The organism is Xanthomonas sp. NCPPB 2250 (assembly GCF_056725265.1).
The window spans coordinates 753187-810857 of sequence record NZ_CM161520.1; the positions used below are offsets into that span (position 1 = coordinate 753187).

Sequence of the window (57671 nt, forward strand, 5' to 3'; positions counted from 1 at the left end):
CCAGCGCATCGCCGACGACCTGGCCGAGCTGGGCCAGCTGGCGACCACGCCGGAAGCCAACATCATCAAGCTGCCCAACATCAGCGCCTCGGTGCCGCAGCTCAAGGCCGCGATCAAGGAACTGCAGCAGCAGGGCTATGCGCTGCCGGACTACGTGGACGAGCCGAAGGACGAGAAAGAAAAGGACGCCAAGGCGCGCTACGACAAGGTCAAGGGCAGCGCGGTCAATCCGGTGCTGCGCGAGGGCAATTCCGATCGCCGCGCTCCCGCCTCGGTAAAGAACTACGCGCGCAAGCACCCGCACCGCATGGGCGCATGGAGCGCCGAGTCCAAGTCGCACGTGGCGCACATGGACGCCGGCGATTTCTACGGCAGCGAGCGCTCGGCGCTGATCGAACAGGCCGGCAGCGTCAAGATCGAGCTGGTCGGCAAGGACGGCGCGGTGACCGTGCTGAAGGAAAAGACCGCGGTACAGGCCGGCGAGCTGATCGACGCGGCGGTGATGAGCAAGGGCGCGCTGGCCGCCTTCGTGCAGGCGCAGATCGCCGATGCCAAGCAGCAGGGCGTGCTGTTCTCGCTGCACCTGAAGGCGACGATGATGAAGGTCTCCGACCCGATCATGTTCGGCGTGGTGGTCGAGGCGTTCTACCGCGATGTGCTGGACAAGCATGCCGCCACGCTCAAGCAGGTGGGCTTCGACGCCAACAACGGCATCGGCGACCTGTACGCGCGCATCGCCAGCCTGCCGGAGGCGCAGCGTGCGCCGATCGAGGCCGACCTTCAGGCGCTGTACGCGCAGCGCCCGGCGCTGGCGATGGTCAACTCCGACAAGGGCATCACCAACCTGCACGTGCCTAGCGACGTGATCGTCGATGCGTCGATGCCGGCGATGATCCGCGACTCCGGCAAGATGTGGAACGCCGAAGGCAAACTGCAGGACACCAAGGCGGTGATCCCCGACCGCTGCTACGCCGGCGTGTACCAGGCGGTGATCGAGGACTGCAAGCTGCACGGCGCCTTCGACCCGGCCACCATGGGCAGCGTGCCCAACGTCGGCCTGATGGCGCAGAAGGCCGAGGAATACGGTTCCCACGACAAGACCTTCCAGATTCCCCGCGACGGCACCGTGCGCGTCACCGATGCCGGCGGCACGGTGCTGCTGGAGCATGCGGTGGAAGCCGGCGACATCTGGCGCATGTGCCAGACCAAGGACGCGCCGATCCAGGACTGGGTCAAGCTGGCGGTCGAGCGCGCGCGCCTGAGCGCCACCCCGGCGGTGTTCTGGCTGGATCCGCAGCGCGCCCACGATGCGCTGATGATCCAGAAGGTGGAGCGCTACCTGCAGGACCACGACCTCAACGGCCTGGACATCCGCATCCTGCCGCCGGTGGAAGCCACCGCGTTCTCGCTGCAGCGCATCCGCAAGGGCGAGGACACCATCTCGGTCACCGGTAACGTGCTGCGCGACTACCTCACCGACCTGTTCCCGATCATGGAGCTGGGCACCAGCGCCAAGATGCTGTCGATCGTGCCGCTGATGGCTGGCGGCGGCCTGTTCGAGACCGGCGCCGGCGGTTCGGCGCCCAAGCACGTGCAGCAGTTCGTCGAAGAGAACTACCTGCGCTGGGATTCGCTGGGCGAGTTTCTGGCGCTGGCGGCGTCGCTGGAGCACCTGGGCCAGCGCCACCACAATGCCGCCATCGGCGTGCTGGCGCGCACCCTGGACCAGGCCAACGGCCAGTTCCTGGACAACGACAAGTCGCCCTCGCGCAAGGTCGGCGGGCTGGACAACCGCGGCAGCCACTTCTACCTGGCCATGTACTGGGCGCAGGCGCTGGCCGCACAGGACGAGGACGCCGCGCTGAAGGCGCGCTTCGCCCCGCTGGCCAAGCAGCTGACCGAGCAGGAAGCGACCATCGTCGCCGAGCTCAACGGCGTGCAGGGCCAGCCGGTCGACATCCAGGGCTATTACCGTCCGAACCTGGAGCTGATCGGCAAGGCGATGCGGCCGAGCAAGACCCTCAACGACGCCCTGGCGACGCTGAGCGCCTGATCGCTCGAGCTGATCGTGCCACAAAGGGCCGCCCCTCGGGGCGGCCCTTTGCGTTTCCGGCGCAGGAAGCGTCCGGTAGGAGCGGCTTCAGCCGCGACAGGGCGTTCCCGGCAAGGCCGGTCGCGGCTGAAGCCGCTCCTGCGGCCGACCTGTGTCCGGCTCGATCCTGGCGAAGCAGGTCGCTGGATGTCCCACGAGGCGGAGCGTGGCAGGGCGCCCGACGCCCGCGCGACGCCACCACCTGGGTACACTGCGGGCATGCCCTCCACGCCGCTGCCGCTGCCGTCCGAACGCCGTGCCCTGGTCATCGGCCGCATCGTCTTCGAGGCGTTCGAGGACTATCACGCGCGCTTCGCGCAGATCTCTTCGCGTGCGCGCCAACGCTTCGAGGCCCGCGACTGGAGCGCCGCGCGCGAGGATGCGATCGAGCGCATCGCCCTGTACGACCAGTGCATCGCCGAGTGCATGCTGCGCCTGCGCGCGGTGCTGCTCGGCCAGGCGCACGACCGCGCGCTGTGGATCCGCGCACGCGACCACTACGCCGAACTGATCGCCGCGCTGATCGACCAGGAACTGTACAAGACCTTCTACAACACCCTGACCCGGCGCTTCTTCCGCACCCAGGGCGTGGATGCGCAGATCGAGTTCGTGGCGCTGGATATCGAGCCTACCGACGCCATCACCCACCCGGTGGCGCGGCACAACTACGTGGTGTCCGAGGCGCGGCCGGTGGACGCGTTCGTGCGCGTGCTCGGCGACTACCGGTTCGACGTGCCGTACGCGCACCGCACGCGCTGCGCGGCGGCCATCGCGGTGCGGCTGCAGGACGACCTCGCGCACTGGGGCGAGAACCCGGTGCGCGGCATCGAACTGCTGGAGACGGTGTTCTACCGCGAGCGCCGCGCCTACCTGATCGGCCGCGTGTTTGGCGAACACCGTTTCTCGCCGTGCGTGATCGCCCTGGTCAACGACGAACAAGGCCTGCGCGCCGAGGCGGTGTTGACCAAGCGCAACGACGTGGCGCAACTGTTCGGCATCTCGCGCAGCTATTTCCAGGCCGACCTGGCCACCGTCGGCGATGCGGTGGTGTTCCTGCGCAGCCTGCTGCCGCACAAGCCGATCGACGAGCTGTACACCATGCTCGGCCGCGCCAAGCAGGGCAAGACCGAACGCTTCCGCACCTTCTTCCGGCATTTCCAGGCGCATCCCAACGAACAGTTGGTGCATGCCGAAGGCACGCCGGGCATGGTCATGGCGGTGTTCACCCTGCCCAGCTATCCGCTGGTGTTCAAGCTGATCCGCGACCGCTTCGCCTATCCGAAGACGATGAGCCGCGAAGAGGTCGAAGAGAAATACGCGCTGGTGTTCAACCTCGATCGCGTCGGCCGCCTGCTCGACGCGCAGCCGTACCGCTCGCTGCGCTTCCCGCGCGCGCGCTTCGCGCCGGCGCTGCTGCAGGAACTGATGGACGGCTGCGCGCGCAGCCTGCGCGAGGACGGCGACGACCTGATCGTCGAGCTGTGCTACGTGCAGCGGCGCCTGCGCCCGTTGAACCTGTACCTGCGCGAGCAGGGCGCCGAGGCCGCGCGCGAGGCCGCGCTGGACTACGCGCAGGCGATCAAGGACATGGCCCGCAACAACATCTTCCCCGGCGACATGCTGCTGAAGAACTTCGGCGTGTCGCGGCAGGGCCGCGCGGTGTTCTACGACTACGACGAACTGTGCCTGGTCACCGACTGCAACTTCCGCGACTGGCCGCAGCCGCGCAACGAGGAAGAAGCGATGTCCGCCGAACCCTGGTTCCACGTCGCCCCGCGCGACGTGTTCCCGGAGCGCTTCGCGATGTTCATGGGCCTGCCCGCGGCCTCGCTGGAAGCGGTGCGCCACGCCCACGGCGAACTGTTCGATCCGCAGTGGTGGCGCGATCTGCAGACGCGGCTGCGCGAGGACGACTATCCGGACGCGCCGCCCTATCCGGATGCGCTGCGCCTGGCCTGAGTTGCCGGCCGGCCGCCGCTGCGGTGTAATCGCTGCCTCATCTCAGGCAAAGGAATGCGCGATGCACCGTCGATCCCTCCGTTCGTGCTGGCGCTGGAGCGCCATGCTCTCGCTGCTGCTGGCGTTCGCCGCCGTCGCCGCCGACGGGGGCGGCCCCGGCGCGGTGCGCAAGCAGATCGAAAGCAGCATGCTGGTGAGCGGCACCATCGACATCGAGCCCAGCGGCAAGGTGTCGGCGCTGGCGCTGGATCGACAGGAGCGCCTGCCCAAGGGCGTGGTCGACTTCGTCCGCAGCACCGTGATGCAGTGGACGTTCGCGCCGGGCCTGCGCGATGGCAAGCCGGTGCCGGCGCGCGCGCCGATGACCCTGCGTTTGGTTGCCAAGCGGCTGGATGGGGCCGACGACTACCAGGTCGAGATCCGCGGCGCCGATTTCAGCCACTACGATCCCAACGACCGCAGCGTGGTCACTTCGATCCAGATGAAGCCGCCGGCCTATCCGGAAGCGGCCTACAGCGTCGGTGCCGCGGGCTCGGCGTACCTGGTGCTCAAGGTGGGCCGCGATGGCCGCGTCGCTGATGCCGCGGTGGAGCAGGTCAATCTGCGCGTGGTGGCGTCCGAGCGGCAGATGCAGCAACTGCGCGACGTGCTGGGCAAGAGCGCGCTGGGTGCTGCGCGCAAATGGACCTTCCGTCCGCCGAGCGAAGGCAAGGACGTGGAGGCGCCTTACTGGACCGTGCGCGTGCCGGTCGATTACGCGCTGCTAGACCAGTCCCGCCAGGGTGCGCCGTCGGCTTACGGCCGCTGGATGAGCTACATCCCCGGCCCGCGCCAGCGCGCGCCCTGGATCACCGGCGAAGACGCGACCGGCTTCTCGCCGGACCTGCTGCCGGCCGGTGGCGTGTACATGGCCGACGGCGCCGGCCCGCGCCTGCTGACGCCGCTGCAGGGCGGCTGAGCGGCGACCACGGAGACAGCAGGTTGCCCGCGTCGGCGACTGGCCGACGCTAGCGCGCAGCGCGGCGGTCGCCGCCGCGCGTGTGCGTCGAGGCAAGCAGCACCGCCAGCAACAACCCGGCCAGCAGCAGCGACGCGCCGACCGTGCCCAGGTCCAGCCCGCCTTTGCCGGCCGGCTTGCTCAGCAGGTCGCCAAGGGTGGCGCCGAACGGGCGGGTCAGCACGAACGCCGCCCAGAACAACGCCGTGCGCGAGATCCGGGTGAACACATAGGCCAGGGCGATCGCCGCCAGCAGCGCCGCGATCAGCAGCGCGCCGCCGGCGAAGCCCAATCCCGAACTGTCGGCCAGGTAATCGCCCAGCGCGGTGCCCAGCGTGTTGGAGACCAGGATCGCCAGCCAGTAGAAGACCTCGGCGCGGCCGCTGCCGATCCGCTCGACCGACAGGCTGCGTTCGCACAGCCACCAGGTCGTCAGCACCGCGGCCAGCAGGCTGACCAGCAGCAGCGCGCCCTGCGCGTAGCCCAGGCCCAGGCTGCGGTCCATGTAGTCCGACAGCGTGGTGCCGGCGGTGCTGGTGGTCAGGATCACCCACCAGTAACGCCACGGCTGGAAGTTGCGAGCGCGCAGTTGCGCCCACAGCGAGACCAGGAAGACCCCGAGCAGCAGCACGCTGCTCAGCGCATAGCCGACGTCCAGGGTCATCGACAGCAGGTCGCCGCCGGTCTCGCCCAGGGTGGTCGCGCAGATCTTCATCACCCAGAAACCGAGCGTGACCGGGGCGACCTTGCTGACGGCGGCGTTGGCGGTGCTGGGCATGGCGGCGGACGCGGCGGGGCGAATGCCGCCCATCTCACCCGCGCCCGCGTCGAAAGACCGTCGGACTCTGTATCGGCACGTCGCTGGGCATGACCGATGGCCACAAACGCGAACGCCCCGCCGAAGCGGGGCGTTGCGGTCGAACCGGCGCCTGGACTCAGCGCTTCATCGAACCGAAGAACTCGTCGTTGGACTTGGTGTTCTTCATCTTGTCCAGCAGGAATTCCATCGCCGCGATCTCGTCCATCGGATGCAGCAGCTTGCGCAGGATCCAGATCTTCTGCAGCAGTTCCGGCTCGATCAGCAGGTCCTCGCGGCGGGTGCCGGAGCGGTTGATGTCAATGGCCGGGTACACGCGCTTCTCGGCGATACGGCGGTTCAGGTGCACTTCGCTGTTGCCGGTGCCCTTGAACTCTTCGTAGATCACCTCGTCCATCTTGCTGCCGGTCTCGACCAGCGCAGTGGCGATGATGGTCAGCGAGCCGCCTTCCTCGACGTTGCGCGCCGCGCCGAAGAAGCGCTTCGGGCGGTGCAGGGCGTTGGCGTCGACGCCGCCGCTGAGCACCTTGCCGGAGGACGGCACCACGTTGTTGTAGGCGCGGGCCAGGCGGGTGATCGAGTCGAGCAGGATCACCACGTCCTTCTTGTGTTCGACCAGGCGCTTGGCGCGCTCGATCACCATTTCGGCGACCTGCACGTGGCGCGCGGCCGGCTCGTCGAAGGTCGAGGAGATGACCTCGCCGCGTACGGTGCGCTGCATTTCGGTCACTTCTTCCGGGCGCTCGTCGATCAGCAGCACGATCAGGTGCACGTCCGGGTGGTTGGTGGTGATCGCCGTGGCCACCTGCTGCATCAGCATGGTCTTGCCGGCCTTGGGCGGGGACACGATCAACGCGCGCTGACCCTTGCCCTGCGGCGCCATCAGGTCGAGGATGCGGCCGGAGATGTCTTCCGAGGAACCGTTGCCGCGCTCCAGGGTGAAGCGCTTGCGCGGGAACAGCGCGGTCAGGTTCTCGAACAGGACCTTGTTCTTGCTCGCTTCCAGCGGCTCGCCGTTGATGGTGTCGACGATCGACAGCGCGAAGTAGCGCTCGCCGTCCTTCGGGAAGCGGATGCGGCCGGACAGGTGGTCGCCGGTGCGCAGGTTGAAGCGGCGGATCTGGCTGGGCGAGATGTAGGTGTCGTCCGGGCCGGCCAGGTAGCTGGCCTCGGCCGCGCGCAGGAAGCCGAAGCCGTCCGGCAGGATTTCCAGCACGCCGTCGGCGGCGACGCCTTCGCCGTGGCGGGTCAGCACCTTCAGCAGGGCGAAGATCACGTCCTGCTTGCGCGCGCGGGCCACGCCGTCCTGGATGTTGAGCTGCTCGGCGATGTCCAGCAGCTTCTGCGCCGGCATCTTCTTCAGATCGCTCAGCGAGTAGATCGGGAAGCCTTCCGGCACGCTGGCGTGCGGGCGCGGCACGAACGGCTCGTTGCCGCCGTTGTCGCTGGGCAGGCCGTTGTCCTGGAAGCGGTCGCGGCCGCCGCCGCCATTACCGCCGCGATCACGGTCGCGGCGATTGCGGAAGCGATCGCGGCGGTTGCCCTGCTGGTTGTTCTGGTTGTTCTGGTTCTGATTGTTGAAGCGGTTGTTGTTGCCGCCGTCGCGCGGCTCGCGGCCTTCGCGTGGCTCGCCGCCTTCTGAAGCCTGGCCGCCGCCGCCCTGCTGGGCCGGCGCGTCGCCGCCGCCGTGGCTCTGGCTGCTGCTCGCGGCCGGGGCCGGGGCCGACTCCGGCGCCGCGGCGCGCGGCGCTTCGGCCTGGACGGGCGCGGGGTTCAGCGGCAGGGTCGGCTGCGCCGGCGCGCCGTGCTCGGCGGCGCCTTCCGCGCCGCTCGCGGCCTTGCTGACGCGCGGCTTGCGCACGCGCTTCTCGGCGGGGGCGTCGGCGCTCCCGGGTTCGGACATGGTGTGATCGGACAAGTGGTGTTCCTCGCTAAGAGTGCGAGCGCCCAGCGTGGGGGCATACGGGGTTGGGAGGAGGTCTGGGAGAGAATCTTCCAGAGGGGGTGCGGTGTGCGAATGCCACCGGATGCATCGACACTATCACCGCCACGCAAGCACGGCAAGCAGGCGTTCGTGGGCGATTCAGCCGCCGGCGATGCTGCGCCGGCCGGGCTGCCGCGGCGCCGCCCCGGGTGCGGAGCGGACGCCGGCGGCGGACGTCAGGCGGCGCTGCTACCCAGGGTCTTGTCGATCATCTGGGTCAGCTGGCCCTTGCCGACCGCGCCGATCTGGGTGGCCTGGATCTGGCCGTTCTTGAACAGCAGCAGCATCGGGATCGAGCGCACGTGGTACTTGATCGCGGTGGCGCGGTTCTCGTCCACGTTGACCTTGGCGACCTTGAGGCGGCCGTCGTAGGCGTCGGCGAGATCGTCCAGCACCGGCGCGATCATCTTGCACGGGCCGCACCACTCGGCCCAGAAGTCCACCAGGACCGGCTCGTCGGACTGCAGCACCGTGGCATCGAAATCGGCGTCGCCGACGTAAAGGACCTTGTCGCTCACTTTGGGGGTTCTCCTGGGCCAATGCGACTGGCCGGACCGGGTGGCCGCCGCATTGCGGTAAACTGGGGCATTGCGCGGCGATCTCAAGGGATTCCCCCTGTCGCGCGACCCGGCATGGAAGACGCCAGTGTGCGACGCTGCCGGGACCGATGCAAGCCGCGACCTTACGCTTCGGGCGGGGTGGCCTCACGAAGATGGAATGATGAGCGACAAACCGCTGACCGATGTGACTTTTTCCGCGTTCGAACTGCAGCCCGCGCTGCTCGCAGGCCTCGAAAGCGCCGGCTTCACCCGCTGCACCCCGATCCAGGCGCTGACCCTGCCGGTGGCCCTTCCCGGCCGCGACGTGGCCGGCCAGGCCCAGACCGGTACCGGCAAGACCCTGGCGTTCCTGGTGGCGGTGATGAACCGCCTGCTCAGCCGCCCGGCGCTGGCCGACCGCAAGCCGGAGGATCCGCGCGCGCTGATCCTGGCCCCGACCCGCGAACTGGCGATCCAGATCCACAAGGACGCGGTCAAGTTCGGCTCCGAGCTGGGCCTGCGCTTCGCCCTGGTCTACGGCGGCGTGGACTACGACAAGCAGCGCGAACTGCTGCAGCAGGGCGTGGACGTGATCATCGCCACCCCCGGCCGCCTGATCGACTACGTCAAGCAGCACAAGGTGGTGTCGCTGCACGCCTGCGAGATCTGCGTGCTCGACGAAGCCGACCGGATGTTCGACCTGGGCTTCATCAAGGACATCCGCTTCCTGCTGCGGCGCATGCCCGAGCGCGGCACCCGGCAGACCCTGCTGTTCTCGGCCACGCTCAGCCACCGCGTGCTGGAACTGGCCTACGAGCACATGAACGAGCCGGAAAAGCTCGTGGTCGAGACCGAGAGCATCACCGCCGCGCGCGTGCGCCAGCGCATCTACTTCCCCTCCGACGAGGAGAAGCTGACCCTGCTGCTGGGCCTGCTGTCGCGCAGCGAGGGCGCGCGCACCATGGTGTTCGTCAACACCAAGGCGTTCGTCGAGCGCGTGGCGCGGGCGCTGGAGCGCAACGGCTACCGGGTCGGCGTGCTGTCCGGCGACGTGCCGCAGAAGAAGCGCGAGACCCTGCTCAACCGCTTCCAGAAGGGCCAACTGGAGATCCTGGTGGCCACCGACGTGGCCGCGCGCGGCCTGCACATCGACGGGGTCAAGTACGTCTACAACTACGACCTGCCGTTCGACGCCGAGGACTATGTGCACCGCATCGGCCGCACCGCGCGGCTGGGCGAGGAGGGCGACGCGATCAGCTTCGCCTGCGAGCGTTACGCGATGAGCCTGCCGGACATCGAGGCCTACATCGAGCAGAAGATCCCGGTCGAGCCGGTCACCGCCGAGCTGCTGGTGGCGCTGCCGCGCACCCCGCGTGCGCCGGTGGAGGGCGAGGCGGCCGAGGCCGATGGCGAGGAGAGCATCGGCGAGATCTTCCGCGAGGCCCGCGCCCAGCGCGAGGCCGACGAACAGCGGCGTGGCGGCGGCCGTGGCAAGCCCGGCGGCGGCCGCAGCGGCCCGGGCGGCCGTGGCGAGTCGCGCAGCGCCGACGGCAAGCCGCGGCGTCCGCGCACGCCGCGTCCGGCCGACGCCGCTCCCGCTGCCGCGGACGGCAGCGCGCCGGCCGCCGCTGCGCCGGCCCCCGCGCCCAAGCCGCCGCGTGCCGCGCCGGCCGAGGGCGCGGTGCCTGCGGTCGAGGGCGAGCGCCCGCCACGCAAGCGCCGTCGCCGTCGCGGCGGGCGTCCGCTGGAAGGTGCCGAGGGTGCACAGGCCGGCAACGGCAGCGCCGCCCCGGCGAAAGCGGCCCCGGCCAAGCCGGTGCAGGTCGTGGCCACCCCGGTCAAGGCCGCGCGCCAGGCCGAGCGTGGTGCGGCGGCGAAGAACGATTCGTTCCTGACCCGCCTGGGCCGCAAGCTGCGCTCGCTGGTCTCCAGCTCCTGAGCCGGACCGGCCGTCCGCCGCGTGCGAGGCACGCGGTGGACGAACACCCCAGCCGCTCCGGCATAATCGCCGGATGAGCGTTCTGCGGTTCGACAATGTCAGCAAACAGTACGCCGGCGGCCACGCGGCGCTGGTGGACGTCAGCTTCGAGGTCGAGGAGGGCGAGATGCTGTTCGTCACCGGCCATTCCGGTGCCGGCAAGAGCACCCTGCTCAAGCTGATCCACCTGAGCGAGCGGCCCTCCCGCGGCGCGGTGCTGTTCGGCGAGCGCAACCTGCTGAAGGTGCGCGGCCGCCGCGTGCCCCTGCATCGGCGCGAGGTCGGCGCGGTCTACCAGGACCACCGCCTGCTCACCGACCGCAGCATCGCCGAGAACGTGGCGCTGCCGCTGATCCTGCGCGGTACCCGCCGCGCCGAGATCGGCAAGCGCGTGCGCTCGGTGCTCGAGCGCATGGGCCTGGGCCACCGCGAGAAGGCGCTGCCCTCGCAACTGTCGGCCGGCGAGCAGCAGCGCGTCGGCATCGCCCGGGCGATGGTCGGCGAACCGCGGCTGCTGGTCGCCGACGAGCCCACCGGCAACCTCGACCCGACCCTGGCCGCGGAAATCATGCAGCTGTTCGCCGAACTGCCGGCGCGCGGCACCAGCGTGCTGGTGGTCAGCCACGACCTGGCGCTGCTCAAGCAGATGCGCAAGCGCGTGCTGATCCTGGACCACGGCCGCCTGATCGACGACATCTCGCCGCAGGACCTGGCCGAATGAGCGCGCGCAACGCCGGCGCCGCGGCGCCCTCGCGGCTGGGCGTGTGGTGGGACCACCACCTGCACAGCATCGTCTACAGCCTCGGCCGCGCCATGCGCAAGCCATGGGCCACGCTGCTGACCATGGCGGTGATGGCGCTGGCGCTGACCCTGCCGCTGGGCCTGTCGATCGCCCTGGACAACCTCAAGCAGTTCGCCGGCAGCGTGCAGCAGTCGCGCGACATCAACGTGTTCCTGAAGACCGACGTCGACGCCGCCGCGGCGCAGGCGCTGGCGCAGACCCTGCGCGGCCGTGGCGACGTGGCCGCGGTAAAACTGCGCACGCCCGCCGAGGGCATGGCCGAGCTGCGCGACAGCGCCGGCCTCGGCGAGGCGCTGGACGCGCTGCAGGACAACCCGCTGCCGACGCTGCTGATCGTCACCCCGGCCGCGGCCGACGACACCCCGCTGGCCACGGCGCTGACCGCGCTGCCGCAGGCCGACCTGGTCCAGCACGACGCGCTGTGGCGCAAGCGCCTGGACGGCTGGCTGCATTTCGGCGAGCGCCTGGTGCAGGTGCTGTCGCTGCTGCTCGGCGCCGGCGCGGTGCTGGTGGTCGGCAACACGGTGCGCCTGGACATCCAGTCGCGGCGCGAGGAGATCGGCGTGCTGCAGCTGCTCGGCGCCAGCGACGGCTTCATCCGCCGCCCGTTCCTGTACCTGGGCGCCTGGTACGGTTTCGGCGCCGGGGTGCTGGCGCTGGGCCTGCTCGCCGCCTCCGGCATGGCCCTGGGCCAGCCGCTGGCGGCGCTGGCCGACAGCTACGGCAGCCACTTCGTGCTGCACGGGCTGGACGCGCTGCACGCCGGCTTCGTCCTGCTCGGCACCCTGCTGCTGGGCTGGCTCGGCGCCTGGCTGGTGACCGGCCACTTCCTGCGCCAGACGCGGCCCACCGACACCTGAGGCGCACATGGCCGGGCACGAGCTCAAGCATCTGATCAGCGCCGCCCCCCGGGTGATGGTGGTCGATGGCTCCAAGCTGGTGCGCAAGCTCATCGCCGACGTGCTGCACCGCGAACTGCCCGACGTGACCGTGGTCGGCTGCGCCAGCATCGCCGAGGCGCGCGCCGCGCTGGAGGCCGGCCCGGTCGACCTGGTCACCACCTCGCTGGGGCTGCCCGACGGCGACGGCCTGACCCTGGCGCGCAGCGTGCGCGAGGCCGCCGGCCAGGCCTATGTGCCGGTGATCGTGGTCTCCGGCGACGCCCAGCAGCACCTGGTCGAGCGCCGCTTCACCGAGTACGTCACCGATTACTTCGACAAGGCGCTCGGCCACGAGGCGCTGGCCACCTTCATCCGCGGCTACGTGCAGCCGCAGCCGGTGGCCGGCGCCACCGTGCTCTACGTCGAGGACAGCCGGGTGGTGGCCGAAGCCACCAAGCGCATGCTGGAACGCCAGCAGCTGCACGTGGTGCACGTGCTCAGCGCCGAGGACGCGTTCGCGTTGCTGACCGCCGAGTCGCTGGGCCGCACCACCCGCCGCATCGATCTGGTGCTGACCGACGTCACCCTCAAGGGCGAGCTCAACGGCCGCGACGTGGTCCAGCGCATCCGCGTCGACTTCGCCTACGGCAAGCGGCGCATGCCGGTGCTGGTGATGACCGGCGACAGCAACCCGCACACCCAGTCCGAGCTGCTGCGCGCCGGCGCCAACGACCTGGTGCAGAAACCGATCGAGGAGCGCCTGCTGGTCACCAAGGTGCTGTTCCAGTTGCGCCTGGCGCGGCTCGACGAGATCGCGGTGACCTTCTGACCGATGTGATGTCCCGAGCCTGGAAGCGATGAGCAACAACGAAGACGAAAGCCGGATCCAGCTGGAGCCGTCGTGGAAGGCGCAGGTCGGCGACTGGCTGCTGCGCCCGGAGATGCGCGAGCTGGCCACCTTCCTGCGCCAGCGCAAGGCCGCCGGCGCGCGGGTGTTCCCGCCGGGGCGGCAGATCTTCGCCGCCTTCGACGCCACCCCGTTCGAAAAGGTGGAGGTGGTGATCCTCGGCCAGGACCCGTACCACGGCTACGGCCAGGCGCACGGGCTGTGCTTCTCGGTGCTGCCGGGGGTGCCGGTGCCGCCGTCGCTGCTGAACATCTATAAAGAGATCGAGGACGACCTGGGTATCCGCCGTCCCGATCATGGCTGCCTGCTGCCCTGGGCGCAGCGCGGCGTGTTGCTGCTCAACGCGGTGCTGACGGTGGAGGAAGGCCGTGCCGGCGCGCACCAGGGCAAGGGCTGGGAGGGCTTCACCGACCACGTCGTGGAGACCCTCAACCGCGAGCGCGAGGGCCTGGTGTTCCTGCTCTGGGGCAGCTACGCACAGGCCAAGGGCAAGGTCATCGACACCCGCCGCCACCGCGTGCTCAAGGCGCCGCACCCCTCGCCGCTGTCGGCGCACCGCGGCTTCCTCGGTTGCAAGCATTTTTCCGCGGCCAACGAGTACTTGAAGCGCCGCGGTGCCGCCCCCATCGACTGGAGTCTGCCGCCGCGCGCGGAGCTGGAAGCAGCGCTCGGCGGCGCCTGAACCGCGGTTGGACAGGGCGACGCTGTCGCCTGGCGTGGACGCCATCTTCGCGAACCGGCTGCTACTTTTGCGGTCAGAGAACGGGATGACGATGCGTCCCGATTGTTTCAGTGGCTTGTGATGCAGTGTCATTCCTGATTCATATGTTGCATAAACAGAACACAGGAACTTTTTACTGTACCCAGCAGTCCAATTAGTAGACTGCTAAGATGAGCCCTATGAGCCAGACGCTTACTTCCAACGCATTGGTTGCCAACAACCTCCCGATCCCCAGTCCGCTCGGTTCGCTGGATGCCTATATCGGCGCCGTGCATCAGATCCCGGTGCTGACGTCCGACGAGGAACATGCACTGGCGGTGCGGTATCGCGACCAGGAAGACCTGGACGCGGCCCGCGAACTGGTCCATTCCCACCTGCGCTTCGTGGTCCACGTGGCCCGCGGCTACAACGGCTACGGCCTGCCGCTGGGCGACCTGGTCCAGGAAGGCAACATCGGCCTGATGAAGGCGGTCAAGCGCTTCGACCCGGACATGGGCGTGCGCCTGGTCAGCTTCGCGGTGCACTGGATCCGTGCCGAAATGCACGAGTACATCCTGAAGAACTGGCGCATCGTCAAGGTCGCCACGACCAAGGCGCAGCGCAAGCTGTTCTTCAACCTGCGCAAGTCCAAGACCCGCCTGGGCTGGATGAACGCGGCCGAGGTCACCGCGGTGGCCAAGGACCTCAACGTGTCCGAGCGCGAGGTGCTGGAGATGGAGTCGCGCCTGTCCGGTCGCGACATCGGTTTCGATGCGCCGTCCGACGAGGACGACGACCACGCGCCGCCGTCGCCGGCCGCGTATCTGATGGCCAACGAGGAAGATCCCTCGCAGGCCTACGAACGCGCCGACAGCGAGGGCAACCAGCTGCAGCTGCTGCGCGAAGGCCTGGCGGAACTGGATGCGCGTTCGCGCGACATCATCAAGCGCCGCTGGCTGGATGCCGACAGCAAGATCACCCTGCAGGAACTGGCCGACGAGTACGGCGTATCGGCCGAGCGCATCCGCCAGATCGAGGCGAACGCGCTGAAGAAGATGAAGGCGCTGTTCGTCGCCTGAGTCGCTTGCGGCGAGCCATTGCAACGCGCGAAAAGGCCCGGCATTGCCGGGCCTTTTTTTGTCCTGGGCGGCGGCGATGGCCGGCTGCGGAAGCCCATCCGCACGCCGCTGGATCACGACTCCGGCGGACGCGCCACCGGCAGGTGCCAGCCGTAGCGGATCGCCATGAAGCGCAGGCCGAAACACAGCACCGCACCCACCGCCAGGCCCCAGGGCTGCGGCAGGTGCAGCACCTGCGCCGCGGCCACCACGCCGCCGCCGAGCAGTGCCGCCACCGCGTACAGCTCGGCTTGCAGCACCACCGGCGTGCGCGCCACCAGCAGGTCGCGGACGATGCCGCCGCCGATGCCGCTGAGCATGCCCAGCAGCGGCGCGCTGAGCGGGCCCAGGCCGAACGCCAGCGCCTTGCTGGTGCCGTAGACCGCGAACAGCGCCAGGCCCATCGCGTCGAAGATCTGCACCGGATTGCGCAGGCGCTCGACCGTGTGGTGGCGGTAGAAGGCCAGCAGCCCGGCCAGGCAGGCCACGCCGAGATAGCGCACGTCGGCCAGCGCCGCCGGCGGGGTGGCGCCGATCAGCACGTCGCGGGCGATGCCGCCGGAGACCGCGGCCGCGCACGACAGCACCAGCACCCCGAACAGGTCCAGGCGATGGCGCACGCCGACGGTGGCGCCGCTGATCGCGAACACGAAGGTGCCCAGCAGGTCGAGCAGGAACAGGAAGGTGGCCAAAACGGCACTGCGCTGCAGCAAAAAGGCCGGCTAGGATCGCAGCCCGGCCTTGCAGTGTCACCTGTCCACGGGCGGTGCCGGCTGCGCCTGCGTGTCCTCCGCCGCGGGCGGGTCGCCGAGGATGATGCGCGCGGCGCGCTGGTAGCTCCAGTACGCCCATGCCCAGTTGAGCAGCACCACCACGCGGTTGCGGAAGCCGATCAGGAAGAACACGTGCGCGGCCAGCCAGAACCACCAGGCCAGCACCCCGGAGAGCTGCAGCCGGCCCAGGTGCACGATCGCGGCCATGCGCCCGATGGTGGCCAGGTTGCCGTAGTCGGCATAGCGGAACGGCACGCTGGCGGTGTCGCCGCGCAGCCGCCGGCGCAGGGTGTCGGCGACGTGCCGGCCCATCTGCTTGGCGGCCGGCGCCACGCCGGGAACCGGGCGGCCGTCGGCCTGCTGCAGCGCGGCCAGGTCGCCGGCCACGAACAGCTCCGGATGGCCGGGCACGCTCAAATCCGGCTGCACCTGCACGCGGCCGCTGCGGTCCAGCGGCGTCTGCAGCGTCTTGGCCAGCGGCGAGGCGGCCACGCCGGCGGCCCAGACCACGGTGCGCGCCGGTACGAAGGTGCTGCCGAGGCGGTAGCCATGGGCGTCGATCTCGGCGACCGGCACCCCGGTCAGCACTTCCACGCCGAGCTTCTCCAACTGCTTCTGCGCCTTGGCCGAGAGGTGTTCGGGGAACGAGGACAGCACCCGCGGGCCGGCCTCGATCAGCCGCACCCGCGCCTCGGCCGGGTCGATGCGGCGGAACTCGTGCTTGAGCGTGTGCCGCGCGATCTCGGCCAGGGTGCCGGCCAGTTCGACGCCGGTGGGACCGCCGCCGACGATGGCGAAGCTGAGCCAGGCCGCGCGCGCCGCGGGGTCGGTTTCCGCCTCGGCGCGCTCGAACGCGAGCAGCAGGTGCCGACGCAGTTGCAGCGCGTCGTCCAGGGTCTTCAGGCCCGGCGCGTGCGCGGCCCAGTCGTCGTGGCCGAAATAGGCGTGGGTGGCGCCGGTGGCGACCAGCAGGTAGTCGTAGTCCAGCGTCTGCCCATCGGCCAGGCGCACCTGCCGCGCCTGCTTGTCGATGTGGACCACTTCGCCCAGGCGCACTTCGACGTTGTCCTGGTGGCGCAGGATCTGCCGCAGCGGCGCGGCGATGTCCGGGGCCGACAAGCCGGCGGTGGCGACCTGGTACAGCAGCGGCTGGAACAGATGATGGTTGCGGCGGTCGATCAGGGTGATGCGCAGCGGCGTCCTGGCCAGGGCGCGGGTGGCCCACAAGCCAGCGAAGCCGCCGCCGACCACGATCAGGTGCGGCACGCGTGTGTCGTCCATGCAGGACTCCAGGAGGGGGAGGGGAGAGGAGGCGTCCGCGGTCGGCGCGGCGGTCGCGTCGCAGCCGCGCGGCGCGCCGATCCGCTGGAACGCGCGCTGCCGGTGAGGCGCTGCGCGAACGTCGAAGGTCGGACCTGCATGTCCGTATAGTAGCGCGATGCCAAGCGCGGTCAGCGACAGGGAGGACGCACGCTCATGCCAGCGACAGTGAGGGCGCGCGCGGCGTCGCCGCCACCGGCGCCGCTGCCCTCGCGCTGGCGCAGCCTGCTGTTCTGGGCCAAGACGCGCGCGCTGCAACTGCGCCGCGCGCTGCACGATCTGCGCGGCGGACCGCGCCGGCATCGGCGCAACGCCGGCCTGGCGATCGCCGACGGCACCTGTGCCGAATCGGTCACCGCGCTGTGGCCCGACAGCGAGGAGACCGCGCCGCAGTTGGTGGCCGGCAAGATCCACAACCTGCGCCTGGCCGCGCGTGTGCTGCACGGCGTGGAGGTGCCGGCCGGAGCGACCTTCGGTTTCTGGCGCCAGCTCGGCCGCGCCACCCGCCGTCGCGGTTTCGTCGCCGGCCGCGAACTGCGCGAGGGCTGCCTGGTGCCGTCGATCGGCGGCGGCCTCTGCCAGTTGTCCAATGCGATCTACGACGCGGCGCTGCGGCAAGGCCTGGAGATCGTCGAGCGGCACCGCCACACCCAGGTGATTGCCGGCTCCCTGGCCGAGCGCGACCGCGACGCGGTGGTGTTCTGGAACTACGTGGACCTGCGCCTGCGTGCCGCTGCGCCGTGGCGGCTGGAGGTGTGGCTGGACGGCGAGGCGCTGCACGTGCGCATCCGCGGCGGTGCCGCGGCGCCGGCGGCCTTGCCGTTGCCGCCGCTGCAGCGACGCACCGCGCCGGCCGGCATCGACGCCGCCAACGACTGCACCCGCTGCGGCCGCAGTGCCTGCCATCGCCATGTGCCGGCGGTGCCCGATGGCCTGCACCGCACCTGGCTGGTCGACGAGGACTGGCCGGAGTTCGCCGCGGACCGCCGACGTCGGCAGCAACCCGGCGATCGGGTGCTGGCGCTGCCGCGGACCAGCGTCGCGGCCTTGCGCGCGGCGCTGCTGCGGCGCTGGTGGTTGTGGCGCGGCATGCCGTTGCCGCAGGCGCGCCAGCGCGCGCAACGCATCCGTCTGGGTGCGCTGCGGCGTCGGCTCGGTGCCTGCGATGTCGATCTGGTGGTGCCGCAGAGCCTGTTGCCGGAGCTGTGGCTGGCCGGCGAGTTGCAGGGCCGGCGCTGGGACGTGTGCATGACTGCGTTGCCGATGCATCTGCTGCAGGCGCGCCTGGACGTGGCCGCGCAGCGGCATCCGCACAGTCCCACCCTGCGCGATTTCCGCGCCGATCCGGCGCTGGTCGCCGCCGAGCGTGCGGCATTGGCGCAGGCGCGGCACTGGATCACGCCACATCGCGAACTGCTGGCGCTGGCCGGCAGCCGCGGCCTCGCGCTGGAATGGCAAAGGCCGGCGCTCCCGGCGGCCGCGGCGGAGCATGCGGCCATCACCGCGGCCACCGCGCCGCGGGTACTGCTGGCGGCCTCGGCGCTGGCGCGCAAGGGCGCCTACGAACTGCGTGAGGCGGTGCGTGGCCTGCCGGTGTTGTTGCTGCTGCCGCCCGGTGCGCAGGAGACGCCGGACTTCTGGAACGGCATCGCGGTGCAGCGGGTCGCGTCGATGGCCGAAGGCGTGCACGCTGCTTCCCTGGTGCTGCTGCCGGCGTGGATCGAACAACAGCCGCGCGGCCTGTTGCTGGCCATGGCGCTGGGCAAGCCGGTGATCGCCACCGCCGCCTGCGGCCTGTCCGCGGACGCTGGCGCATGGCGTTGCGTGGAGGCCGGCGACAGCGCCGCGCTGCGCGCGCAGGTGATCGAGGCCTTGGGTCTGGCGGATTGAGCGAAACTCGAGGGCGTTGCAGCCGCACGCAGGGCACTGTCTGCTTCGCCACGTCGCCGCGCTGCTCTTTTAAAGCGGCTTTCAGGCAACCTTGAAGCAACACTTTGTGGCGGGCTGACAACACACGTCATTGTCTCGTAGGAGCGGCTTCAGCCGCGACGAGGCGTTACCGGGAACGCCCGTCGCGGCTGAAGCCGCTCCTACGGAATCGGATCGCGCGGCATGGGATCGCGCATTGGATCGGGGCGATCTGCAGCTTGATCCATGTACGACGGCGAATCAGCGGCTCGGCGACGCGCGTCTTCCTGCCGTTGCTGGCGCTGTCCATCGGCTGCGGCTCGCTGTTCTTCAACTCGCTCCAGCGGCTGTCTCGCAGGAATGCGCCGCCGCCTCAGTACAGATCCTGCGGATCCACATCCAGCGACCAGCGCACCCGCCGTGCTTGCGGCAGCGCGTGGATCGCCGGCACCGCCGCGTCCAGCAACGCGTGCAGCGCGCGCCGCGTGTTGGCCGACAGCAGCAACTGGGTGCGCTGGAAACCCGCGCGGCGCGGCATCGGCGCCGGCATCGGGCCGAAGCGCTGCACCTCGTCCTGCGCTGGCAGCAGCGCGCGCACCGCGGCGAGGAAGGCATTGGCGTGTTCGACCTGCTTGGCCTCGGCGCGCAGCAGCGCCAGGTGCGCGAACGGCGGGAAGCCGGCGGCCTCGCGTTGCTCCAGCTCCGCGGCGGCGAAGGCGTGGTAGCCGCCGTGCACCAGGGTCTGCAGCAGCGGATGCGCGGGGTGGTGGGTCTGCAGCCAGACCTCGCCCGGGCGCGCGGCGCGGCCGGCGCGCCCGGCGACCTGGATCAGCTGCTGCGCGAGTTTTTCGCTGGCGCGGAAATCGGCCGAGAACAGGCCTTCGTCGATGCCGACCACCACCACCCGGCTCAATTGCGGCAGGTCGTGGCCCTTGGCCAGGATCTGCGTGCCCACCAGGATGCCGGGCGCAGTGCCGAGCGTGGCCAGTTGCGTCTCCAGCGCATCGCGGCGCTGGGTGGTGCTGCGGTCGATGCGCAGCACCGGCACGTCCGGGAAGGCCTGCACCAGGCGCTCCTCCAGGCGTTCGGTGCCGATGCCCTGCGGCTGCAGGGCCAGGCTGCCGCAGTCCGGGCAGGCCAGCGGCGCCGGCTGGCGCGCGCCGCAGTGGTGGCATTGCAGGCGCCGGCCGCCGGCATGCACGGTCATCGGCGTGGCGTGCAGCGGGGTGCTGCAGCGCTGGCACGGCGCGGTCCAGCCGCAGTCGTGGCACAGCAGCACCGGCGCATAGCCGCGGCGGTTCTTGAACACCAGTACCTGGCCCCCATCGGCCAGTGCCGTGCCGATCCCGGCCAGCACCTCGGGCGACAGCCCGTCCTGCAGCGGACGCTTGCGCACGTCGAGCACGCGCACCGTCGGCGGCCTGGCGTCGCCGGCGCGGCGGGTCAGGCGCAGATGCGTGTAGCGGCCGCTGGCGGCGTTGTGCAGGCTCTCCAGCGAGGGCGTGGCGCTGCCCAGCAGTACCGGCACGTCCAGCGCCTTGCCGCGGACCAGGGCGAAATCGCGGGCGTGGTAGCGGATGCCGTCCTGCTGCTTGTAGCTGCCGTCGTGTTCCTCGTCGACCACGATCAATCCTGCCCGCGGCAGCGGCACGAACACCGCCGAGCGGGTGCCGACCACCACCTGCGCCTCGCCACGCCAGGCGGCGGCCCAGACCCGCGCGCGTTCGTTGTCGTTGAGCCCCGAATGCAGGGCGTGCACCGGCACCCCCAGGCGGGCGCGGAAGCGGGCCAGGGTCTGCGGGGTCAGGCCGATCTCCGGCACCAGCACCAGCGCCTGGCGTCCGCGCGCCAGGCACGCGGCGATCGCCTGCAGGTAGACCTCGGTCTTGCCGCTGCCGGTGACGCCGTCGAGCAGGAACGGGGCGAACCCGGCGGCGGCGACCACCGCGTCGATGGCGGCCTGCTGTTCGGCATTGGGAATCGGCCCTGGCTGTGGCTGCGGCGCCGCGGCGCTGGCCGGCACCGCGATGCGCTCGGCGTGGCCGCGCTTGGCCAGGGCGCGGGCAGCGCTGCGCCAGTCGTCCATCGCCTGGTCCAGCCGGTCCTCGTCCATGGCGCCGTCCGCCAGCAGCGCGGCGAAGCGGTGCGGGCGGGTGCCGGCGCGGGCGCGATGGCTGGCGCCGGTCTCGGTCAGGCGCCAGGCCCAGGCGTGGGTGTCGGGCAGCGGTTCGCCACGGCGCAACTGCACCGGCAGGGCGGTCGCCAGCACCTCGCCCAGCGGCGCATGGCTGTAGCGCGCCAGCCAGCGCAGCGACTCGGCCAGTTCGCCGTGCAGCAGGGGCACCGGGTCCAGCCAGGCCAACGCCGCGCGCAGGCCGTCGGCGCCCTCGACCTGGCCGATCGCCGCCACCACCCCGCTCAGTTCGCGGTTGCCGAACGGCACCTGCACCCGGCGGCCGACGTCGCCGTCGGCGACCGTGTCCCCGGGCGGCGGCAGGTAGTCGAACACCTGCGGCAGCGGCACGGGCAGGGCGACGCGGAGCGTGGCGGCGGGGGAGGGCATCCACCTAGTCTAGGGCGTGTCACCAATCCCCGAGCATGCCGCGTTAGGTCTGGCTGGCGCGCAGCCGGCGCCGCGCGGCTTGACCTGACGGCCAGTTAGGCGCTGCGCCCGCAACGCCGGCTGCGCGCCTGCCAGACCCAACCCGAAGGGCCGCGGTTGCGCACGCCCGTGGCCGCGTCATCGCTCGGGCGTGGACGGACGTCCACTTCCTCGCTCTTCCTTGCCACAGGCACGCGCAATCGCGGCGCGGCATGCTCGGGGATCGGTGACACGCCCTAGCGGCCGCCGCAAGGGGGTTCCGGGTGCCGGGAGTTGCGCGCGATTGCTGCCCGCAAAGTGATAAACCGGTCGTAAATGGCCGCCGCGCTTGGGGAATCGAATTTATCCACATCTCCTGTGGATAAAGCTGTGTATGACGGGCATGCTCCACGCCGTGAAGACGGACTCACAAGCCTCTGCCACGAGTTGGACAAAAAAGCGCCAAACGCATTTATTCTTTTAGAAACAACAATTTGGCCGTGAAACACAGATGCAACATGGTTTCGCGGGGGCTTGACAAGACCTGTCGCAGGCCAATTTCCGGCGCTGTGCACAACCGGCCGTCGCGACGGCCGCGGATGAGCCGATCGGGACGCCGCTGTCAAGCGCGCGGTGTGGCGGCTGCCTCGCTATCATCGCGCCGATGATGGAGTTCCGATGACCGCCACGTCCCCTTCCGACGGCGTGGCCGCACCGCCCGCCCTGGCCGCGTTCCTGCGCGGCATCGAACGCCGCGCCGCGGTCCTGGCCGACTTGCAGAGCGGCCGGCCCGAACGCGGCATGCCGGCCCTGGCGGCGGCGATGCGGGCCTTCCGCAGCCATGCCGCGGCGCTGCCCATGGCCGACTGGCCGCTGCGATTCTGGAAACTGCTCGCTGCGGTGCCCACCCTGCGCCAGGCCGACGCCGCCGACGGTGCCTGGCCGGCGCCGCTGGCGCATCTGCGCAGCCTGCAGCCGGCCGACCGCCTGGCGCTGTTGTTGCGTATCGTCGCCGGGTTGGACGAGCCGCTGGCCGCGCAGGTGCTGCAGCTGACCACCGAGGACTACCAGCAGGCGCTGGCGCGGGCCTGCCCGCGCGACGCCAGCGGGCGTCCGGATGCGGCCGGCTGGCGCGCGCTGGCCGATGCGGCGCAACAGTGTCTGCGCGACCTGCCGCCGGCGCGGCTGCAGGCCCTGGCGCAACTGCGCGATGCGGCGATTGCCGGCAGCACGGCCTCGCCTGCGCCGTCCAAGGCGCCGGCCCCTGCCGCCGCCGCGGCCGCGGTGCGTCCACGCCGCCGCGGCGCGCGCTCGGCCCTGCGCACGCGCCTGGCCGGGGCGGTGATCGCGGTGGTGGTCCTGGCCCTGGTCGGGACGCTGTTCTGGGACCGCCTGCCCTGGCATCGGTCCCGCGCCGTGGCCGCGGCCGGTGGCAGCGACGCGAGCCTGGCGCTGGGCGATACCGGCCCGGTGCAGGTGGAAGTGCTGCCGCCGGAGTCGGACACAGCCAGCGCGCCGCCGCTGCCGGCCGACCCGCCGGCGCCGCTGCCGGAGCCGGCGATCTACGACCTGGATTTCTATGCGTGGTACGCGGCCGGCGCGCCGCCGCCGCGGATCGAGCGCAGTGCTCCCAGCGCGGCCGAATTGGCGGAGGCCGCCGAAGCCCCGCCGACTGCCACCGTTGCCCCGGCCGTCGCGCCCGCGGCGACCACGCCACCGGCGCTGACCCCGGCGCAGCTGCGCGCGCGCCAGGCCGCCTGGGACGCGCTGCCGGCGGCGGCGCAGGTGCGGCTGCGTCAGGTCGCCACGGCCTTCGCCGGCCTGCCGATCGAGCAGCAGCACAGCCTGCATGCGCAGTTCGCCGAGATGGACGCCCTGGAGCGCCACGGCTGGTTGCTCGGCCCGGAGCTGGGCGCCGAGTTCTGGGCGCTGCAGCCGCTGCTGGGCTACGTGCCGGAGGCGCAGCGGCAGGCACTGCTGGGCCTGTTGCGCGGCCTGCCGGCGGACCAGCGCGAGCATCTGGCGCTGCTGTCGCAACGCACCCCGCCGCAGGACCGCGCCGCCTTGCGTCGCGACCTGCTGGCGCAGGGCGCCGACAGCCGCGGCGCCTGGCTGAAGCAGCGCGCCGCACGTTGAGTCGCGCTTCGGGCGCTCTGGCTTTCCGGGTCCCCGGTCCCGGGCCCCGGGTCCCGGCTTTCCTGCAGTGATCCGCCGCAGCGGGTAGAATGCCCGGCCTCCGCCACCCGGTGCCGGCGCTGTCTGCGCGGCCGCAGTCGGCGGGATCGCCAGAGTCTTGCAATGTTTTCGTCTTCCACCCCGGCCTCGGTCCGGGGCCGCGAACTGCGCACCACCGCGCAGCTCGCCCTGCCGCTGGTCCTGGGGCACGTCTCCACCGGCCTGATCAGCTTCGTCGACAACGTGATCGCCGGCCACCACGGCACCCGCACGCTGGCCTCGGTGACGGTCGGCACCGCGCTGCTGTGGCTGCCGATGATGATCCCGATCGGCACCCTGATCGCCCTGACCGCCTCGGTGTCCCAGCTCGACGGCGCCAAGCGCCATGCACAGATCGGCCCGCTGTTCCGCCAGGCGCTGTGGCTGTCGCTGGGCCTGGGCCTGCTGATGTTCGCGTTCCTCAGCGTGATGCCGATGGCGCTGCCGCAACTGGGCATCGCCCCGGAGATCGTGCCCGGCGCGCGCGACTTCCTGCTTGCGATCCGTTGGGGCGTGCCGGCGCTGGTGCTGTACTTCTGCATGCGTTACCTCAGCGAAGGCATGCACTGGACCCTGCCGACCATGCTGCTCGGTTTCGGCGGCCTGCTGTTGCTGGCGCCGCTCGGCTATGCGCTGACCTTCGGTCTGTGGGGCCTGCGCGAGCATGGTGCCGGCGGCCTTGGCATGGCCTCGGCGATCATGATGTGGGCGCAGGCGCTGTGCTTCGCCATCTACCTGGCGCGGTCCAGGCGCTTTGCGCCGTTGCGCCTGTTCGCGCGGTTCGAGGCGCCGGACCTGCGTGCGATCGTCGGGCTGCTCAAGACCGGGTTGCCGATCGGCGTGACCATCCTGATGGAAGGCGGCCTGTTCATCGTCACCGCGCTGCTGATCGCGCGGCTCGGCGAGGTGCCGGCGGCGGCGCACCAGATCGCGATCAACGTGGCGCAGCTGTGCTTCATGGTGCCGATGGGCGTGGCCGAGGCGACCACGGTGCGGGTCGGCCGCGCCGCCGGCGCCGGCGACGCGGTGGGCGTGCGTGGCGCGGCCTGGGCGGGCTACGCGATCGTGCTCGGCACCCAGGCGCTGTCGGCGCTGGTGCTGCTGGTCGGCCACGACGCCATCGTCGGCGTCTACACCAGCGATCTGGCGGTGGCGGCGCTGGCCTCCACGCTGCTGCTGTACGCGGCCACCTTCCAGTTCCCCGACGGCGTGCAGGTGCTGTCGGCCGGCGCGCTGCGCGGCCTCAAGGACACCCGCGTGCCGATGCTGCTGGCCCTGTGCTCCTACTGGGGCCTGGGCATGCCGCTGGGCGCCGGCCTCGGCCTGTGGCTGGGCTGGGGGCCGCAGGGCATGTGGATCGGCCTGATCTTGGGCCTGACCGCGGCGGCGGTGATGATGGGCGCGCGCTTCCGCTGGAGCAGCGCGCGGCTGCTGGCGGCGCCGGCGGCCCCCTGACTTCAGACGCATGTGCGGCGCCTGACGCAGCCGGTATGCTGCGCAGGCGCAAGACGCCTTCCTTTCGGAGCTTTCCATGAACCAACCCGTGCGTCGCAGCCCCGTCGCCAACTTTTTCGTCGGCCTGTGGGATGTGATGAACTTCACCCGCCGGTTGATCTTCAACCTGGTGTTCTTCGGTTTCCTGTTGCTGATCCTGCTGGCGATGGTGTTCGCCATGGCACGCGGCGACGGCGGCAAGGCGCTGCGCGACCGCACCACGCTGCTGATCGCGCCGGAAGGCAAGCTGGTCGAGCAGTTCAGCGCCGACCCGGTCAGCCGCGCGCTGGCCAAGGCGATGAACGACAAGGGCGCGCAGGAGATCCAGTTGCGCGACCTGGTGCGCGCCATCGAGGCGGCCAAGACCGATCCGAAGATCGAGCGCGTGGCGCTGCGCCTGGACAAGCTGCAGCCCAGCGGCTTCGCCTCGATGCGCGAGGTGGAGAAGGCGCTGCAGGACCTGCGCAGCTCCGGCAAGCAGATCGTCGCCTACAGCGACAACCTGAACCAGTGGCAGTACCTGCTGGCTGCGCAGGCCAACGAGGTCTACCTGGACCCGATGGGCTCGATGACCCTGGAAGGCCTGGGCCGCTACCGCCAGTACTTCCGCGAGGGCCTGCAGGACAAGCTCGGCGTGGACGTGCACCTGTTCAAGGTCGGCGAGTACAAGTCCGCCGCCGAACCCTACGTGCTCGACGCGGCCTCGCCGGCGTCCAAGGAAGCCGACCTGTTCTGGATGAACGACGTGTGGCAGCGTTACGTGGCCGACATCGCCAAGGCGCGCAAGCTGGCGCCGGAGCAGATCACCGCCGGCATCGACACCATGCCCGAGGGCGTGGCCGCCGCAGGCGGCGACCTGGCCAAGTTCGCCCTGCAGCAGAAGCTGGTGGACGGCCTGAAGACCCGCGAGGATGTCGAGCAGTTGCTGACCAAGCGCGGCGTGGCCGACGACGATGCCGACACCGGCTACCGCAACGTCGACCTGGACGGCTACCTGCAGCAGCTGGACCTGCGCCGTTCGCCGGTGGACTCGCGTCCGCAGGTGGCGGTGGTGGTTGCCGCGGGCGAGATCAGCGGCGGCGAACAGCCGGCCGGCCGCATCGGCGGCGAGTCGACCGCGGCGCTGCTGCGCCAGGCGCGCGACGACGACGCGGTCAAGGCGGTGGTGCTGCGCGTGGATTCGCCTGGCGGCGAAGTGTTCGCCTCCGAGCAGATCCGCCGCGAGGTGGTGGCGCTGAAGGCTGCCGGCAAGCCGGTGGTGGTGTCGATGGGCGACCTGGCCGCGTCCGGCGGCTACTGGATCAGCATGAACGCCGATCGCATCTACGCCGATCCGTCGACGATCACCGGTTCGATCGGCATCTTCGGCATGATCCCCAACATCACCCGCACCCTGGACAAGATCGGCGTGCACACCGACGGCGTGGGCACCACCCGCTTCGCCGGCGCGTTCGACATGACCCGGCCGATGGATCCGGCGGTGGGCCAGCTGATCCAGTCGGTGATCAACAAGGGCTATGCCGACTTCACCGGCAAGGTCGCGCAGGCGCGCGGCAAGTCGGTCGAGGCCATCGACCAGGTCGCGCGCGGCCGCGTGTGGAGCGGTGCGCAGGCCAAGGAGCGCGGGCTGGTGGACGCGTTCGGCGGCTTCAAGGACGCGGTGGCCGATGCCGCCGCGCGCGCCAAGCTGGGCGGCCCGGACAAGTACCGGGTGCGCTATGTCGAAAAGCCGGCCACGCCGTTCGCGCAGTTCGTCAGCGGGTTCGCCGGCAGCCGCCTGGGCGTGTGGATGCTGAGCGATTCGGCGCTGGGCCATGCCCTGCTGGCGCGCAGCCTGCCGGAGCTGGACACCCAGTTGCGCTTCGTCAAGGACGCGGCCGACACCCGTCCGGGCGCACCGGTGAAGGCGCTGGCCTACTGCTTCTGCGGTCTGTAAGCCGGCCCTGCGCCGGTGGCGGCGCGCCCTCGCGGACGCGTCGCCTGCTTCCTGCAACGCCGGCCCCCATGGCCGGCGTTGTTCATTGCGCGGTGGCGGCGTCGAGCGCGGCGTTCTGCGCGGCCGCGGCGTGGTCGAGCGTGGCCTGGGTCTGCTTGGCGCGATCCAGCGGCTGGGCGATGGCGCTGCGCAATGCGCTGGCCTTCGGCGGTGGCGGCGCATCGGGCGGCTGCGGCGGCTCCGGCTTGCATGCGGCCAGCAATGCGAGCAGCGGCAATGCCAACGTCATCCTGCGCAGTGGTGCGGACATGGCGGCGACCTCCTCGAGGGTGGAGGTATCATCCTACGCCTCCCATGTGAGCAGACAGGCACGCGCATGCAGCACCGTTGGCGGCTGGACGGACAGACCGCGCTGATCACCGGCGCCAGCGCCGGCATCGGCCTGGCGATCGCACGCGAACTGCTCGGGTTCGGCGCCGACCTGCTGCTGGTGGCGCGCGACCTCGACGCGCTGGAAGCGGCGCGCGACGAGTTGCGCGAGGCCTTTCCCGAGCGCGAGATCCTGGCGCTGGCCGCAGACGTCGCCGACGACGAGGACCGCCGCGAGATCCTGGACTGGGTCGAGGACCATGCCGACGGCCTGCACCTGCTGATCAACAACGCCGGCGGCAACGTCAGCAAGGCCGCGGTGGATTACACCGAGGACGAGTGGCGGGGCATCTTCGAGACCAACCTGTTCTCCGCGTTCGAACTGTCGCGCTACGCGCATCCGCTGCTGGCGCAGCACGCGGCTTCGGCGATCGTCAACGTCGGCAGCGTGTCGGGACTGACCCACGTGCGCAGCGGCGCGCCCTACGGCATGACCAAGGCGGCCTTGCACCAGCTCACCCGCAACCTCGCCGCCGAATGGGCCGAGGACGGCATCCGGGTCAATGCGGTGGCGCCGTGGTACATCCGCACCCGCCGCACCTCCGGCCCGTTGTCGGACCCGGACTACTACGAACAGGTGATCGAGCGCACGCCGATGCGCCGCATCGGCGAACCGGAGGAAGTGGCGGCGGCGGTCGGCTTCCTGTGCCTGCCGGCGGCCAGCTACATCACCGGCGAATGCATCGCGGTGGACGGTGGCTTTTTGCGTTACGGGTTCTAGCGGGTCAGTCTTTTGCATGGCGGCTGCGCTGGCGCATGATCGCAGCTGAAAGGTGCAGTGCAGTACGTCCCGGGCGATACGTCGTCGGGACTGAAGTCCCTCCCACAAAAAACCAGGATTGGGGAATCGGGAATGGGGATTGGTAAAAAAGCTGTGCGCATGCACCGCGGCGACCGGTTCCTTTGTCTGCCGGCGGCCAGCGATATCGCCGGCGAATGCAGCGTGGTGGGCGGTGGTTTCTGCGTTACGGGTTCTAGCGGTTCAGCCCTTTGCGTGGCGGCTGCGCGCGCGCAGGGCAGCAGATGAAAGGCGCAGTGCGGTACGTCCCGGGCGATACGGCGTCGGGACTGAAGTCCCTCCCACAAAAAAACGGGATTGGGGAATCGGGAATGGGGATTGGTAAAAAAAGCTGTGCGCATGCACCGCGGTGACCGGTTCCTTTGGATGCCGGCGGGCGGCGACATCACCGGCGAACCCATCGTGGTGGACGGTGGTTTTTCGCTGAGCGTTTTGTTTAGCGCTGCAGGCTGTGGTGCACGCGAGCAACCGCGCGCAGCGGAATGCGTAGGAGCGGCTTCAGCCGCGACCGGGCTTGCTCGGTAACGCCCGGTCGCGGCTGAAGCCGCTCCTGCGAAAACAGGGGTACAGCCACGCGCGCGCGATGGGTCACGGTCTACCGTCGGCGCACAGGATGCGGCTCGGCTGCACAGCCACGTGCGAGCGCGATGGCTCACGGCGCACGGCGATCCGGCGCGCCGCACTCGCTGGCCTCGAGCAGGTGCTGGCGGCGTTCGAACTCCGTGCGCAGTGCATCGGCATGGTCGGGCACGGCGAAGCGCCAGTGTGTTTCGGCCTCGGCTACATAATTCTTCCAGGCATCGCATAGCTGCTCGGCGGGCAGCGGCTGGCACTGGTCGCGCAGCACTTCGCAGGCGCTGCCGCCGGCCTGGTTGGGTCCGCCGTCCAGGTCCGTCGTGGGCAGCGGCACGCACCGCGGCGGCGGTTCGGCGACCTCCCCGATGTAGGACGCCTGCTCGCGGGTGGTGCAGGTGTACAGCGGCGGGGGCGGCAGCGTTGGTGGCGGTGGCGCGGCGGCTGCGTCTGCCGCGGTGGGCGTGTCGGCAGGCGCGGTGGTGGACGCGGCGGTCGTGGCGCTTGCGGGCGGCGGCGATTGCGCGGGCTGGGCGGCGATCGCGGCCGGCAGTGCGGCGCTGCTGACGCCCTGCATGATTTTTTTCTGCTGGCGCATGCCCTTGGGACAGGGCTGGTTCTGGATGGTCAGGTTGTCCTGCGCGTCGGTGCAGCGATAGAACACCACCGGTTCGGCGTGCGCGGCGCCGGCACAGGTCAGCACCACGGCGAGGCAGAGTGCGCGCCGCATCAGCTGCCGCCGCAGTCGCGCGCCAGGCGCGCATCGATACCGCGCTGCTCGGTTTCCATTGCGCGACGCTCGCTCTGCAGCGCACTGTTGTAGCGACGGATCAGCTCCCAGCGGCGATCGCTCAGCCGTGCGCAGACTTCCTGCTCGGGCAGTGCCGTGCAGGTGTCGCGGATCATCGTGCTGCCGGCCGGCATTATCACGCCGGCGCCGGCGGACACCCCTGGCGGCGGCGGACCGGGCGGGCGCGGGCCGCCGGGCGGAGGCGGCCCCGGCGGCCCGGGCGAGCGACCATCGGGGCCGCGCCCGGATGGTCGTGCGTACGGGCCCTCGGCATAGCCATAGGCCCACAGCGGCACCCAGCGCGGATTGCCGGCGTTGTCGTCGCTGGTGTAGCGCGCGCCTTCCGGGGTGACGCACTCGTACATCGGCTGCGCAGGCTGCACGGTGACGATACGGAGCTCGCGCTGCGGCAGCGGCGCCGGCGAGGCCTGCGCGCGTGCCGGATCGGTGCTGATGGTGGTGGTCGGCCGCGGCGGTGGATCGCGCGGACGCTGCATGTCCAGCACCTGCTGCTGGCGTGCGTTCTCGCAGGGAGTGTTCTGCAGGCTGACCGCGCCGGAAGCGGCGATGCAGCGATAGATGCGCACCGATGTATTGCTGCCGTCGCTGCTGACCGTCTGCGTCTGTTGCGCCCAGCCGGCACCGATCCAGGGCGACAGGCTCAGCAGCAGCAATGGGCGGAGAAGGAGGCGCATGCGCGCATCTTGCGCGCCTTGGGCAGCCAGGGAAAGGGCGGCGCGTGCGCGTGATTCAGGACGCGATGGCGTCGCGGCAGTGCTGCCGTGTTGATCTGTCCCTGCGAGGCTTCGCCCGTCCCCTCATCCGCCCCTGCGGGCACCTTCCCCCGAAGAGGGGGCCATGGTCCCGGAGGGAGAAGGGAGGCGCTTAGCCCCTCTCCTACCGGGAGAGGGGTTGGGGTGAGGGTCCGGCGCGAAGCGACTCGGGTAGTTGAGTGCACGAGGCTTCGCCCGACCCTCATCCGCCCCTTTTGGGCACCTTCCCCGAAAAGGGGGCCATGGTCCCGAAGGGAGAAGGGAAGAGCTAGCCCCTCTCCCATCGGGAGAGGGGTTGGGGTGAGGGTACGGTGCGCGAAGCGCTGGCACTGATTCGACGATGTGACGCTTCGCCCGACCCTCATCCGCCCCTTCGGGGCACCTTCACCCGAAGAGGGGGCCATGGTCCCGGAGAGAGAAGGGAAGAGCTAGCCCCTCTCCCGCCGGGAGAGGGGTTGGGGTGAGGGTCCGGTGCGCGAAGCGCCCGCGTGGCTCCATCGCGCCATTGCCGCCAGACGCCGACACGGCGGAAGACAGGCGTGCCGCGCTGAAGGCCAGCGCCTCAAGCGCGAAGGATCTCGCCGCTGGCGGCATCGCGGATCGGGGTGGGCTGGGCCAGGCCGCCGGTCTCGCCGTCGAGCAGGCCGTCGAGGTCGCCCAGCACCAGCGGATCCAGTTCGCTGCGCTGCCGTGCCGGCGGCTCGCCGCCGCGGTTGGCACTGGTCGAGACCAGGGCGCCGCCCCAGGCCCGGCACAGGGCGGCCACCAGCGGATGCGCACTGATCCGCACGGCGATGCCCTGGTGCGCGCCGGTGATCCAGGGCGGCGCGTGCGCGGCGGCGGGCAGGATCCAGGTATGCGGTCCGGGCCAACTGGCCAGCACCGCGGCTAGCCGGTCCGGCGGCAGGGCCGACAGGTCGAGCAACGGGCGCAACGGGTCCAGTTCGGCGGCGACCACGATCAGGCCCTTGTCCACTGGCCGCTGCTTGATTCGCAGCAGGCGGGTCACGGCGGTCTCGTCGTGCGGATCGCAGCCCAGGCCCCACACCGCTTCGGTGGGATAGGCGATCACGCCGCCCTTGCGCAGGACGGCGACGGCATGGCTCAGGGACAGGTCGGTCATGCGCGCATCATGCGGCACGTCCTCGTCTAAGGACAATGAGGGTCGGTTGGGCGGGACTTGGGATTTTCGCAAGTCTCCGGCCCGCCGCTTTTCTGTGGGAAGGGCTTCAGCTCCGACGCTTTATCGGTAAGGCGTCGGGGCTGAAGCCCCTCCCACAGAAAAACCGGGTTGTCGCGGATCTTCAGGCGCTGAGAGACGCCGTCGGCACCGCGAGAAGGCGGCTCGGCGCCCGCGCTCGTACTATTCGAGGGGGGCATCGGGCCGCCCTGGGCCATCCGCAGAGCGGCTCAACCGCCCTTGGCCACGGTCTTCTTCGCCGCCTTCTTCACCGCTTTCTTGGCGGTCTTCTTCGCGGCCTTCTTCACCGCCTTCTTCGCCGCCGGCTTGGCCGGGGCGTCGGCCGCGGCCTTCTTCGCTGCGCTTTTCTTCGGCGCGGCTTCCTTCTTGGCGGCGGCCTTCTTGGCGCCGAAGCCCTTGCGCACCGGCTTGCCGGTTTCCTCCAGCAGCTTCTGCACTTCGTCCAGGCTCAGCGAGGCGGGCTCGCGATCCTTGGGGATCTTGCCGTTGAGCTTGCCGTCGCTGATGTACGGGCCGAAGCGGCCGTTGAGGACCTGGATGTCGCTGCCGGGAAATTCCTTGATGATGCGGTTGCGCGCGATCTCTTCCTTCTCCTCGATCAGGAACACCGCACGCGCCAGATCGATGGTGTAGGGATCGTCTTCCTTCTTCAGCGAGGCGTAGACGCTGCCGCGCTTGGCGAACGGGCCGAAGCGGCCGATGCCGACGCTGACCTCCTCGCCCTGGTCCTGGCCGAGGCTGCGCGGCATCAGGAACAGCTCCAGCGCCTCCTCCAGGGTGATGGTGTGCATGCTCTGGCCGGGACGCAGCGACGCGAACTTGGGCTTGTCCTCGGCGTCCTCGGCGGTGCTGCCGATCGCCGCGTACGGCCCGAAGCGGCCCAGGCGCACGCTCACCGGCTTGCCGGTCTTGGGGTCGGTGCCGAGCTCGCGCGCTCCGCTGGCTTCGGCGCGGTCGACCGATTCCTTCTTGTCCTCGACCAGTTCCTTGAACGGTTCCCAGAAGCGCGACATCAGCGGGATCCACTCCTCCTCGCCGCGCGAGACCGCGTCCAGCTCGTCTTCGAGCTTGGCGGTGAAGTCGTAGTCCACGTACTGGGTGAAGTGGCTGGACAGGAACTTGGACACCGCGCGGCCGACGTCGGACGGGCGGAAGCTGCGGCCTTCCATCTCCACGTACTTGCGGAACAGCAGGGTCTGGATGATCGAGGCGTAGGTCGAGGGACGGCCGATGCCGTACTCTTCCAGCGCCTTCACCAGCGCCGCTTCGGTGAAGCGCGGCGGAGGCTGGGTGAAGTGCTGCTCGGCCAGGATGCGTTCCAGCGGCACGCGGTCGCCGGGCTTCATCGCCGGCAGCTTGCGGCCTTCGTCCTCGTCCTCGGCGCTCTTGTTGTCCTTGCCTTCCTCGTACACAGCCAGGAAGCCGGGGACCACCACGGTGGTGCCGCTGGCGCGGAACACGTGTTCGCTGCCGGCCGACAGGTCGACGCTGACGGTGTTGAGCGTGGCCGGGATCATCTGGCAGGCCACCGCACGCTTCCAGATCAGCTCGTACAGCTTGCGCTCGTCGTCGGTCAGGAAGCGGGCCACCTGCGACGGGGTACGCAACGCCGAGGTCGGACGCACCGCTTCGTGCGCTTCCTGGGCGTTCTTGGACTTGGTCTGGTAGGTGTTGGGCTGGTCCGGCAGCGAGGCGATGCCGTAGTCGCGGGCGATCACGTCGCGGATCTCGGCCAGCGCGTCCTGCGACAGGTTGACCGAGTCGGTACGCATGTACGAGATCAGGCCGACCGTGCCTTCGTCGCCGATCGCCACGCCTTCGTACAGCTTCTGCGCCACCTGCATGGTCTTGCGGGTGGTGAAGCCGAGCTTGCGCGAGGCTTCCTGCTGCAGCGTGGAGGTGGTGAACGGCGGCGCCGGGCGGCGCTTGCGCTCCTTGCTGGCGACGTCGGTGACGTGCAGCGCGCCCTGCGCGGCCTGCTGGATGCGCAGGCGCGCAGATTCGGCGGTGTCGCCGTCGGTGATGGTGAACTGCTCGAACTTCTGCCCGTCGAGCTTGATCAGCTTGGCGTTGAAGTGCTGCGAGGGATGCGCGCAGTCGGCGGCGATGGACCAGTACTCGCGGGCGATGAAGGCTTCGATCTCCTCCTCGCGCTCGACGATCATGCGCAGCGCCGGCGACTGCACGCGGCCGGCGGACAGGCCGCGCTGCACCTTGCGCCACAGCACCGGCGACAGGTTGAAGCCGACCAGGTAGTCCAGCGCGCGGCGGGCCTGCTGCGCATCGACCAGGTCGCCGGCGATCTGGCGCGGTTGCGCCATCGCTTCCTTGATCGCGCGCGGGGTGATTTCGGTGAACACCACCCGGTGCAGCGGCTTGCCCTTGAGCAGCCCGCGCTCCTGCAGGATCTCGGCGATATGCCAGCTGATCGCTTCGCCCTCGCGGTCCGGGTCGGTCGCCAGGTAGATGTCTTCGGCCGCCTTGGCCGCCTTGGCGATGGCCTCCACGTGCTTCTCGTTCTTGTCGATCAGCGCGTAGCGCATCGCGAAGCCGTCGTCCGGATCCACCGCGCCTTCCTTCGGGATCAGGTCGCGCACGTGCCCATACGAGGCCAGGACGTGGAAATCCTTGCCGAGGTATTTGTTGATCGTCTTGGCCTTGGCGGGCGATTCGACGATGAGCAGGTGCTTGGACATGGCGGGTCGGGCTTCGATGGGCGTGGGCGGACGCCCTGGGGGCGGTAGGGTGGCGCAATTGCTCCGGTTAGTGAAGCGTTGCGGTCTCGCAGAGAAGCCGACGCCCGGGATGGAACCCCCGGGCGTTCAGCTACGGCGCTTATTTATTAGTGGGCATGTCCGGCGCCCGCTGTCAAGCCGGCGCCTGCCGGCCGGGCAGCAGCGCGCGCGGCTGCGGCGGTTCCCGGAGCCCGCCGGACTCAGTGCCAGCCACCCTTGGCGGCCACGCCGATCGCCAGCACCACCACCAGCAGCGCGGCTGCCGACAGCAGGCCGAACAGCGCCAGGATCACCACCGTGACCGTGCCCAGCTTGCGCTGCTGCCATTCCGGGTGGTCGGTGTAGGCCCACTTGTCCACCACCAGGGTGTCGCAGAGCATGTCGTGCAGGGCCTGCTTGCGCTCGGTGAAGGCCGCCATCAGCAGGCCGATGCCCAGGGTCAGGCTGCTCAGCATGAAGCCGAAGTAGCGGCCCACGCCGCGGGAGACGGTGATGCGGCTGCCGTCGGTACGCACCACCTTGATGCCGACCGCCATCTTGCCCAGCGTGGCCTGCTTGGTGGAGGCGTGGAACAGGCCGTAGTACAGCGCCGCGATCGCCATCGGCAGCAGGTACAGCAGGAGCAGCATGACGATGCCGGCGGCGGTGCTGAAGTCCGGCTGCTTGCCGAAGCCGGTGATCCCGAAGAAGCCCAGCATCACCACAAACTGGATCACGTTGGCGACGATGCCGACCAGGAACGCGTCGATCAGGTAGGCGGCCACGCGTTTCCAGAAACCGGCCTGCACCACCTCGCCGCCGCCGACCACCCGCGCGCCACCGTCGAGCACGGCGCTGGGCGCCGCATAGGGCGACGCCGCCACGGCCGGCGCCGGCGCGGTCCAGGCGTCGGGGACGGTCGCGGCCGGGGGCGGAGGAGGAGTCGCTCCGTCAACCTCGGTGGGGGCAATCGCCGGCGCCGGTGCCTGGGTCAGGCCGAGTTCGTCGACGAACTCGGCCAGGGTGCGCCATTCGCTCAGGCCCTCGCGCCAGACCAGGGTGGACAATCCGATCTCGCCGCGCTGGAAGCGCTGCTGCAGGTCGGCGGCCGCTAGCGGCCCATGGCGCTGCTGCGCTGCGTCGGCGTAGTACCACTCAGTCATTCTGTTCCCCGGGAGTTGCAGTCGAAAACGGTGCGCCGGTCAGCCGCCGCGGCAGTGGACCGGCAGGACGCGATCGTCCAGGTCGGAACTGCAGTTCCAGGCGGACGTGCGCTCATCGTAGTCCAGCCACAGCGCTTTGCCATCCAGGCGCTTGTGATCGGGCAGGTGCAGTGTGGCTTCCAGGCCGCAGTGGCCGTTGTCGAAGCGGCCGACCCGCACCTGCGCGATGGTGTCGCCGGCATAGCTCTGCGGCGCGCCGAAGCCGGTGTCGCCGTTGACCGCGCAGCGGTGCTCCTGCGCATTGAAAGCGGCGATCTGGTCCTTCAGCGGCGCCAGGTGGTCGAGCGCCTGCGCGACCTTCGCCCGTGCCAGGTAGTCCTGGTAGGCGGGCAGGGCGATCGCCGCGGCGATGCCCAGGAACGCCACCAGCAGCACGCCGACGATGGTGCCGACGATGGCCGTGATCGCGCAGCCGGACAGGCCGCTGCGCGGCGCGGCGGTGGCAGCGGGGGCCACGGGAGCGGCCGCCTGGAGCGGTGGCGGCAAGGGCGGCGGGGTGGGCGCGTCGGGCAGGCCCAGCTCGGCGGCGACCGCGTGCAGCGGCCGCCACTCCGGCAGGCCTTCGCGCCAGACCAGGGTCTCGCGCTGCAGGCGGCCGTCGTGCAGGCGCTCCAGCAGGGCGGACGCCGGCAGCGGGCCGTGCCGCTCGCGCGCGGCATCGACGTAGTACCAGATCGCCAATGGGGAGGTGTCTTCGTGCATCCGTGCGCGACCGTCAGCGACTCAGTGAACCGGCTCCGGCTCGTCGACGAACATCTGCGTTTCCATCCACGCGTACGCCGCCTCGGCACCAGGCTGGTTGAACAGCACCATCAGCACCACCCACTTGAGGTCGTCCAGATCCAGCTCGTCCTGGTCCAGGGCCATGGCCCGGTCCAGCACCAGCTCGCGCTGGTCGCTGTCGAGGATGCCGTGCTGCTCCAGGAACAACAGGAAGCCGCGGCATTCCACGTCGAGCTTGTCCAGTTCCGGACCGTGGTAGATGCGGATCGGGCCATCGATGCGCGGCTGCGCCACGGCCGGGCGCTGGTCGGCCAGGGCGTCGAGCCAGTCGAACGCCTTGCTGATCTCGGTGGGGCTGAAGCCGGCCTGGATCAGGCCATTCTGGAGGGAGTCGCGATCGCGGACCGGATCCGCGTCTTCGCTGAAATAGTGTTCGAACAGGTACAGCAGGACATCCAGAATGCTCTCTTTCATTGCCCCTCGGCCTGCGTCGCGAGACGCTGTGGAGGTGAAGAAACTAGGGTTTGCGGGTGTAACGACCGCGTTCGACCGCCACGTAGCCATCCAGTTCCATGGCCAGCAGCATGGAGGACGCCGCTGCGGCCGTCAATCCGCTGCGTGCGATCACTGAATCCATACAGATGGGGTCGTGGCCCAGCGCCTGCCACAAGCGCTGGTAGTCGGGGTGGGGGAAGGCCGGTGTGGCCGCGCGCGCGGTGCTGGCTCCCTGTGTGGGGGCGTTCAGGCGCCCGCGCAAGGCGTCGGCCAGTTCGGCGGCCAGGGGCGCGACTCCGGCCAGCACCTCCTCGGCGCTTTCCACCAGCCCGGCGCCGTCGCGGATCAGCCGATGGCAGCCGCGCGCCAGCGGGTTGTGGATCGAGCCGGGCAGGGCGAATACCTCGCGCCCGGCCTCGGCGGCCAGCCGCGCGGTGATCAGCGCGCCGGAGCGGGTGGCCGCCTCGATCACCAGGGTCGCCAGGCTCAGCCCGGCGATGATCCGGTTGCGCGCCGGGAAGTGCCCCGCCCGCGCCGGCGTGCCGGGCGGGTGCTCGCTGACCACCGCGCCGCGTTCGGCGATCTGTCGGTGCAGGGCGGCATGCTGGCGCGGGTAGGCCAGGTCGGGGCCGGTGCCGACCACCGCCACGGTCAGCCCGTCCGCGCGCGACAGCGCGGCCCGATGCGCGGCGGCATCCACGCCGCTGGCCATGCCGCTGGTCACCGCAAAGCCGGCCGCGGCCAGAGCCAGGGCGAAGCCGTAGGCGTTGTCGCGGCCGCCGGCGCTGGGGGCGCGGCTGCCGACCACTGCCACGGCCGGGTGCCACAGCACCGTGGGATCGCCGGCCACGTACAGCGCCAGTGGCGGATTGGGCGTGCGCCGCAACAGGGCCGGGTAGTCGGCATCGTGGCAGCCGAGCAGGTGCCGGCCTGGTTGCGCGAGCCAGCGCTCGGCGGTGTCTAGCGCGGCGCGATCGGGTCGCTGCAGCGCGGCGATCTGCACTGCATCCAGGCCGGCGGCCTGCCAGCCGGCGGGACCGGCCGCCAGCGCCGCGGCCGGGCTGCCGTGTTGCTCCAGCAGCAGCCGGCGTGGGGCGCTGGCGCCGCCGGCCAGCGACAGGCGCAGCAGGGCCGGATCGGCGGGTGTGTGGGCAGGGGCGATGGCCGGACTGGACATGCGCCCAGCCTAGGCCGCAGACGCGGACGGCGCCCTCGGGCGCCGTCTGCAATCGCTGTAGGGGGATGCCCCGGCGGCGGGTCAGCGCGCGTCCGGGTGCTTGACGTCGTAGCCGATCCGGGTCGGCTTGATGCCGTCCATCACCAGCGCGTAGCTGACCTTGTCGAAGGTGCGGAACACCATCGCGTGCGCGGCGAACTCGTCCGGCAGCGCCACGGTGCCGCTACCGCCGGTGAAGCCGTCGTCGGCGCGGGAGGTGTTGGGGTGGCGTACGCGGTCGTTGACCCGGGTGCCATGGCGCCACAGCGACACCACCGTGCCGTTGTCGATGCCTTCGCGGCGGCCGCCGGAGATGGCGATCACGTCGCGCGGGCCGGCCGCGCTGAACGCGTCGGCCACCGCCAGCACCCGCAGGCCGGCGGCCATCGCCTGCTCGGACGGCGGATGCGGCACGAACTGCAGGTCGTAGGGCTGCGCCTCGACCGGAATCAGGCGGTCGCCGGCGCGCACCTCGCGGGCGTTGTCCTGCAGCAGCAGGCCGGTGGCCTGGCGGCCGTCGGCGGATACGCGGGCGACGGTGCCGATGTTGACCTGGGCCAGTTCGTAGCCGAGGGTCTCGCGGCGCTTGTCCGGCGGCACGAAGGTCTGCCACAGGTTGCCGCTGCCGGGGATGCTGCGGCCTTCGGCGTCGAGGTCGTCGCTGAGCTTGGGCAGCAGGTAGCGCACGGTCGGGCGGACCACGGCGTAGCGCTGCCCGGCCTGGGCCTGGCCGAGGCCGACCGCGTAGACCAGTTGCCCATCGGTGGCGCGCAGGCGGTTGTCTTCGGTGCCGACCACGTAGGGCAGGTTGTCGATGCGGTCGACCACGCGCAGGTTCTTCAGGAACGGCTCCACCTGCGCCAGCGGGATCGCGTCGATCGGCGCGTCCTGGCGCGGGCCCGGCTTGACCTCGGCATGCGCCACCCGGTCCAGGTAGGCCAGGCTGAGCACGTCGCCGGGGTAGATCAGGTGCGGGTTGTGCACCTGCGGATTGGCCTGCCAGATTTCCGGCCACAGCCAGGGCTTGCCGAGGAAACGCCCGGCGATGTCCCACAGCGTGTCGCCCTTGCGCACCACGTAGGTGTCGGGGTGTTCGGCGGCCATGCTGGCGGAAGCAGCGTAGGTCGCCACGGTGAGCATCGCCACGGCGACGACCGTACGGAGTCGATTGAACATGAGCGCGAAGCCTGATTCCCCAACAGGTTCGCGCACTATAGTGCAGAACCCTGGTGCGGGCGCAAGCGGCGGGCGCAGAAACGGGTAGAATCCGCAGGTCTTGCCGAATCGTCCGGCGCCCCCATCTTGGGTACCGCTATGGCCCTGCTCCCCATTCTCGAATTCCCCGATCCGCGCCTGCGTACCAAGGCGGTGCCGGTCGACGCCGCCGAGGTCACCTCCGCGGCCTTCCAACGCCTGCTCGACGACATGTTCGAGACCATGTACGACGCGCCCGGCATCGGCCTGGCGGCCAGCCAGGTCGACGTGCACAAGCGCTTCATGGTCATCGACGTCAGCGAGGAGAAGAACGCCCCGCAGGTGTTCATCAACCCGCAGATCGTGCAGCGCGACGGCGAGCAGGTGTACCAGGAAGGCTGCCTGTCGGTTCCCGGCATCTACGCCGACGTGGCCCGCGCCGACGCCATCACCGTGCGCTACCTGGACCGCCAGGGCCAGCCGCAGGAACTGAGCACCGACGGCCTGCTGGCGGTGTGCGTGCAGCACGAGATGGACCACCTCGACGGCAAGCTGTTCGTCGACTACCTGTCCCCGCTCAAGCGCGAAATGGTGCGCAAGAAGCTGGCCAAGGCGCGCAAGCACGTGGCTTGACGGCCGGGATTCGGGATTGGGGATTGGGGATTCGTCACCGCGAGTCGGATTCCCTTCCGGTCGCCGAATCTCCGCCGTTGCGAATCCCCAATCCCCAATCCCGAATCCCCGCCCAATGAAACTCGTCTTCGCCGGTACGCCGGACTTCGCCGTGCCGTCGTTGCGCGCGGCTGCGCAGCGCCATGAAGTGGTTGCGGTCTACACCCAGCCGGACCGGCCCGCCGGGCGTGGCCGCGGGCTGACCCCGTCGCCGGTCAAGCTGGAAGCGGTGGCGCGCGGCATCCCGGTGCTGCAGCCGCAGACGCTGCGCGCGCCGGAGACCTTGCAGGCGCTGCGCGCGCTGCAGCCGGACCTGATCGTGGTGGTGGCCTACGGGCTGATCCTGCCCAAGGCGGTGCTGGCGATCCCGACCCATGGCTGCTGGAACGTGCATGCCTCGCTGCTGCCGCGCTGGCGCGGCGCCGCGCCGATCCAGCGCGCGATCGAGGCCGGCGACAGCGAGACCGGGGTGTGCCTGATGCAGATGGAAGCGGGCCTGGATACCGGCCCGGTGCTGTTGTCGCAGCGGACCCCGATCGGCGCCGACGAGACCGGCGGGCAGTTGCACGACCGCCTGGCCGCGCTCGGCGCGCAGGTGCTGGCCGACGGCCTGGGCCTGCTGCGCGCCGGACTGCGTCCGGTGGCGCAGCCGCAGCCGGAGGCCGGCGTCACCTACGCGCACAAGCTGGACAAGGCGCAGGCGCGGCTGGATTGGCTGCAGCCGGCGGCGCAGCTGGCGCGGCAGGTGCGCGCCTTCGATCCGTGGCCGGTCGCCGAGGCGATACTGGCCGGCGAGCGGGTGCGGGTGCACGGCGCGATCGCGCTGGACCTGGCCCACGGGCAGCAGCCGGGCACGGTGCTGACCGCGTCCAAGCAGGGCATCGACATCGCCTGCGGCCAGGGCGCGCTGCGCCTGCGCGTGCTGCAGCGCGACGGCGGCAAGGCGATCACCGCCGCCGACTACCTCAACGCACGGCGCGACCTGCCGGTCCTGGCCTGAGACGTCGACCATGCCTGCGTACGCCGCGTTGGGCCTGGCAGGCGCGGCTGTGGCCGCCTCCGCGCTGCGGCGCGGGCGGGTGTTTGCCACGTCGCGCATTCCCGCCATCCGCACGTGCAACCACGACACGGCATGCGCGCTGATGCCTGACACCTCCTGGAGCGCCCGCCGATGACCGCGATGCCCGCCGCTGCGTGGCCGCCGGGCGTGGCCCCGCGGGTGGTCGCCGCCCGTGTGCTGACCGCGGTGATCGACCGCGGCCGCTCGCTCAAGGCCGAACTGGCCGCCGCGTTGCCGACGCTGCCGGATCCGCGCGACCGCGCGCTGGTCGAGGCGATCTGCTTCGCCGTGCTGCGCCGCCGCCCGGCCTACGAGGCGGCGCTGCGCATGTGGCTGCAGAAGCAACTGCCGCAGCGCGACGCCGAACTGCGCGGCCTGCTGCTGGCCGGCTTCGCCCAGCTCGATGCGCTGGGCCTGGCGCCGCACGCGGCGCTGTCGGCGACGGTGGAGGCGACGCGCGCGCTGGATCGGCCGCGCCAGGCCGGGCTGGTCAACGCGCTGCTGCGGCGCGCGCTGCGCGACGGGCTGCCGGCGGTGGCCGCCGACGCGGGCTGGCCGCTGTGGCTGCGCGATGCGCTGCGCGCCGACTGGCCGCAGCAGGCCGAGGCGATCTTCGCCGCCAGCCAGCAGCCGGCGCCGCTGTGGCTGCGGGTCAACCGCCAGCGCGGCACCCGCGACGCCTATCTGCAGGAACTGGCCGCGGCCGGCATCGCCGCGCAGGCGTCGCCGCTGCTGGTCGATGCGATTCGCCTGGAGACGCCGTTGGCGGTGGGCGCCCTGCCGGGCTTCGCCGACGGACGCGTGTCGGTGCAGGACGGCGCGGCGCAGCAGGTCGCCGATGTGCTGGCGCCGACGCCGGGTGCGCGCGTGCTCGACGCCTGCGCGGCGCCCGGCGGCAAATCCGCGCACCTGCTCGAACGCGATCCCAGTCTGCGCCTGACCGCGCTGGACGTGGATGCGCGGCGCCTGGCGCGGGTCGGCGAGACCTTCGCGCGCACCGGCGCCGGAGCGCAGGCGCAGCTGCAGGTCGCCGACGCGGCGCAGCCGCAGGACTGGTGGGACGGCGTGCCGTTCGACGCGGTGCTGCTCGACGCGCCGTGTTCGGCCACCGGCATCGTGCGCCGCCAGCCGGACGTGCTGCTGCATCGTCGCCGCGAGGACGTGACCGCCCTGCAGGCGCTGCAGGCGCGCCTGCTCGACGCCGCCTGGCAGGTGCTGCGGCCGGGCGGGGTGCTGGTCTACGCCACCTGCTCGCTGCTACAGGACGAGAACGCGCGGCAGGTGCAGGCCTTGCTGGCGCGGCAACCGGGCGCGGCGCTGGAGGATCCGGGCGCGGCCTGCGGGCATGCCTCCGGCGGCGGCCGCCAGCGCTTCCCCGGCGAGCAGGACTGCGACGGTTTCTACTACGCAAGGTTCCGCAAGACGGCATGAACCGGCCCCGGTATCATCGCGTCCCATGCTGAAGACCCGCGCCTCCCGAGAGTTCTGGTTGTTGGCCATCCTGGCCGTGCTGGTGCTCGGCGCCGGCCTGGGCCTGCGCGATCCGCACCCGGCCGACGAGCCGCGTTTCGCGCTGGTCGCCAAGCAGATGGTGGAGAGCGGCAACTGGCTGTTCCCGCACCGCGGCAACGAGCTGTACTCGGACAAGCCGCCGATGCTGATGTGGCTGCAGGCCAGCTTCTACACGCTGTTGGGCAACTGGCGGGTGGCGTTCCTGCTGCCGTCGCTGCTGGCCGGTCTGGGCACGCTGGCCTGCGTCTACGACCTCGGCCGGCGGCTGTGGACGCGCCGCGTCGGCATGTATGCGGCCTACGCGTTGCTGTTCGCCTTCCACTTCACGTATCAGGCGAAGAAGGCGCAGATCGACCCGTTGGTGGTGTTCTTCATCACCCTGGCCAACTACGCGCTGCTGCGCCACCTGTTGCGCGGGCCGGACTGGCGGCTGTGGGCGCTGGGCTGGTTCGCCGCGGGCCTGGGCACCATCACCAAGGGCGTGGGCGTGCTGGCGCTGCTGATGCTGCTGCCGGCCGCGGCGGCGTCGCTGGCGCACTGGCGTGGGGTCCGGGTCGGCCTGCGCGATCCGCGCTTCTGGCTGGGGCCGCTGGCGTTCCTGGCGGCGGTGTCGATCTGGCTGGTGCCGATGGTGGTCACCGCGCTGTCGAGCAACACACCCGAGTACCGCGCTTACCTCAACGACATCCTGTTCCGGCAGACCGCCGGGCGCTATGCCAAATCCTGGGACCACGCGCACGGGCCGCTGTACTTCTTCGGGGTGATGCCGAGCATGTGGCTGCCGGTGCTGCTGGCGCTGCCGTGGGCGATCCCCGCCTGGGCGCGGCGCCTGCGCCGGCGCGATGCCCGCTATCTGCTGCCGCTGGCCTGGTGGGCGCTGGTGGTGCTGTTCTTCTCGATCCCGACCGGCAAGCGCGACGTCTACGTGCTGCCGGCGCTGCCGATGCTGTGCCTGGCGATGGGGCCGCTGATCCCGGGGCTGTTGCGCAAGCCCGGGGTCAAGCGCCTGCTGCTGGCGTTCACCGCGCTGCTGACGCTGACGCTGGGTGGCGTGGGCGCGGCGATCCTGCTGGGGCACGGCTTCCGCGCGAAGATGATGGAAGACCGCGGCATCGACCTGGCCACCGTGCAGGTGCTGGCCTGGATCCTGCTGGCGATCGGCCTGTGGGGCGTGGCCAGCCTGGCCGCGTTCGCGCGGCGCCGCCCGGAACTGGCGACGGTTTCGACCCTGACCATGGTCTGGGTGATGGCTGGTTTGCTGGTGTACCCGCTGATCAACCTGTCCAGTTCCGCGCGCGGGGTGATGGAGTCGGTCGGGCGCCGCATCGGCCCGGATGCCGAACTCGGCCTGGTCGCCTGGAAGGAGCAGAACCTGCTGATGGCCGATCGCCCGGCGACGACCTTCGGCTTCGTGGTGCCCTGGGACGAGCAACTGCGCCGCGGCATCGCCTGGCAGGCGCAGGCGCCGCAGCGGCGCTGGCTGCTGGTGCAGGAGGCGGCGATGCTGGGCTGCGTGGACCGCAACGCGAGCATCCTGGCCGGCGTGTCCAACCGGCGCGACTGGTGGCTGGTCCCGGCCAGTGCGATACACGGCCACTGCGTGGTCACCCAGGACGATCGCGACCGCCTGCGCGAGCAGGACAAGGACCGCTTCGAATGAGCCGCATCCGCGCGTTGCGGCGGCGTGGCGCGGGTGCCGCTGGCGCCCAGCGTGCTGCGCGGGCCGGAGGGCGCGCATGCCGCCGCGCCTGATCCGGGTCATCAGCCGCGACAACGGCGGCGGTCTCAGCCGCGACCTGCAGGTGGTCGCCGACCTGCTGCGCGACACCGGCCGCTACCGCGTCGAGGTGCTGGGCTTCGGCACCGTGCGCATGGCCAACCGCCTGCGCGAACTGCGCCTGTTCCTGCGCAGCCTGCTGTTCGGGCGCGCCGACCTGCAGATCTTCCTGGAGCGGGTGTATCCGCGTTGCCTGGGCAGCGGCCTGCGCAACGCCTTGATCCCCAACCCCGAGTGGTTCCGGCACAAGTGGCTGCGCTGCCTGCCGCGCTTCGCCCAGGTGCTGTGCAAGACCCGCCAGGCCGAACAACGTTTCTCCACGATGGCGCCGACCGCCTTCATCGGCTTTTGCAGCGACGACTGCTACCGTCCTGAGGTGCCGCGCGAACGCGCCTGCCTGCATGTGGCCGGGCGCAGTTCGGCCAAGGGCACCGCGTTGCTGCTGCAGACCTGGGCGCGGCATCCCGAGTGGCCGCGGCTGACCGTGGTGCAGAGCGTAAAGAAGTCCCATCCGATCGAGGCCGAGAACATCGACTACCTGACCGGCTACCTGGACCAGCAGGAACTGCGGCGGCTGCAGAACGCGCACCGCTTCCACCTTTGTCCGTCCGAGGTGGAGGGCTTCGGCCACTACATCATGGAAGCGCTGAGCGTCGGCGCGGTGGTGATCACCACCAACGGTGCGCCGATGAACGAGCTGGTGAGCGCCGAGCGGGGCGTGCTGATCGACCCGGTCGGCGAGGGTCCGGACAATTTCGGCGTGCGCTATCGGATCGAGGCTACCGGCCTCGAGCAGGCGATGAGGCAGGCGCTGGCGCTGTCGCCGATGCAGTGCGACGCCCTGGGCACGGCCGCGCGCGGTTTCTTCGAGACGCGCCGGCGCGAGTTCGGCGAGCGCCTGCGCGCGGCGGTGGCCGACCTGCTCGGGGAGACGCCGCCGCCCGCCGTGCCGGCCAGCCATGGCGCCGATCGCGAACAGGTCAGGCCGGGTTAGGGAAGCGCCCCGGATCATCGCCGACTACCCCCTCCCCACGGCCTTCCCTCCTTGATGTCCCAGCCGATCGCGCCACGCCATGCCGTTTCCGCGTTCTCTCGCCAGCCCCTGGCCGAGCGCGGCGCGGCGCTCGCGCTGCTGTGCCTGCCGGCGCTGGTGATCAGCATCCCCAGCGGCCTGCTGCCGTTCGGCCTGCTGCTGCTGGCCACCAGCCTGCTGGCCCTGCCGCGGCTGCGCCAGGCGGTGACGCCGATGCAGCCGTCGCTGCGCTGGCTGTGGATCCTGGCGCTGCTGGTGATCGGGCTGTCGCTGTGCTCGGTGCTGTACTTCGGCCAGCCGCTGAAGGACATCGACAACCGGACCCGCTTCCTGGTGCTGCCGTGGGCGGCGCTGTGGACCTACGCCCTGCGGCCGCCGCAGCGCCTGCTGTGGTGGGGCGCGCTGCTTGGCATCCTCGCCGCGCTGGTGCTGGCCAGCGTGCAGGTGCTGCAGGGCCAGCCGCGCGCCGAGGGCTGGACCAACGCCATCGTGCTGGCCGACGTGGTGCTGATGCTGATGGTGCTGGCGGTGTTCTGCCGGCCGCGCGGGCAGTGGCCGTGGGCCGTGGCCGCGGTGGTGGCCGGCGGCATCGTCATCCTGCTCAGCGGCAGCCGCGGCGTGTGGCTGGGCGTGCTGTTGCTGCTGGTGGTCAGCGCGCTGTGCCTGCGCTGGCGCGACAGCGCGACGCGGCTGATGATCCTGGGCGCGTGCACCGCGCTGGCGGCCGTGCTGGTGCTGAGCGTGCCGGCGCTGACCAAGCAGACCCGCTTGGCCGAACTGCATCACGACGTGCAGCGCTACGAACGCGGCGACAGCGATTCCTCGGCCGGCGCGCGCATCGAGCGCCTGCAGGTGGCGGCGGCGACCTTCGTCGAACACCCCGTGGTCGGGGTCGGCGTGGGCCGCTTCGACAATGCCATGCTGCGCCTGCCGGACTGCCGCAAGGGCTTCGTCGAGCGCTGCCACCTGGGCCATGCGCACAACGACCTGGCCGAGTGGAGCGCGACCCAGGGCCTGCCCGGCACCATGCTGATCCTGATGGTGTACGGGGTGCCGCTGTGGCTGCTGCTGCACCTGTACCGGCGCCGGCCGCAGCCGCATTTCCACGGCGCGGCGGCGGCCGGGATCATGGTGGTGGCGGCCTACATCCTGTGCGGCATGACCCAATCGATGTTCGCGCACCAGGTGAGCACCGGCTTCTACGTGGCGTTGGTCGGCGTGCTGATCGGGCTGGCCGCACGCGAGGCGGTGCCGGCACCGGGCGCTGAAGGCGCCGCGCGAAGCCGGTAGACTGCCGATCCCGCATCGCCGGGCGGCGCGGCGCCTGGCGCCGACCGCCGGCACCGCGCCTGACTTCCGGATACCGCGCGCCATGGCCGACGCTGCCGCCGCCACCCTGCCGCTGAGCCTGGTGGTGATGACCTACAACGAGGCCGCCAACATCGCGCGCTGCCTGGACAGCGTGCCGTTCGCCGCCGACAAGCTGGTGGTCGACTGCGGCAGCACCGACGACACCGTGGCGATCGCCCGAGCGCACGGCGCGCGCGTGGTCGAGCAGGCCTGGCTGGGCTTCGGCCCGCAGCGCAACTTCGCCTCCACCCAGGCCGCGCACGACTGGATCCTGGTGCTGGATGCGGACGAATTCCTGTCCGACGCGCTGCGCGCCGAGTGCCTGGCGCGGTTGCCGCCACTGCTTGCCGAGGACCGCGTGGATGCGGTGTGGCTGCGCCGCAGCACCTGGTACATGGGTGCGCCGATGCACTGGTACAAACCCATGGTCGGCGAGCGCCTGGCGCGGCTGTACCACCGCGGCCGCGCGCGCTGGAGCGATGCGCGGGTGCACGAATCGCTGCGCTTCGCCGGCGCCAGCGCCGAGTTCGCGCCGCCGTTCAACCATCTGCACAACCCGACCCTGGTGCACAAGCAGCTCAAGGTGCTGCGCTACGCCGAACTCAAGGCGCTCGGCTGGCGCGACAAGCGCAAGCCGGTGAGAATGTGGCAGAGCCCGTTCGTGTTCGCCGGCGCCTTCCTCAAGGACTATCTGCTGCGGCTGGCGTTCCTCGACGGCTGGCGCGGCTTCGTGGTGGCGCAGACCGCGGCCAGCTATGCGCTGTACAAGCGCATGCGCTACTACGAGATGCAGATCAACCCGGCCTCGGTGGAGCAGGCGCGGGCGCAACTGCAACGGCACGATCTGGAGCACTGATGAGCAAGCACTATCTGCTGTACGGGTCCGAGCGCTACGCGCTGGCGATCCTGCGTCCGCTGCAGGCGGCGATCCGCGCGCGCGGCGACGACGCAGCGTGGTTCTTCGACGGCCCCGGCGCCGAGGATCTGAGCGCCGACGAGCGCCATCTGGCGACGGTGGAAGAGGTGCTGGCGTGGAATCCGTACGCGGTGATCACCTCCAGCAACGCGGTGCCGCATTTCTTCCCGGGGGTGAAGGTCGAGACCTTCCACGGCTTCGATGCCGGCAAGCCGCGGCACATCTACGTCCGCGGCTTCTTCGACCTGTACTGCACCACCGGCCCGCGTGACACCGCGGCGTTCGGTGCGCTGGCGCGCAAGCTCGGCCACTTCGCGGTCAAGGAAACCGGCTTCCCCAAGATCGACCCGTTCATGCGCGAGATCGGCGCGGAACTGGCGCCGGTGCGGCAGCCGCCGGTGATCCTGTACCACTCCACGTTCTCGCCGTCGTGGAGCGCGGCCGGCATCCTCTACGACGAGGTCGCGCGGCTCTCGCGCAGCGGCGAATGGCGCTGGATCGTCACCTTCCATCCGAAGATGGACCCGGCGATGGTCGCCCGCTACCGCGCGCTGGAGAGCGAGTACCTGCACTTCGCCGACAACGACAACATCCTCGAACTGTTCCCGCAGGTGGACATGATGTGCTCGGACACCTCGTCCGCGCTCAACGAGTTCCTGCTCACCTACAAGCCGGTGGTGACCTTCAAGAACCGCCGTCCGGGGCCGCAGCTGATCGACATCGACGATCCGGCGCAGTTCGAGCCGGCGATCCGTCGCGCGCTGCAGCGGCCGCCGGAGCTGATGGCGGCGATCCGCGAGTTCGCCGATGGCCTGCATCCCTACCGCGACGGCCAGTCCAGCGAGCGTGTGCTGCGCGCGATCGACGACTTCGTCGCCGAGGGCGCGCGCAACCCGCGGCGCAAGCCGCTGAACCTGTGGCGCAAGCTGAAGATCCGCCGCCGCATCGGCTACTGGGGACGCGGCGCGCGTCGCTGACGTGCAGCGCCGCCGCACGCGCTCACCAGCGCAACCGTCGCTGCGCCAGCGCTGCGCCCAGTTGCTCGTACAGCGCCCGCGCCTGCGCGTCCGGCAGTAGCCGCACGCGCAGCGGCGGTTCGCCGTGGCGGGCGCCGGCGGTGTCCAGCCACAGGGTCGCGGTGCCGCAGCAGCGGTCCAGCGGCGACCGGCTCAGGTGCAGCGTCTGCAGCTTGTCCAGTTCGGCCAGCCGCCACCAGCGCCGCCACCAGCCGCCGCGCACCGCCACGTAGCGCGCATCCAGCGCATAGCCCATGCGCTGCGCCTGGCGCCAGGACTTGAACGCCGACCACGGCAGCCACAACAGCAGCAGCGCGGCCCAGGCACCGAGGGTGGGCCACAGCCCCGCGCACAGCAGCGGCACCAGCAGCAGCGCCGGCAGCGACAGGCGCCACCAGTAGCGCGTGGCGATGCCGTGCCAGTGCGCCGGCGGCCAGGCGATCTGCGGCAGCAGCCGCTGCAGCAGCGCATCGCAGGCGGCCGGGGTGGCCAATGGCGCCAGTTCCGTCAGCGCGTGGTCGTGCCCGTGCCCGTGGTGCGACTGGATCACCGCCGTGTCGATGTGCAGGCTGCGCCGCCGCAGCAACCGCTGCAGCACGCTCTCATGCAGGGTCCAGGCCTGGATCCTGCGCCGCGCCACGCTGCTGCGCAGCCGCGTCAGCAGGCCGCGCTCCACGGTCAGCCGGCGCTCGCTCTCGCTCAGCCGGAAGCCGTGGTACTGCACCAGCGCCAGCCCCATCGACAAGGCGCGCATCAGCAGCAATAGCGTCGCCAGCATCATGGCGAAGGTGACCGTGCCGGCCATCCAGCCCAGCTGCAGGTGCGTTGCGTAGCCGAACAGTTGCCGCCCGTAGTGCTCGATCGCGTTGGAGATCATGCGCTCGGGGAACAGGTGGTAGGTGGCGCCGAACGCGGTGAGCAGTACGACCATGCCGCGGTTGGAGATCAGCCCCTGGCGCAGCACCTCGGCGGTGGGCAGCGCCAGCAGCAGTTCGCTGTCCGGCGTCGCAGCGGGTGCAGCGTCGGCATCGGTCGCGGCGATCGTATCGGCGGCGGGCGCGCGGTGGCGGATCTGCTGTTCCAGCGCCAGCGCCTGGTCCAGCCGCAGCACCCGCATCTGCGCCTCGGGCTTGGTGCCGCCGGCCGATTCCAGGCGTACCTCGGCCACGCCGAACAGCCGGTGCAGCAGCGACTGGTGCACCACCACGTTGTGGATGCGCGCGAACGGGATCTCGCGCAGGCTGCGTTCCAGCCAGCCGCTGCGGATGCTCAGGCTGTCGTGGCCGATGCGGTACTGGTAGGTGAGATAGCGCAGCAGCGACACCGCCACCAGCCCGCTGCACACCGCCAGCATCACCAGGTGGTCGGCGTGATCGCGATGGCCGTCGCGGCTGCCGAACACCAGCAGCGCCAGCAAGGGCAGCAGGAAGTGCCTGAGGTGCTGCAGCAGCACGAACAGCCACGACCACGGATGCAGGCGCCGCACCGGCGTGGTGTGTTCGGCGTCGGCCAGGTCGCTCACAGCGCGTCGTCGTCGTGGTCGAGCTGGTGCGCCAGGCGCTCGCGCAGGCGCTCGGCGTCGGCCTGATCCAACCCGGGCACGGCGACCGCGGTATGCCGGGTGCCGGCGGTGTGCACGACCAGGGTGGCCAGGCGCAGGGCGCGTTCCAGCGGGCCGCGGCGCAGGTCCAGGTGTTGCACGCGCGAGATCGGGACGTGCGTCTCGCTCTGCCACAGGCGTCCGCGGAACACGTCCAGGCCCTGGGCATTCAGCCGCCAGCGGATGCGCCGGTGGCGGACGAAGCCGATCCAGGCGCCGCACAGGCTGCCCAGCGCCGCCGCCACGGCGCCCAGGGCCAGCGCATGCAGGCTGTGCAGGCTGAGGCCGACGATGGAGGCGGCGACCACCAAGCTCAGCCCGAGCATGCAGCCGCCGCCGAGCGCGGCCAGCCAGGCGCCGCGCAACGGCACCGGCTGCCAGTCCGCCGGCGGCCAGTCCGCGGGCGCCTGGACGGCGGCGGGAGCGCTGGGCGCGGGTGCGGTGGGGGAGTCGTCCATGGGCGGCGGTGCGATCACGTCGGGGTCTCGGGGCGCGGGCGCGCGGCGTGGCCTGCGATCCTAACGCGGCGATGGCGGGCGTGCGCTGCCCGCGGCGCGGTTTCCGTCCCGATCCGCGCAGGCGGTGTGGGGGCCGACCTGCGCCCGTGGTTCAGCGCGCCGCGCGCAGCAACGCGTCCACGTCCAGCGCGTGGCCGGCGCGGGCGGCCTTGGTGCGCAGGTAGCCTTCGTTCTCGGCGGTGATGGTGCCGGTGACCGGGATGCGCTCGGTCACCTCGATGCCGGCCGCACGCAGGCGTTCGGCCTTGTTCGGGTTGTTGGTGAGCAGGCGCACGCGGCCGATGCCGAGCCCGCGCAGCATCGCCACGGCGCTGCCGTAGCGGCGTTCGTCGGCGCCGAAGCCCAGTTGCGCGTCGGCGTCGATGGTGTCCAGGCCGTCGTGCTGGTAGCCGTAGGCGCGCATCTTGGTGGCGATGCCGGTGCCGCGGCCTTCCTGGTCCAGGTATAGCAGCACGCCGCCGCCCAGCGCCCTGAGCTTGGCCAGGCCGTGCCGCAACTGGTCGCCGCAGTCGCACTTGAGCGAGCCGAACAGGTCGCCGGTGAGGCAGGAGGAATGCACGCGCACCGGCACCGGCGCGCTCAGGTCGGGCTGGCCGATCACGATCGCGACCTGGTCGCGCTGCGCCACGCCGCCGCGGAACACCACGAATTCGCCGGGACCCAGGTCGCGCAGCGGCACCTGGGTGCGGGTGACCAGGGTGTAGCTGTCGGAGGCGGCGAGGGCGCAGCCATGTTCCAGGTCGTCCAGCCGCAGCGACTGGCAGCCCTGGAAGGCGCTGCTGTCGGCGCCCAGGTCCGCGGCGACCATCGCCGGCAGCAGCAGGCCCAGCCGCGCGATCTCGGCGGCGCCGGCATCCAGCGCGTCGCCGGGCTGCCACTGCGCGGGCACCGGTCCGTCGCGCAGGTAGGCCAGCGCCGCCAGCGCGTCGTAGGAGTGCCCGGCCAGGGCGATGCGCGCGCCCTGCGGCGCGTCCAGGCCCAGCATCTGCGCGCGCGGCGGGGTCACGAACAGGTAGTGCCGCTGCGCCGTGGCCTGGGCGAAGCCGAGGTAGGACGGTTCGGTGCTGCTGTCCAGCGCCATCACCGCGCGGGTGCGGCCGTTGCCGTCTTCGAGCAGGACCGGGCGCCCGGCACGCAGCTCCGATGCCGCGCGTTCGCTGCGGATCGCGGCAGGATCGCCGAAGGCGTGCGCGGAAGGGGCGGTGGGGCTGGTCATGCACGACTCCAGATGGGGGATCGGCGGCGCCGCTTCAAGGCTGCCGCATCCGGTCGCGGTGGCCCCGGCGCGGTGCCGGCAGGCGCGTGGCGCCCAGGCGCCATTGTCGCGCGCTTTGCCTGATGCGCCAGCCTGCAGGCGATGGAACGCACTGTGTCCGCTCGCGCGCGCCGCCGATGCAACCAAATCGGCGGCTGCGGCAACGCGCCGGCGTGGGTGAGGTGTGCACGTGCCGCCGGTTGCTTGCTACTGTGCGGCACCGCGTCCGCTCCGGCCCCCGCATGCAGCTCGTCGATTGCACCGAACCGCGCCACGCCATGGCGATCCTGGAGATCTTCAACGACGCCATCGTCCATTCCACCGCCCTGTACGACTACCGGCCGCGCCCGCCGGAGAGCATGGCGGCGTGGTTCGCGACCAAGCGCGCCGGCAACTTCCCGGTGCTGGGCCTGGAGGATGCCGACGGCACCCTGCTCGGCTTCGCCAGCTACGGCACCTTCCGCGCCTGGCCGGCGTTCAAGTACAGCGTCGAGCACTCGGTCTACGTGCACCGCGACCATCGCGGCCGCGGCGTGGGCCGGCGCTTGTTGCAGGCCCTGATCGACACCGCGCAGGCGCGCGGCGTGCACGTGCTGGTCGGCGGCATCGACGCCAGCAATGCCGGCAGCATCGCCCTGCACGAGCAACTGGGCTTCGTGCATGCGGGCACCGTGCGCGAGGCCGGTTTCAAGTTCGGGCGCTGGCTGGACCTGGCGTTCTACCAGCGCATCCTCGCCGGTCCGGCGCAGCCGCACGACGATTAGCGGGCTTCGCCCGGGGCGAGCGTCTCGGTCGCTGCTAGTGCGGATGGCGCTCGGTGGCGTAGGGATTGGGCTCGGCCGGGTCCGGGCGCAGCGTGTAGCGCTTGTAGGTCCACTGGTACTGCGCCGGGTCGCGCCGCGCCACCCGTTCCACGCCTTCGTTGAGCGCGGTGGCCGCGCGCAGTGGGTCCGCATCGGCGATCTCCGGCGGCGCCGGCTGCACGTGCAGGGCGAACTCCAGGTCGTTGCCGACGCGCTCGCACCAGGCGAACAGCACGGTCGCGCCGGTGCGCTCGGCCAGGCGGTTGACCAGGGTCATGGTCAGCGCCGGCACGCCGAAGAACGGCGCGAACACGCCGTCGCCGGCCTTGGGCTGCTGGTCGGGCAGGATGCCGACCGCGCCGCCGTCCTTGAGCGTCTTGAACAGCTGCCGCACCGCCGGGCCCTCGGCGCGCACCTGGCGCACCCGTTCGCCGCTGCGCACCAACTGCAGGAAGGCGTCGCCCACCGCCGACTCCGGCGCGCGGTAGACGATGGCGATGTCGCCGCGCGAGGCCAGCCACTGGTTGAGCAGCTCCCAGTTGCCGAAATGCGGCGCGGCCACGATCACCCCGCGGCCGGCGGCCAGCGCCGCGTCGTACAGGTCCTGGCCGTGGCGCAGGCGCAGCCGCGCCAGGTTCTGTTCCGGCGGCCGGGTCCACAGCGCCAGGGTCTCGAACGCCTGCCGCGCGGTGGAGCGCAGCACGTCGCGCTGCAGGGCCACGCGCTCGCTGGGCAGCAGCTCCGGATAGGCCAGCTCCAGGTTGCGCCGGACCACCCGGCTCTCGCGCGCATCCAGGCGCAGCCACAGCCCGGCCAGGCCGTCGGCCAGGCGGCGCAGCCACGGCCACGGCAGGCGCGCCACGGCGGCGGCGCAGCGGTACAGCAGGGAAGCGAGCGTGGCGGGTTTCATCGGCCCAGTTTATCCGCTCGGCGCATCTGGCCTGCCCGACCGGCATCGCGGATCGCGTCGGCGGCACGCGATCCGGCTTCCCCAATCCCGGCGGTTCGGCGATGATCCTGCGTGATCGCAGCCGTTCGCCAAGCGCGCGGGCGATGCCGAATCCCCAATCCCCAATCCCAGCCCTATGCTCTCGCTGATCCAACGCGTCACCCAGGCCTCGGTCAGCGTCGATGGCGAGGTCGTGGGCCAGATCGGGCCCGGCCTGCTGGCGCTGGTGGCGGTGGAGCCGGGCGACGACGAGGCCAGGATCCAGCGCATGGCCGAGCGCCTGCTCGGCTACCGGGTGTTCTCCGACGACAGCGGCCGCATGAACCGCTCGCTGCGCGACACCGGCGGCGGCCTGCTGCTGGTCAGCCAGTTCACCCTGGCCGCCGACACGCGCTCGGGGATGCGGCCCAGTTTCACTACCGCGGCGCCGCCGGCCGAGGCTGAACGCGGCTTCAACCGATTGCTGGAGGTGTGCCGCGCGCAGCACCCGCCAGGGGTGGAAAGCGGCCGCTTCGGTGCCCATATGGTCGTCAGCCTGGTCAACGACGGCCCGGTCACTTTCCTGCTCCGGCCGTAGACGCCGGCGCGTTCCTGGCGGAGCCATTCAGGCTCCTCGTCCGGCAAGCGGCGGTCCGGGCTGTTATAATGCTAGGTTCACTCATTCACCTACCTGCCGGTGGCGCGAGCACTCATGGCCAACGAACGTCCTGCCCAGCAATCCGACATCAAGCAACTGATCAGCAAGGGCCTGGAACAGGGCTATCTGACCTACGCGGAAGTCAACGACCATCTTCCCGACGATCTGGTCGACCCCGAACAGATCGAAGACATCATCGGCATGATCAACGGCATGGGCATCGATGTCCATGAAGTTGCGCCCGATGCCGAAACCCTGTTGCTCAACGACGGCAACACCGGCAACCGCGAAGTCGACGACACCGCGGCCGAAGAAGCCGCCGCTGCGCTGACCGCGCTCGACACCGAAGGCGGCCGTACCACCGACCCGGTGCGCATGTACATGCGCGAGATGGGCACAGTAGAACTGCTGACCCGTGAAGGCGAGATCGCCATCGCCAAGCGCATCGAGGAAGGCCTCGGCCAGGTGCAGGCCGCGCTGGGCGCGTTCCCGCTGGCGGTGGAGACCCTGCTCGAGGACTACGAACAGCACAAGGAAGGCAAGAAGCGCCTGGCCGAGATCGTGGTCGGCTTCAACGACCTGATCGAGGAAGAGCCGGCGCCGCCGGTCGCGGTGTCCGACGACGACAGCGCCACCGATGCCGATGCCGACGAGGATGACGACGACGACGTCGACACCGCCGAAGAGGATGCCGGCCCGACCGGTCCGGATCCGGCCGAGGTCGCGCGGCGCATGGAAGTGCTGGCCACCGAGTACGCCAAGTTCAAGAAGGCGCACGCCAAGAACGGCGCCGAGCACAAGCTGGTCACCAAGCTGCGCAACGACATCGCCGAGGTGTTCGTCACCCTGAAGCTGCCGCTGCCGCTGACCGACGTGCTGGTGCGCAAGCTGCGCGACACCATGGCCCAGGTCAAGGACCACGAGCGCCGCGTGCTGCACCTGGCCACCCACGTAGCACGCATGCCGCGCAAGGACTTCATCCGTTCCTGGGAAGGCAACCAGACCAACGTGGCCTGGGTCGACGACGCGCTCAAGCGCAAGCAGAAGTGGTCGTCGGCGCTGCGCGACGTCAAGGACCAGATCATCGCCGAGCAGGAAGCCACCGTGGCGGTCGAGCAGGCCACCTACCTGAGCCTGGCCGAGCTGAAGGAAATCAGCCGCGCCATGGCCTATGGCGAAGCCAAGGCGCGCAAGGCCAAGAAGGAAATGGTCGAGGCCAACCTGCGCCTGGTGATCTCCATCGCCAAGAAGTACACCAACCGCGGCCTGCAGTTCCTCGACCTGATCCAGGAAGGCAACATCGGCCTGATGAAGGCGGTGGACAAGTTCGAGTACCGCCGCGGCTACAAGTTCTCGACCTACGCCACCTGGTGGATCCGCCAGGCGATCACCCGCTCGATCGCCGACCAGGCGCGCACCATCCGCATCCCGGTGCACATGATCGAGACGATCAACAAGTTGAACCGCATTTCCCGGCAGATGCTCCAGCAGTACGGCCGCGAGGCCACCCCGGAGGAGCTGGCCAAGGAAATGGACATGCCCGAGGACAAGATCCGCAAGGTGATGAAGATCGCCAAGGAGCCGATCTCGATGGAAACCCCGATCGGCGACGACGAGGATTCGCATCTGGGCGACTTCATCGAGGACACCAACGTGGAGTCCCCGATCGAGAACACCACCAACATCAATCTGTCCGAGACCGTGCGCGACGTGCTGGCCGGGTTGACCCCGCGCGAAGCCAAGGTGCTGCGCATGCGCTTCGGCATCGACATGAACACCGACCACACCCTCGAGGAAGTCGGCAAGCAGTTCGACGTGACCCGCGAGCGCATCCGCCAGATAGAGGCCAAGGCGCTGCGCAAGCTGCGTCACCCGAGCCGCTCCGAGCAACTGCGCAGCTTCCTCGATATCGATTGATCGAGCGCGGTTCGCGGTAACGAAAAAGCCCCGCCAGTGCGGGGCTTTTTTGTGGGCGCAGGAGCGAGCCGCTACCTTGCGTGTGGATGTTGCCCATGTGACGCGCCGCTGCCCGGCCGTTGTAGGAGCGGCTTCAGCCGCGACTGGGCGTTCCCGGTAACGCCTCGTCGCGGCTGAAGCCGCTTGTGTCAAATGAGAGTCTATCGTTGCAGGTGAGAGCGGAGTGCGGCAGGCCGTTTAGCCGCAGTGCCAAGCGAGCACGAGTAGGAGTCAGCGCCGCCGCACTCCGGTTCTCCTGCCTGACAAGCCCGAACAGTTGCCCGAGTGACGAGCTCGAACTCCACAAGCATGGGCATCGGCAGGAGCGCTCTCGTCCCTGAGTCTACTGTGGAGAACGTCTATGCGGCGCTATGTCGGGATCGATGTATCCAAGGCCGAACTGGTCATTCATGTCCTGCCGGACGAGCAGGCCTGGACCCAGCCCAATACGCCACAGGGGCAGTGTGCGCTGGCCCAACGTCTGGCTGGGCTGGGCTGCGAGCGGATCGTGCTGGAAGCCAGCGGTGGCTACGAACGTGCCGTGCTGCAGGTGCTCCGAAAGGCAGGCCTGCCGGCGGTGCGGATGGCCGCCGATCGTCCGCGCAAGCTAGCCCAGGCCTTGAGCCTGCATGCCAAGACCGATGCCCTGGACGCGCGCCTGCTGGCCATGGCTGCCCAGCGCATCCCGACCACGCCCACGCCCGTGGTGCCCGAGCACCAGCAGTCTCTTCGCGAACTGCTGGACCTGCGCGCCACCGTGGTCGGTCAGCGCGATGCCCATCGGCGGCGCCTGGAGCACATCACCAGCGCCAAGGTGCAACGCCACTGCCGAGAGGTAATCGCTCTGCTGAACCAGCAGATCCAGACGTTGACGCAGGAGATCGAGCAGCAGGGCAGGACCTGCTCGAGCCTCCCCAAGGTGCCAGGGCTCGGCACGATCCTGCGCGCGGTCCTGGCCGCGCGGCTGCCGGAACTGGGCACGCTGCCGCCGCGCAAGATCGCCGCCTTGGTCGGACTGGCCCCGTTCAATCACGACAGTGGTTGCTGGAAAGGCCAGCGCCGCATCAAAGGCGGACGTGCCGACGTGCGAGGCGTGCTGTACATGGCCACCTGGGCCAGCATCCGCGCCAAATCCCCCTTGGCCAACACCTACGCGCGCCTGCGCGCAGCGGGCAAGCCGGCCAAGGTCGCCATCGTCGCCTGCATGCACAAGTTCCTGCGCTGGCTCAATGCCATCGCGCGCGATCAGGCCCAATACGCTCCTCCTGTCATCGCGGCTGCTTGACAGTTGACTCCTACGACCGACAACACATAAGGGCGCCGGATCGCCGGCGCCCATGCTTGCCGCGTTGGTGTTACGCGAACGCTTTGCTGCCGCGCATCACCGCCAGCACGTCATGGCAGGCGCCCATGGTGTGGTAGTCGGTCTTGCCGGCCGGGCTCTTCTCGTCGCTGTAGCTGCGGTTGTCGCGGCTGAGGATGCGGAA

The 57671-nt window shown here is 70.7% G+C and carries 46 protein-coding genes and 1 pseudogene (2 of these 47 only partly in view); 26 read left to right on the top strand and 21 right to left on the bottom strand.

The annotated features are described in order from the left end of the window. The 3 genes from AC1PMG_RS03205 to AC1PMG_RS03215 all read left to right on the top strand — a co-directional run. Positions 1–2053: the 3' portion of an NADP-dependent isocitrate dehydrogenase gene (locus tag AC1PMG_RS03205; protein ID WP_481110641.1), read on the top strand. 179 nt of this gene lie to the left of the window's left edge; 2053 of the gene's 2232 nt are visible here — the last part of the coding sequence; its start codon lies off the left edge, out of view; it ends in the stop codon at positions 2051–2053. 258 nt (positions 2054–2311) lie between these two features. Next, positions 2312–4051: a bifunctional isocitrate dehydrogenase kinase/phosphatase gene (gene aceK / locus AC1PMG_RS03210; protein ID WP_481110642.1), complete on the top strand. Its 1740-nt coding sequence runs from the start codon at positions 2312–2314 to the stop codon at positions 4049–4051. 103 nt (positions 4052–4154) lie between these two features. Further along, a complete protein-coding gene (locus tag AC1PMG_RS03215; RefSeq protein WP_481111599.1) occupies positions 4155–5009 on the top strand; it encodes an energy transducer TonB in 855 nt (284 codons plus the stop codon). Positions 5010–5058: 49 nt separating this feature from the next. On the opposite strand, the gene AC1PMG_RS03220 is transcribed toward AC1PMG_RS03215, so the two are convergent. The 3 genes from AC1PMG_RS03220 to trxA all read right to left on the bottom strand — a co-directional run bounded on the left by AC1PMG_RS03220 (position 5059) and on the right by trxA (position 8367). Next, positions 5059–5859: a COG4705 family protein gene (locus tag AC1PMG_RS03220; protein ID WP_481110643.1), complete on the bottom strand. Its 801-nt coding sequence runs from the start codon at positions 5857–5859 to the stop codon at positions 5059–5061. A 124-nt stretch (positions 5860–5983) separates the two neighbouring features. After that, entirely contained in the window at positions 5984–7783 is a 1800-nt protein-coding gene (gene rho / locus AC1PMG_RS03225; protein ID WP_481110644.1) for a transcription termination factor Rho, read from the bottom strand. A 242-nt stretch (positions 7784–8025) separates the two neighbouring features. Further along, positions 8026–8367: a thioredoxin TrxA gene (gene trxA, locus AC1PMG_RS03230; protein ID WP_010341563.1), complete on the bottom strand. Its 342-nt coding sequence runs from the start codon at positions 8365–8367 to the stop codon at positions 8026–8028. 202 nt (positions 8368–8569) lie between these two features. Here trxA and rhlB point away from each other — a divergent pair, with 202 nt between their 5' ends. The 6 genes from rhlB (at position 8570) to rpoH (ending at position 14735) form a co-directional block, all read left to right on the top strand. Continuing rightward, positions 8570–10327 (top strand): ATP-dependent RNA helicase RhlB, encoded by a 1758-nt coding sequence (gene rhlB / locus AC1PMG_RS03235; RefSeq protein ID WP_481110645.1) that lies wholly within the window; start codon positions 8570–8572, stop codon positions 10325–10327. A gap of 73 nt (positions 10328–10400) precedes the next feature. After that, the gene (gene ftsE / locus AC1PMG_RS03240; protein ID WP_017909423.1) at positions 10401–11087 is read left to right on the top strand and encodes a cell division ATP-binding protein FtsE; all 687 of its coding nucleotides are present in this window, start codon (positions 10401–10403) and stop codon (positions 11085–11087) included. Then, positions 11084–12028, top strand: a complete 945-nt coding sequence (gene ftsX, locus AC1PMG_RS03245; RefSeq protein WP_150411230.1) for a permease-like cell division protein FtsX — start codon at positions 11084–11086, stop codon at positions 12026–12028. Before ftsE ends, ftsX begins: the two co-directional genes overlap by 4 nt. Before the next feature lie 7 nt (positions 12029–12035). Beyond that, positions 12036–12878 (top strand): response regulator, encoded by an 843-nt coding sequence (locus AC1PMG_RS03250; RefSeq protein WP_017909425.1) that lies wholly within the window; start codon positions 12036–12038, stop codon positions 12876–12878. Positions 12879–12906: 28 nt separating this feature from the next. Next, on the top strand, positions 12907–13638 hold the full coding sequence (ung, locus tag AC1PMG_RS03255; RefSeq protein ID WP_152238761.1) for a uracil-DNA glycosylase: 732 nt from the start codon (positions 12907–12909) through the stop codon (positions 13636–13638). A 218-nt stretch (positions 13639–13856) separates the two neighbouring features. Next, positions 13857–14735 carry an RNA polymerase sigma factor RpoH gene (rpoH, locus tag AC1PMG_RS03260; protein WP_481110646.1) on the top strand — a complete coding sequence of 293 codons (879 nt, stop codon included), beginning with the start codon at positions 13857–13859 and terminating at the stop codon, positions 14733–14735. A gap of 113 nt (positions 14736–14848) precedes the next feature. Here rpoH and AC1PMG_RS03265 read toward each other — a convergent pair whose 3' ends face one another. After that, positions 14849–15466 carry a trimeric intracellular cation channel family protein gene (locus tag AC1PMG_RS03265; protein ID WP_160957604.1) on the bottom strand — a complete coding sequence of 206 codons (618 nt, stop codon included), beginning with the start codon at positions 15464–15466 and terminating at the stop codon, positions 14849–14851. 57 nt (positions 15467–15523) lie between these two features. Continuing rightward, positions 15524–16828, bottom strand: a complete 1305-nt coding sequence (locus AC1PMG_RS03270) for an NAD(P)/FAD-dependent oxidoreductase (protein WP_481110647.1) — start codon at positions 16826–16828, stop codon at positions 15524–15526. A gap of 195 nt (positions 16829–17023) precedes the next feature. Between AC1PMG_RS03270 and AC1PMG_RS03275 the strand changes: the two genes are divergently transcribed. Continuing rightward, positions 17024–18757, top strand: a complete 1734-nt coding sequence (locus AC1PMG_RS03275) for a VanW family protein (RefSeq protein WP_481110648.1) — start codon at positions 17024–17026, stop codon at positions 18755–18757. Between the two features lie 391 nt (positions 18758–19148). On the opposite strand, the gene AC1PMG_RS03280 is transcribed toward AC1PMG_RS03275, so the two are convergent. Continuing rightward, positions 19149–21338 carry a primosomal protein N' gene (locus AC1PMG_RS03280; RefSeq protein WP_481110649.1) on the bottom strand — a complete coding sequence of 730 codons (2190 nt, stop codon included), beginning with the start codon at positions 21336–21338 and terminating at the stop codon, positions 19149–19151. 696 nt (positions 21339–22034) lie between these two features. On the opposite strand from AC1PMG_RS03280, the pseudogene AC1PMG_RS03285 reads away from it, so the two are divergent. From AC1PMG_RS03285 to sppA, 3 genes and pseudogenes are all read left to right on the top strand, one after another. Further along, positions 22035–22997 (top strand): annotated as a pseudogene (locus AC1PMG_RS03285) (hypothetical protein); the annotation flags it as partial. Positions 22998–23654: 657 nt separating this feature from the next. Continuing rightward, positions 23655–25025: an MATE family efflux transporter gene (locus tag AC1PMG_RS03290; RefSeq protein WP_017911990.1), complete on the top strand. Its 1371-nt coding sequence runs from the start codon at positions 23655–23657 to the stop codon at positions 25023–25025. Positions 25026–25101: 76 nt separating this feature from the next. Beyond that, complete coding sequence (gene sppA / locus AC1PMG_RS03295) at positions 25102–27000, top strand: signal peptide peptidase SppA (RefSeq protein WP_481110650.1); 1899 nt, start codon at positions 25102–25104, stop codon at positions 26998–27000. A gap of 82 nt (positions 27001–27082) precedes the next feature. On the opposite strand, the gene AC1PMG_RS03300 is transcribed toward sppA, so the two are convergent. Further along, positions 27083–27310 (bottom strand): hypothetical protein, encoded by a 228-nt coding sequence (locus AC1PMG_RS03300; protein ID WP_481110651.1) that lies wholly within the window; start codon positions 27308–27310, stop codon positions 27083–27085. A 66-nt stretch (positions 27311–27376) separates the two neighbouring features. Here AC1PMG_RS03300 and AC1PMG_RS03305 point away from each other — a divergent pair, with 66 nt between their 5' ends. After that, positions 27377–28150: an SDR family oxidoreductase gene (locus tag AC1PMG_RS03305; RefSeq protein WP_017914851.1), complete on the top strand. Its 774-nt coding sequence runs from the start codon at positions 27377–27379 to the stop codon at positions 28148–28150. A 730-nt stretch (positions 28151–28880) separates the two neighbouring features. On the opposite strand, the gene AC1PMG_RS03310 is transcribed toward AC1PMG_RS03305, so the two are convergent. The 9 genes from AC1PMG_RS03310 to AC1PMG_RS03350 all read right to left on the bottom strand — a co-directional run bounded on the left by AC1PMG_RS03310 (position 28881) and on the right by AC1PMG_RS03350 (position 39112). Beyond that, the gene (locus AC1PMG_RS03310) at positions 28881–29531 is read right to left on the bottom strand and encodes a DUF4124 domain-containing protein (RefSeq protein ID WP_481110652.1); all 651 of its coding nucleotides are present in this window, start codon (positions 29529–29531) and stop codon (positions 28881–28883) included. After that, entirely contained in the window at positions 29531–30286 is a 756-nt protein-coding gene (locus AC1PMG_RS03315) for a DUF4124 domain-containing protein (protein ID WP_481110653.1), read from the bottom strand. The genes AC1PMG_RS03310 and AC1PMG_RS03315 overlap by 1 nt, the downstream gene beginning before the upstream one ends. 640 nt (positions 30287–30926) lie before the next feature. Next, positions 30927–31487: an L-threonylcarbamoyladenylate synthase type 1 TsaC gene (gene tsaC, locus AC1PMG_RS03320; protein WP_152238016.1), complete on the bottom strand. Its 561-nt coding sequence runs from the start codon at positions 31485–31487 to the stop codon at positions 30927–30929. A 287-nt stretch (positions 31488–31774) separates the two neighbouring features. Next, a complete protein-coding gene (locus AC1PMG_RS03325; RefSeq protein WP_342072551.1) occupies positions 31775–34261 on the bottom strand; it encodes a DNA topoisomerase I in 2487 nt (828 codons plus the stop codon). Between the two features lie 239 nt (positions 34262–34500). Then, the gene (locus AC1PMG_RS03330; RefSeq protein WP_481110654.1) at positions 34501–35442 is read right to left on the bottom strand and encodes an RDD family protein; all 942 of its coding nucleotides are present in this window, start codon (positions 35440–35442) and stop codon (positions 34501–34503) included. 39 nt (positions 35443–35481) lie between these two features. Then, positions 35482–36204, bottom strand: a complete 723-nt coding sequence (locus AC1PMG_RS03335; RefSeq protein ID WP_481110655.1) for a pilin — start codon at positions 36202–36204, stop codon at positions 35482–35484. Between the two features lie 21 nt (positions 36205–36225). Then, on the bottom strand, positions 36226–36699 hold the full coding sequence (locus AC1PMG_RS03340) for a DUF494 family protein (RefSeq protein ID WP_010340686.1): 474 nt from the start codon (positions 36697–36699) through the stop codon (positions 36226–36228). Positions 36700–36742: 43 nt separating this feature from the next. Next, a complete protein-coding gene (dprA, locus tag AC1PMG_RS03345; RefSeq protein WP_481110656.1) occupies positions 36743–37897 on the bottom strand; it encodes a DNA-processing protein DprA in 1155 nt (384 codons plus the stop codon). An 81-nt stretch (positions 37898–37978) separates the two neighbouring features. Then, entirely contained in the window at positions 37979–39112 is a 1134-nt protein-coding gene (locus AC1PMG_RS03350; RefSeq protein WP_342072554.1) for a LysM peptidoglycan-binding domain-containing protein, read from the bottom strand. Positions 39113–39250: 138 nt separating this feature from the next. On the opposite strand from AC1PMG_RS03350, the gene def reads away from it, so the two are divergent. The 8 genes from def to AC1PMG_RS03390 all read left to right on the top strand — a co-directional run bounded on the left by def (position 39251) and on the right by AC1PMG_RS03390 (position 48427). Continuing rightward, on the top strand, positions 39251–39763 hold the full coding sequence (def, locus tag AC1PMG_RS03355) for a peptide deformylase (protein ID WP_342072555.1): 513 nt from the start codon (positions 39251–39253) through the stop codon (positions 39761–39763). A 115-nt stretch (positions 39764–39878) separates the two neighbouring features. Further along, a complete protein-coding gene (gene fmt, locus AC1PMG_RS03360; protein ID WP_481110657.1) occupies positions 39879–40802 on the top strand; it encodes a methionyl-tRNA formyltransferase in 924 nt (307 codons plus the stop codon). A 180-nt stretch (positions 40803–40982) separates the two neighbouring features. Beyond that, complete coding sequence (gene rsmB, locus AC1PMG_RS03365; protein ID WP_481111600.1) at positions 40983–42293, top strand: 16S rRNA (cytosine(967)-C(5))-methyltransferase RsmB; 1311 nt, start codon at positions 40983–40985, stop codon at positions 42291–42293. Positions 42294–42318: 25 nt separating this feature from the next. Next, a complete protein-coding gene (locus tag AC1PMG_RS03370) occupies positions 42319–44034 on the top strand; it encodes an ArnT family glycosyltransferase (RefSeq protein ID WP_481110658.1) in 1716 nt (571 codons plus the stop codon). A 76-nt stretch (positions 44035–44110) separates the two neighbouring features. Next, complete coding sequence (locus AC1PMG_RS03375; RefSeq protein ID WP_481110659.1) at positions 44111–45145, top strand: glycosyltransferase; 1035 nt, start codon at positions 44111–44113, stop codon at positions 45143–45145. Positions 45146–45199: 54 nt separating this feature from the next. Then, entirely contained in the window at positions 45200–46474 is a 1275-nt protein-coding gene (locus AC1PMG_RS03380) for an O-antigen ligase family protein (RefSeq protein WP_481110660.1), read from the top strand. Positions 46475–46556: 82 nt separating this feature from the next. Then, the gene (locus AC1PMG_RS03385; RefSeq protein WP_481110661.1) at positions 46557–47390 is read left to right on the top strand and encodes a glycosyltransferase family 2 protein; all 834 of its coding nucleotides are present in this window, start codon (positions 46557–46559) and stop codon (positions 47388–47390) included. After that, positions 47390–48427 carry a CDP-glycerol glycerophosphotransferase family protein gene (locus AC1PMG_RS03390; protein ID WP_342072561.1) on the top strand — a complete coding sequence of 346 codons (1038 nt, stop codon included), beginning with the start codon at positions 47390–47392 and terminating at the stop codon, positions 48425–48427. Before AC1PMG_RS03385 ends, AC1PMG_RS03390 begins: the two co-directional genes overlap by 1 nt. 22 nt (positions 48428–48449) lie before the next feature. Here the strand turns inward: AC1PMG_RS03390 and AC1PMG_RS03395 are convergent, their stop codons facing one another. From AC1PMG_RS03395 to ribA, 3 genes are all read right to left on the bottom strand, one after another. Beyond that, complete coding sequence (locus AC1PMG_RS03395; RefSeq protein ID WP_481110662.1) at positions 48450–49988, bottom strand: PH domain-containing protein; 1539 nt, start codon at positions 49986–49988, stop codon at positions 48450–48452. Beyond that, on the bottom strand, positions 49985–50524 hold the full coding sequence (locus tag AC1PMG_RS03400; RefSeq protein ID WP_481110663.1) for a PH domain-containing protein: 540 nt from the start codon (positions 50522–50524) through the stop codon (positions 49985–49987). Before AC1PMG_RS03400 ends, AC1PMG_RS03395 begins: the two co-directional genes overlap by 4 nt. Before the next feature lie 151 nt (positions 50525–50675). Continuing rightward, positions 50676–51800, bottom strand: a complete 1125-nt coding sequence (ribA, locus tag AC1PMG_RS03405; protein WP_481110664.1) for a GTP cyclohydrolase II RibA — start codon at positions 51798–51800, stop codon at positions 50676–50678. Positions 51801–52081: 281 nt separating this feature from the next. On the opposite strand from ribA, the gene AC1PMG_RS03410 reads away from it, so the two are divergent. Further along, entirely contained in the window at positions 52082–52603 is a 522-nt protein-coding gene (locus AC1PMG_RS03410) for an N-acetyltransferase family protein (RefSeq protein WP_481110665.1), read from the top strand. Between the two features lie 34 nt (positions 52604–52637). On the opposite strand, the gene AC1PMG_RS03415 is transcribed toward AC1PMG_RS03410, so the two are convergent. Continuing rightward, entirely contained in the window at positions 52638–53552 is a 915-nt protein-coding gene (locus AC1PMG_RS03415) for a lauroyl acyltransferase (RefSeq protein WP_481110666.1), read from the bottom strand. Positions 53553–53727: 175 nt separating this feature from the next. On the opposite strand from AC1PMG_RS03415, the gene dtd reads away from it, so the two are divergent. The 3 genes from dtd to AC1PMG_RS03430 all read left to right on the top strand — a co-directional run bounded on the left by dtd (position 53728) and on the right by AC1PMG_RS03430 (position 57469). Then, on the top strand, positions 53728–54168 hold the full coding sequence (gene dtd, locus AC1PMG_RS03420) for a D-aminoacyl-tRNA deacylase (protein WP_481110667.1): 441 nt from the start codon (positions 53728–53730) through the stop codon (positions 54166–54168). A gap of 114 nt (positions 54169–54282) precedes the next feature. Further along, positions 54283–56145, top strand: coding sequence for an RNA polymerase sigma factor RpoD (gene rpoD, locus AC1PMG_RS03425; RefSeq protein ID WP_048490828.1), 1863 nt, complete (start codon positions 54283–54285; stop codon positions 56143–56145). Positions 56146–56545: 400 nt separating this feature from the next. Next, positions 56546–57469 carry an IS110 family transposase gene (locus tag AC1PMG_RS03430; protein ID WP_481110172.1) on the top strand — a complete coding sequence of 308 codons (924 nt, stop codon included), beginning with the start codon at positions 56546–56548 and terminating at the stop codon, positions 57467–57469. A 70-nt stretch (positions 57470–57539) separates the two neighbouring features. On the opposite strand, the gene AC1PMG_RS03435 is transcribed toward AC1PMG_RS03430, so the two are convergent. Next, positions 57540–57671 carry the final stretch of an AGE family epimerase/isomerase gene (locus tag AC1PMG_RS03435; RefSeq protein ID WP_481110668.1) on the bottom strand. It continues 1155 nt past the right edge of the window, so only the last 132 of its 1287 coding nucleotides appear in the window; its start codon lies off the right edge, out of view — the gene reads right to left on this strand; the stop codon is at positions 57540–57542.

Coding starts and splice junctions, on each gene's coding strand:
- aceK (WP_481110642.1), top strand. CDS start 2,312: ATGCCCTCCACGCCGCTGCCGCTGCCGTCCGAACGCCGTGCCCTGGTC.
- AC1PMG_RS03215 (WP_481111599.1), top strand. CDS start 4,155: ATGCTCTCGCTGCTGCTGGCGTTCGCCGCCGTCGCCGCCGACGGGGGC.
- AC1PMG_RS03220 (WP_481110643.1), bottom strand. CDS start 5,859: ATGGGCGGCATTCGCCCCGCCGCGTCCGCCGCCATGCCCAGCACCGCC.
- rhlB (WP_481110645.1), top strand. CDS start 8,570: ATGAGCGACAAACCGCTGACCGATGTGACTTTTTCCGCGTTCGAACTG.
- ftsE (WP_017909423.1), top strand. CDS start 10,401: ATGAGCGTTCTGCGGTTCGACAATGTCAGCAAACAGTACGCCGGCGGC.
- ftsX (WP_150411230.1), top strand. CDS start 11,084: ATGAGCGCGCGCAACGCCGGCGCCGCGGCGCCCTCGCGGCTGGGCGTG.
- AC1PMG_RS03250 (WP_017909425.1), top strand. CDS start 12,036: ATGGCCGGGCACGAGCTCAAGCATCTGATCAGCGCCGCCCCCCGGGTG.
- ung (WP_152238761.1), top strand. CDS start 12,907: ATGAGCAACAACGAAGACGAAAGCCGGATCCAGCTGGAGCCGTCGTGG.
- rpoH (WP_481110646.1), top strand. CDS start 13,857: ATGAGCCAGACGCTTACTTCCAACGCATTGGTTGCCAACAACCTCCCG.
- AC1PMG_RS03270 (WP_481110647.1), bottom strand. CDS start 16,828: ATGGACGACACACGCGTGCCGCACCTGATCGTGGTCGGCGGCGGCTTC.
- AC1PMG_RS03275 (WP_481110648.1), top strand. CDS start 17,024: ATGCCAGCGACAGTGAGGGCGCGCGCGGCGTCGCCGCCACCGGCGCCG.
- AC1PMG_RS03280 (WP_481110649.1), bottom strand. CDS start 21,338: ATGCCCTCCCCCGCCGCCACGCTCCGCGTCGCCCTGCCCGTGCCGCTG.
- AC1PMG_RS03290 (WP_017911990.1), top strand. CDS start 23,655: ATGTTTTCGTCTTCCACCCCGGCCTCGGTCCGGGGCCGCGAACTGCGC.
- sppA (WP_481110650.1), top strand. CDS start 25,102: ATGAACCAACCCGTGCGTCGCAGCCCCGTCGCCAACTTTTTCGTCGGC.
- AC1PMG_RS03300 (WP_481110651.1), bottom strand. CDS start 27,310: ATGTCCGCACCACTGCGCAGGATGACGTTGGCATTGCCGCTGCTCGCA.
- AC1PMG_RS03305 (WP_017914851.1), top strand. CDS start 27,377: ATGCAGCACCGTTGGCGGCTGGACGGACAGACCGCGCTGATCACCGGC.
- AC1PMG_RS03310 (WP_481110652.1), bottom strand. CDS start 29,531: ATGCGGCGCGCACTCTGCCTCGCCGTGGTGCTGACCTGTGCCGGCGCC.
- AC1PMG_RS03315 (WP_481110653.1), bottom strand. CDS start 30,286: ATGCGCCTCCTTCTCCGCCCATTGCTGCTGCTGAGCCTGTCGCCCTGG.
- tsaC (WP_152238016.1), bottom strand. CDS start 31,487: ATGACCGACCTGTCCCTGAGCCATGCCGTCGCCGTCCTGCGCAAGGGC.
- AC1PMG_RS03325 (WP_342072551.1), bottom strand. CDS start 34,261: ATGTCCAAGCACCTGCTCATCGTCGAATCGCCCGCCAAGGCCAAGACG.
- AC1PMG_RS03330 (WP_481110654.1), bottom strand. CDS start 35,442: ATGACTGAGTGGTACTACGCCGACGCAGCGCAGCAGCGCCATGGGCCG.
- AC1PMG_RS03335 (WP_481110655.1), bottom strand. CDS start 36,204: ATGCACGAAGACACCTCCCCATTGGCGATCTGGTACTACGTCGATGCC.
- AC1PMG_RS03340 (WP_010340686.1), bottom strand. CDS start 36,699: ATGAAAGAGAGCATTCTGGATGTCCTGCTGTACCTGTTCGAACACTAT.
- dprA (WP_481110656.1), bottom strand. CDS start 37,897: ATGTCCAGTCCGGCCATCGCCCCTGCCCACACACCCGCCGATCCGGCC.
- AC1PMG_RS03350 (WP_342072554.1), bottom strand. CDS start 39,112: ATGTTCAATCGACTCCGTACGGTCGTCGCCGTGGCGATGCTCACCGTG.
- def (WP_342072555.1), top strand. CDS start 39,251: ATGGCCCTGCTCCCCATTCTCGAATTCCCCGATCCGCGCCTGCGTACC.
- fmt (WP_481110657.1), top strand. CDS start 39,879: ATGAAACTCGTCTTCGCCGGTACGCCGGACTTCGCCGTGCCGTCGTTG.
- rsmB (WP_481111600.1), top strand. CDS start 40,983: ATGCCCGCCGCTGCGTGGCCGCCGGGCGTGGCCCCGCGGGTGGTCGCC.
- AC1PMG_RS03370 (WP_481110658.1), top strand. CDS start 42,319: ATGCTGAAGACCCGCGCCTCCCGAGAGTTCTGGTTGTTGGCCATCCTG.
- AC1PMG_RS03375 (WP_481110659.1), top strand. CDS start 44,111: ATGCCGCCGCGCCTGATCCGGGTCATCAGCCGCGACAACGGCGGCGGT.
- AC1PMG_RS03380 (WP_481110660.1), top strand. CDS start 45,200: ATGTCCCAGCCGATCGCGCCACGCCATGCCGTTTCCGCGTTCTCTCGC.
- AC1PMG_RS03385 (WP_481110661.1), top strand. CDS start 46,557: ATGGCCGACGCTGCCGCCGCCACCCTGCCGCTGAGCCTGGTGGTGATG.
- AC1PMG_RS03390 (WP_342072561.1), top strand. CDS start 47,390: ATGAGCAAGCACTATCTGCTGTACGGGTCCGAGCGCTACGCGCTGGCG.
- AC1PMG_RS03400 (WP_481110663.1), bottom strand. CDS start 50,524: ATGGACGACTCCCCCACCGCACCCGCGCCCAGCGCTCCCGCCGCCGTC.
- ribA (WP_481110664.1), bottom strand. CDS start 51,800: ATGACCAGCCCCACCGCCCCTTCCGCGCACGCCTTCGGCGATCCTGCC.
- AC1PMG_RS03410 (WP_481110665.1), top strand. CDS start 52,082: ATGCAGCTCGTCGATTGCACCGAACCGCGCCACGCCATGGCGATCCTG.
- AC1PMG_RS03415 (WP_481110666.1), bottom strand. CDS start 53,552: ATGAAACCCGCCACGCTCGCTTCCCTGCTGTACCGCTGCGCCGCCGCC.
- dtd (WP_481110667.1), top strand. CDS start 53,728: ATGCTCTCGCTGATCCAACGCGTCACCCAGGCCTCGGTCAGCGTCGAT.
- rpoD (WP_048490828.1), top strand. CDS start 54,283: ATGGCCAACGAACGTCCTGCCCAGCAATCCGACATCAAGCAACTGATC.
- AC1PMG_RS03430 (WP_481110172.1), top strand. CDS start 56,546: ATGCGGCGCTATGTCGGGATCGATGTATCCAAGGCCGAACTGGTCATT.